General features: G+C 50.0%; 63 protein-coding genes and 1 pseudogene (1 of these 64 only partly in view). 11 read left to right on the top strand and 53 right to left on the bottom strand.

The window, feature by feature from the left end; genetic code table 11:
- The 9 genes from NH568_RS17865 to NH568_RS17825 all read right to left on the bottom strand — a co-directional run.
- Positions 1-433: the 5' portion of a hypothetical protein gene (locus tag NH568_RS17865; RefSeq protein WP_253049436.1), read on the bottom strand. Its footprint begins 455 nt before the window's first position; 433 of the gene's 888 nt are visible here — the first part of the coding sequence; its start codon is at positions 431-433; its stop codon lies beyond the left edge, outside the window.
- Between the two features lie 313 nt (positions 434-746).
- Positions 747-1,763 (bottom strand): M48 family metallopeptidase, encoded by a 1,017-nt coding sequence (locus NH568_RS17860; RefSeq protein WP_253049434.1) that lies wholly within the window; start codon positions 1,761-1,763, stop codon positions 747-749.
- Positions 1,763-2,836 carry a YjgN family protein gene (locus NH568_RS17855; protein ID WP_253049432.1) on the bottom strand — a complete coding sequence of 358 codons (1,074 nt, stop codon included), beginning with the start codon at positions 2,834-2,836 and terminating at the stop codon, positions 1,763-1,765. Before NH568_RS17855 ends, NH568_RS17860 begins: the two co-directional genes overlap by 1 nt.
- Before the next feature lie 182 nt (positions 2,837-3,018).
- Complete coding sequence (locus tag NH568_RS17850; RefSeq protein WP_164488164.1) at positions 3,019-3,189, bottom strand: hypothetical protein; 171 nt, start codon at positions 3,187-3,189, stop codon at positions 3,019-3,021.
- 424 nt (positions 3,190-3,613) lie between these two features.
- Positions 3,614-6,247 (bottom strand): methionine synthase, encoded by a 2,634-nt coding sequence (metH, locus tag NH568_RS17845; RefSeq protein WP_253049430.1) that lies wholly within the window; start codon positions 6,245-6,247, stop codon positions 3,614-3,616.
- Between the two features lie 11 nt (positions 6,248-6,258).
- A complete protein-coding gene (locus tag NH568_RS17840) occupies positions 6,259-7,281 on the bottom strand; it encodes a homocysteine S-methyltransferase family protein (RefSeq protein ID WP_253049564.1) in 1,023 nt (340 codons plus the stop codon).
- A 55-nt stretch (positions 7,282-7,336) separates the two neighbouring features.
- Positions 7,337-8,284: a homoserine O-succinyltransferase gene (gene metA, locus NH568_RS17835; protein ID WP_253049428.1), complete on the bottom strand. Its 948-nt coding sequence runs from the start codon at positions 8,282-8,284 to the stop codon at positions 7,337-7,339.
- A 128-nt stretch (positions 8,285-8,412) separates the two neighbouring features.
- A complete protein-coding gene (locus NH568_RS24245; RefSeq protein WP_253049426.1) occupies positions 8,413-11,577 on the bottom strand; it encodes a PAS domain S-box protein in 3,165 nt (1,054 codons plus the stop codon).
- Positions 11,578-11,588: 11 nt separating this feature from the next.
- Positions 11,589-12,533, bottom strand: a complete 945-nt coding sequence (locus NH568_RS17825) for an ABC transporter substrate-binding protein (RefSeq protein WP_253049424.1) — start codon at positions 12,531-12,533, stop codon at positions 11,589-11,591.
- Between the two features lie 141 nt (positions 12,534-12,674).
- On the opposite strand from NH568_RS17825, the gene NH568_RS17820 reads away from it, so the two are divergent.
- Entirely contained in the window at positions 12,675-13,769 is a 1,095-nt protein-coding gene (locus NH568_RS17820) for a response regulator (protein ID WP_253049422.1), read from the top strand.
- A 105-nt stretch (positions 13,770-13,874) separates the two neighbouring features.
- Here NH568_RS17820 and NH568_RS17815 read toward each other — a convergent pair whose 3' ends face one another.
- The 42 genes from NH568_RS17815 to NH568_RS17615 all read right to left on the bottom strand — a co-directional run bounded on the left by NH568_RS17815 (position 13,875) and on the right by NH568_RS17615 (position 45,268).
- The gene (locus NH568_RS17815) at positions 13,875-14,885 is read right to left on the bottom strand and encodes a contractile injection system protein, VgrG/Pvc8 family (protein ID WP_253049420.1); all 1,011 of its coding nucleotides are present in this window, start codon (positions 14,883-14,885) and stop codon (positions 13,875-13,877) included.
- A gap of 2 nt (positions 14,886-14,887) precedes the next feature.
- Positions 14,888-15,100, bottom strand: coding sequence for a tail protein X (locus tag NH568_RS17810; protein WP_138550290.1), 213 nt, complete (start codon positions 15,098-15,100; stop codon positions 14,888-14,890).
- Positions 15,101-15,109: 9 nt separating this feature from the next.
- A complete protein-coding gene (locus tag NH568_RS17805) occupies positions 15,110-15,565 on the bottom strand; it encodes a phage tail protein (protein WP_138545762.1) in 456 nt (151 codons plus the stop codon).
- Positions 15,566-15,592: 27 nt separating this feature from the next.
- On the bottom strand, positions 15,593-19,264 hold the full coding sequence (locus NH568_RS17800) for a hypothetical protein (protein ID WP_253049418.1): 3,672 nt from the start codon (positions 19,262-19,264) through the stop codon (positions 15,593-15,595).
- A gap of 158 nt (positions 19,265-19,422) precedes the next feature.
- Complete coding sequence (locus tag NH568_RS24070) at positions 19,423-19,548, bottom strand: hypothetical protein (RefSeq protein ID WP_257721227.1); 126 nt, start codon at positions 19,546-19,548, stop codon at positions 19,423-19,425.
- A gap of 5 nt (positions 19,549-19,553) precedes the next feature.
- Positions 19,554-19,811, bottom strand: coding sequence for a phage tail assembly protein (locus tag NH568_RS17795; RefSeq protein WP_010385143.1), 258 nt, complete (start codon positions 19,809-19,811; stop codon positions 19,554-19,556).
- 102 nt (positions 19,812-19,913) lie between these two features.
- Positions 19,914-20,423, bottom strand: coding sequence for a phage major tail tube protein (locus tag NH568_RS17790; protein ID WP_253049416.1), 510 nt, complete (start codon positions 20,421-20,423; stop codon positions 19,914-19,916).
- Positions 20,423-21,583 carry a phage tail sheath C-terminal domain-containing protein gene (locus tag NH568_RS17785; RefSeq protein WP_253049414.1) on the bottom strand — a complete coding sequence of 387 codons (1,161 nt, stop codon included), beginning with the start codon at positions 21,581-21,583 and terminating at the stop codon, positions 20,423-20,425. The genes NH568_RS17790 and NH568_RS17785 overlap by 1 nt, the downstream gene beginning before the upstream one ends.
- A gap of 124 nt (positions 21,584-21,707) precedes the next feature.
- On the bottom strand, positions 21,708-22,043 hold the full coding sequence (locus NH568_RS17780) for a GPW/gp25 family protein (protein WP_253049412.1): 336 nt from the start codon (positions 22,041-22,043) through the stop codon (positions 21,708-21,710).
- Complete coding sequence (locus NH568_RS17775; RefSeq protein ID WP_253049410.1) at positions 22,040-22,357, bottom strand: PAAR domain-containing protein; 318 nt, start codon at positions 22,355-22,357, stop codon at positions 22,040-22,042. The genes NH568_RS17780 and NH568_RS17775 overlap by 4 nt, the downstream gene beginning before the upstream one ends.
- Before the next feature lie 2 nt (positions 22,358-22,359).
- Entirely contained in the window at positions 22,360-23,103 is a 744-nt protein-coding gene (locus tag NH568_RS17770; RefSeq protein WP_253049408.1) for a phage baseplate assembly protein V, read from the bottom strand.
- A complete protein-coding gene (locus NH568_RS17765) occupies positions 23,100-23,681 on the bottom strand; it encodes a hypothetical protein (protein ID WP_253049406.1) in 582 nt (193 codons plus the stop codon). The genes NH568_RS17770 and NH568_RS17765 overlap by 4 nt, the downstream gene beginning before the upstream one ends.
- Positions 23,682-23,759: 78 nt before the next feature.
- Positions 23,760-24,005 (bottom strand): phage tail assembly chaperone, encoded by a 246-nt coding sequence (locus NH568_RS17760; protein ID WP_253049404.1) that lies wholly within the window; start codon positions 24,003-24,005, stop codon positions 23,760-23,762.
- A 1-nt stretch (position 24,006) separates the two neighbouring features.
- Positions 24,007-24,771: a hypothetical protein gene (locus tag NH568_RS17755; RefSeq protein WP_253049402.1), complete on the bottom strand. Its 765-nt coding sequence runs from the start codon at positions 24,769-24,771 to the stop codon at positions 24,007-24,009.
- 241 nt (positions 24,772-25,012) lie between these two features.
- Positions 25,013-25,306, bottom strand: coding sequence for a hypothetical protein (locus tag NH568_RS17750; RefSeq protein ID WP_253049400.1), 294 nt, complete (start codon positions 25,304-25,306; stop codon positions 25,013-25,015).
- 21 nt (positions 25,307-25,327) lie between these two features.
- The gene (locus NH568_RS17745; RefSeq protein WP_253049398.1) at positions 25,328-26,161 is read right to left on the bottom strand and encodes a hypothetical protein; all 834 of its coding nucleotides are present in this window, start codon (positions 26,159-26,161) and stop codon (positions 25,328-25,330) included.
- Positions 26,162-26,184: 23 nt separating this feature from the next.
- Positions 26,185-26,742 (bottom strand): phage tail protein, encoded by a 558-nt coding sequence (locus NH568_RS17740; RefSeq protein WP_253049396.1) that lies wholly within the window; start codon positions 26,740-26,742, stop codon positions 26,185-26,187.
- The gene (locus NH568_RS17735) at positions 26,742-27,869 is read right to left on the bottom strand and encodes a phage tail protein I (RefSeq protein ID WP_253049394.1); all 1,128 of its coding nucleotides are present in this window, start codon (positions 27,867-27,869) and stop codon (positions 26,742-26,744) included. The genes NH568_RS17740 and NH568_RS17735 overlap by 1 nt, the downstream gene beginning before the upstream one ends.
- A complete protein-coding gene (locus NH568_RS17730; protein WP_253049392.1) occupies positions 27,862-28,743 on the bottom strand; it encodes a baseplate J/gp47 family protein in 882 nt (293 codons plus the stop codon). Before NH568_RS17730 ends, NH568_RS17735 begins: the two co-directional genes overlap by 8 nt.
- Positions 28,744-29,141: 398 nt before the next feature.
- Positions 29,142-29,567, bottom strand: a complete 426-nt coding sequence (locus NH568_RS17725; protein WP_253049390.1) for a hypothetical protein — start codon at positions 29,565-29,567, stop codon at positions 29,142-29,144.
- A 9-nt stretch (positions 29,568-29,576) separates the two neighbouring features.
- Positions 29,577-31,049 carry a hypothetical protein gene (locus NH568_RS17720; RefSeq protein ID WP_253049388.1) on the bottom strand — a complete coding sequence of 491 codons (1,473 nt, stop codon included), beginning with the start codon at positions 31,047-31,049 and terminating at the stop codon, positions 29,577-29,579.
- 45 nt (positions 31,050-31,094) lie between these two features.
- The gene (locus NH568_RS17715) at positions 31,095-31,313 is read right to left on the bottom strand and encodes a hypothetical protein (protein ID WP_253049386.1); all 219 of its coding nucleotides are present in this window, start codon (positions 31,311-31,313) and stop codon (positions 31,095-31,097) included.
- 9 nt (positions 31,314-31,322) lie between these two features.
- The gene (locus NH568_RS17710) at positions 31,323-32,510 is read right to left on the bottom strand and encodes a hypothetical protein (RefSeq protein WP_253049384.1); all 1,188 of its coding nucleotides are present in this window, start codon (positions 32,508-32,510) and stop codon (positions 31,323-31,325) included.
- Positions 32,510-34,486, bottom strand: coding sequence for a DUF4815 domain-containing protein (locus tag NH568_RS17705; protein ID WP_253049382.1), 1,977 nt, complete (start codon positions 34,484-34,486; stop codon positions 32,510-32,512). The genes NH568_RS17710 and NH568_RS17705 overlap by 1 nt, the downstream gene beginning before the upstream one ends.
- A gap of 8 nt (positions 34,487-34,494) precedes the next feature.
- Positions 34,495-34,974 (bottom strand): hypothetical protein, encoded by a 480-nt coding sequence (locus NH568_RS17700; RefSeq protein ID WP_253049380.1) that lies wholly within the window; start codon positions 34,972-34,974, stop codon positions 34,495-34,497.
- A 20-nt stretch (positions 34,975-34,994) separates the two neighbouring features.
- On the bottom strand, positions 34,995-35,846 hold the full coding sequence (locus tag NH568_RS17695) for a phage tail protein (protein WP_253049378.1): 852 nt from the start codon (positions 35,844-35,846) through the stop codon (positions 34,995-34,997).
- Entirely contained in the window at positions 35,831-36,667 is an 837-nt protein-coding gene (locus NH568_RS17690; RefSeq protein ID WP_253049376.1) for a baseplate J/gp47 family protein, read from the bottom strand. Before NH568_RS17690 ends, NH568_RS17695 begins: the two co-directional genes overlap by 16 nt.
- 69 nt (positions 36,668-36,736) lie before the next feature.
- Positions 36,737-37,096: a hypothetical protein gene (locus tag NH568_RS17685; RefSeq protein ID WP_253049374.1), complete on the bottom strand. Its 360-nt coding sequence runs from the start codon at positions 37,094-37,096 to the stop codon at positions 36,737-36,739.
- A 10-nt stretch (positions 37,097-37,106) separates the two neighbouring features.
- On the bottom strand, positions 37,107-37,829 hold the full coding sequence (locus NH568_RS17680; protein WP_253049372.1) for a hypothetical protein: 723 nt from the start codon (positions 37,827-37,829) through the stop codon (positions 37,107-37,109).
- Between the two features lie 2 nt (positions 37,830-37,831).
- The gene (locus NH568_RS17675) at positions 37,832-38,386 is read right to left on the bottom strand and encodes a phage tail protein (RefSeq protein ID WP_253049371.1); all 555 of its coding nucleotides are present in this window, start codon (positions 38,384-38,386) and stop codon (positions 37,832-37,834) included.
- 7 nt (positions 38,387-38,393) lie between these two features.
- Positions 38,394-39,116 carry a phage tail protein I gene (locus NH568_RS17670; RefSeq protein ID WP_253049369.1) on the bottom strand — a complete coding sequence of 241 codons (723 nt, stop codon included), beginning with the start codon at positions 39,114-39,116 and terminating at the stop codon, positions 38,394-38,396.
- Positions 39,109-40,098: a baseplate J/gp47 family protein gene (locus NH568_RS17665; RefSeq protein ID WP_253049367.1), complete on the bottom strand. Its 990-nt coding sequence runs from the start codon at positions 40,096-40,098 to the stop codon at positions 39,109-39,111. The genes NH568_RS17670 and NH568_RS17665 overlap by 8 nt, the downstream gene beginning before the upstream one ends.
- A gap of 71 nt (positions 40,099-40,169) precedes the next feature.
- The gene (locus tag NH568_RS17660; RefSeq protein ID WP_253049365.1) at positions 40,170-40,532 is read right to left on the bottom strand and encodes a hypothetical protein; all 363 of its coding nucleotides are present in this window, start codon (positions 40,530-40,532) and stop codon (positions 40,170-40,172) included.
- 10 nt (positions 40,533-40,542) lie between these two features.
- Entirely contained in the window at positions 40,543-41,124 is a 582-nt protein-coding gene (locus NH568_RS17655) for a hypothetical protein (RefSeq protein WP_253049363.1), read from the bottom strand.
- Positions 41,125-41,166: 42 nt separating this feature from the next.
- Complete coding sequence (locus NH568_RS17650; protein ID WP_253049361.1) at positions 41,167-41,433, bottom strand: hypothetical protein; 267 nt, start codon at positions 41,431-41,433, stop codon at positions 41,167-41,169.
- Between the two features lie 33 nt (positions 41,434-41,466).
- On the bottom strand, positions 41,467-42,024 hold the full coding sequence (locus tag NH568_RS17645; RefSeq protein ID WP_253049359.1) for a phage tail protein: 558 nt from the start codon (positions 42,022-42,024) through the stop codon (positions 41,467-41,469).
- Between the two features lie 15 nt (positions 42,025-42,039).
- Positions 42,040-42,951, bottom strand: coding sequence for a phage tail protein I (locus tag NH568_RS17640; RefSeq protein WP_253049357.1), 912 nt, complete (start codon positions 42,949-42,951; stop codon positions 42,040-42,042).
- 10 nt (positions 42,952-42,961) lie between these two features.
- On the bottom strand, positions 42,962-43,783 hold the full coding sequence (locus NH568_RS17635; protein ID WP_253049355.1) for a baseplate J/gp47 family protein: 822 nt from the start codon (positions 43,781-43,783) through the stop codon (positions 42,962-42,964).
- 159 nt (positions 43,784-43,942) lie between these two features.
- Complete coding sequence (locus NH568_RS17630; protein WP_054015392.1) at positions 43,943-44,188, bottom strand: hypothetical protein; 246 nt, start codon at positions 44,186-44,188, stop codon at positions 43,943-43,945.
- Positions 44,189-44,224: 36 nt separating this feature from the next.
- Positions 44,225-44,644, bottom strand: a complete 420-nt coding sequence (locus NH568_RS17625; RefSeq protein WP_253049353.1) for a glycoside hydrolase family protein — start codon at positions 44,642-44,644, stop codon at positions 44,225-44,227.
- Positions 44,645-44,655: 11 nt separating this feature from the next.
- Complete coding sequence (locus NH568_RS17620) at positions 44,656-45,018, bottom strand: hypothetical protein (protein WP_253049351.1); 363 nt, start codon at positions 45,016-45,018, stop codon at positions 44,656-44,658.
- Entirely contained in the window at positions 44,993-45,268 is a 276-nt protein-coding gene (locus NH568_RS17615; protein WP_054015395.1) for a helix-turn-helix transcriptional regulator, read from the bottom strand. Before NH568_RS17615 ends, NH568_RS17620 begins: the two co-directional genes overlap by 26 nt.
- 547 nt (positions 45,269-45,815) lie before the next feature.
- On the opposite strand from NH568_RS17615, the gene ettA reads away from it, so the two are divergent.
- The 4 genes from ettA to NH568_RS17595 all read left to right on the top strand — a co-directional run bounded on the left by ettA (position 45,816) and on the right by NH568_RS17595 (position 50,373).
- Entirely contained in the window at positions 45,816-47,480 is a 1,665-nt protein-coding gene (gene ettA, locus NH568_RS17610) for an energy-dependent translational throttle protein EttA (protein WP_253049349.1), read from the top strand.
- A 134-nt stretch (positions 47,481-47,614) separates the two neighbouring features.
- Positions 47,615-47,977 (top strand): PilZ domain-containing protein, encoded by a 363-nt coding sequence (locus NH568_RS17605; protein ID WP_138550322.1) that lies wholly within the window; start codon positions 47,615-47,617, stop codon positions 47,975-47,977.
- Positions 47,978-48,283: 306 nt separating this feature from the next.
- Positions 48,284-49,255, top strand: a complete 972-nt coding sequence (locus NH568_RS17600; protein ID WP_253049347.1) for an EamA family transporter — start codon at positions 48,284-48,286, stop codon at positions 49,253-49,255.
- A 29-nt stretch (positions 49,256-49,284) separates the two neighbouring features.
- Entirely contained in the window at positions 49,285-50,373 is a 1,089-nt protein-coding gene (locus NH568_RS17595; protein ID WP_253049345.1) for an alkene reductase, read from the top strand.
- 46 nt (positions 50,374-50,419) lie between these two features.
- Here NH568_RS17595 and NH568_RS17590 read toward each other — a convergent pair whose 3' ends face one another.
- The gene (locus NH568_RS17590) at positions 50,420-50,617 is read right to left on the bottom strand and encodes a hypothetical protein (RefSeq protein WP_138550324.1); all 198 of its coding nucleotides are present in this window, start codon (positions 50,615-50,617) and stop codon (positions 50,420-50,422) included.
- Between the two features lie 132 nt (positions 50,618-50,749).
- Here NH568_RS17590 and NH568_RS17585 point away from each other — a divergent pair, with 132 nt between their 5' ends.
- The 5 genes from NH568_RS17585 to NH568_RS17565 all read left to right on the top strand — a co-directional run bounded on the left by NH568_RS17585 (position 50,750) and on the right by NH568_RS17565 (position 55,043).
- Positions 50,750-50,911, top strand: coding sequence for a hypothetical protein (locus tag NH568_RS17585; protein WP_171045273.1), 162 nt, complete (start codon positions 50,750-50,752; stop codon positions 50,909-50,911).
- Between the two features lie 378 nt (positions 50,912-51,289).
- Positions 51,290-51,991 carry a spondin domain-containing protein gene (locus NH568_RS17580; RefSeq protein WP_253049343.1) on the top strand — a complete coding sequence of 234 codons (702 nt, stop codon included), beginning with the start codon at positions 51,290-51,292 and terminating at the stop codon, positions 51,989-51,991.
- A gap of 10 nt (positions 51,992-52,001) precedes the next feature.
- Positions 52,002-52,778 carry a spondin domain-containing protein gene (locus tag NH568_RS17575; protein ID WP_253049341.1) on the top strand — a complete coding sequence of 259 codons (777 nt, stop codon included), beginning with the start codon at positions 52,002-52,004 and terminating at the stop codon, positions 52,776-52,778.
- Positions 52,779-52,854: 76 nt separating this feature from the next.
- Positions 52,855-53,580, top strand: a complete 726-nt coding sequence (locus tag NH568_RS17570; protein WP_253049336.1) for a response regulator transcription factor — start codon at positions 52,855-52,857, stop codon at positions 53,578-53,580.
- Positions 53,577-55,043: a HAMP domain-containing sensor histidine kinase gene (locus NH568_RS17565; protein WP_253049334.1), complete on the top strand. Its 1,467-nt coding sequence runs from the start codon at positions 53,577-53,579 to the stop codon at positions 55,041-55,043. Before NH568_RS17570 ends, NH568_RS17565 begins: the two co-directional genes overlap by 4 nt.
- A gap of 218 nt (positions 55,044-55,261) precedes the next feature.
- Here NH568_RS17565 and NH568_RS17560 read toward each other — a convergent pair whose 3' ends face one another.
- The gene (locus NH568_RS17560; protein ID WP_253049332.1) at positions 55,262-55,984 is read right to left on the bottom strand and encodes a hypothetical protein; all 723 of its coding nucleotides are present in this window, start codon (positions 55,982-55,984) and stop codon (positions 55,262-55,264) included.
- Positions 55,985-56,118: 134 nt separating this feature from the next.
- On the opposite strand from NH568_RS17560, the pseudogene NH568_RS17555 reads away from it, so the two are divergent.
- Positions 56,119-56,331: pseudogene (locus NH568_RS17555) on the top strand (IS4 family transposase); the annotation flags it as partial.

Genomic DNA, 56,331 nt, shown 5'->3' with positions numbered 1-56,331 from the left:
ATGCCTGATTACGTTTTGCGACATATATTCCGGCTTCGTACTCTCCGAATTTGACGACCGGATCACTGACATACACTGAGCCACGATAATTAATCACATCTTCATGCCAGACGGTACGCGCCAGGATCAGGCTCTCTCCGGCTATCATGTCTGTGAATTCGAGGATATTGACTGATGGTTTAGGGTTGAACACCACCTCCCGGGTTTCGCCGCCCAGGAACAAGGCTTGCTGCAGCAGCACCATTTCGATGATTTCAATGTGGGAGCCTTGCGTGGTTGGCCGAAAGTCGGTGACATCAAGCACTGAGCGGCCCTGTAAAAATGCCTGATAACGCTGAGAAAAGTTCTCACTGCTAATGATATCAACAATCAAAGGGTTGTGGGCTTTGGCACATTGCGACACAACGAGCAATAACAAAACCAAAAACTTCATTTGCCTCCCCAGCACACAGTTCAATCACAGCATCCTCTAGTATACAGGAAGGAACGAACATAAGTTAACCTGAAAATAACAAAAGATAAGCATAATGCCGTAAAAACACCCGACAAATCGCGATTTTTGGAACAATAATAAAGGGTTAAAAGAGATTAAAATAGTTCATTTAAAAGTCTGGGGGTTTTTGCTACAGAAAATGCGTGGATGACTAGCCAAAAAAAGAAAAAGGCCTCACTGAGGCCTTATAAAAATCTCGGTTTCGATGTGCAAACAGATGCTCATCAATAGCAAGTTGTATTGTCTTCCTCTATCAAGGAGATGGGGTGTAACTTCTGGCGTGCTCAATGCGCTCTTGCAAACTGGGGTGCGTAGACAGGTACTTTAACCAGCTTTGCTCATTTTCCTCACCAAGTTCGGCAAGTGACTCCAGTGCCTGAGCAAAATGCTCACCGCTGTAGCCCAGACGATGAAGCTGTGCCAGCGCATAGTTATCTGCTTCCCACTCCATATTTTGAGAAAATTGTAGATCCAGCAGAGCACTACCCGACCCCAATACCACCTCTGCAACTATGTCCATGTCACCCACCAGCATGGCAATGGCAATACTGGCCACCGCCGCCTGAGATGCCAGACGTACACTGTGCATACGCTCTACGTGACCTATCTCATGCAACAGAATGGCTCTGAGCGCACCAGGATTGTCGGCCAGTAGTCGCGCCAACTCATCGGTCACGACGACCTGCCCATGTGGCAGGGCAAAGGCATTGGCACCAAAATGCTCAGAGCGATAGACATCAACACGATATTTCTGTGCTGACAGTTCAAGCTGAGACACTGTATCTAACCACAATTGCTCAACGGCAGCCTGCTCTTTCTCAGAGAGATCCGAGGGCAACAACACAGTACGCTCAATAAGTGCCATTGATTGCTGGCCCATTTGCTCCACAACCGCATCTGGCACGGTCTGTACGGCAGTCACCGCAATCCCGGGTACCAGTTTAAAAAGCAGTGCATAGAGCAATACAGGTGTCGCTACCAAGGCACACACGATCAGGACCAGATTGGATTCAAGCTTGGCCAGTAGCGAACTTTTACCTGACTGAAACGACCAGCGATGTGCCACGTCCAGCGGGACAAAACGTGCCCCGTCTGTGAAGGTCAGCTCGCTGGCCTGCCCAGGTAAGTGGGCCGACACCTGAAGCGTCTCAACCGAACTTTCGCACACACACTCATCGTCCGCGTAAACGGCAATATGGCTGTCATTGAGCCGGGCAATGGCTTCTTGCACCCGGCTGCTGTTTGGCTGGTAAAAGTATCCCCGGATCATCAGGTTAATGAGATATCAACGTCAAACACATTGGCGGCTTCTTCAGCAAAGGAAGATTCAGCCTGCTGCGCCGTATCCAGCACTTGGTCTGCACCTGGCAGCAACACCACCTGAGTTGCCTCAGCCAGCGCCCTGACCTTACGCACTTTTGCCCAGGGGAATGCCAGGCCTGCGGTCAATACAATCGCAGCTGCGTTGGTTGCCAGGATCAAGGCATAACGCTGCGGTGCCAGAGTTGATTTAAATTCTGCAACCTCATCAATTTGCGCATTGTTCAGAATATGATTGCGGATCAGCGCCTGGTAGATGCCTTGCAATGCAGAAATCACAAACAAATACAAAGGCACAATCAGGAACATGCCAAAGTTGACCGCTCCCAGCTCATCAGGGTTAATGTTGATACCACCTGCCAGGCTAATTGCGAGACCCAGCAACATCATCACAAGGATGCCTAATAACATCACCAGCAATGTAGCTGCATAGTATTCTTTGCCCTCTAATTGTACTTGTACTGGCTTATCGCCGTAACGAATATTACTGTGAATGTAGGCATCAATACGCTTGAGCACCCAGGGCATCAAAAGATACATGGTAAAAATACTGACAAATGGTAGCACCACAAAGTTCACCATCGCCTCGCCCAAATTGCCCTTAAAAGCAAAGCGAATATTGCGGTAACGGGTCATGCGCATGCTGAATTTAAGCCCCTGATTGATCATCCAGGGCACCAGCAATACCAGTGCAAATGCCATCATCGCGCCCACTAGCGGGAAGTAACTCGACACCACACTGTAGATCACAAACAAGCCTACGGCGAGTAAGCGACCTTTGAGTATTTGAATTGGTGTAGCAAGATAGTCAAACCGGTGCCCGTCTAACAGGGTATGGCCATAAAAATATTGCTTAGTCCGTACCGTCGCCCAGGCTGAATAGATACCCAGTGTCACCAGCGTCAGTAACAGGTTGACAATCCAGATACCAAAATATTCTTTGCCAGTACCGGTGAATTGCAGTTGGGATGGTGTAGGCCGACTGCTCGGTTCGGCAGCAGTGGTGGTAGAAGTCGAGTCCATTGTTGGCTTCCTAACATCGTTTTTCTTTCGTTTTCACATTATTGACGTCTTCATGGCATGTCCCCATGAAAACTACGGAAAGGTACATTAGAAAAGCAACCAGTGCAATGCTTAAAAGCAAAACGCCGACGTAACTTGTCAGTTACCTCGGCGCTGTGTCTGAGTTGATATGCTTGTTTTACTTAGCAAGCACGTGTCAACCAGTTCAGGAAGTGACGGGCTTCGCTGCCACTTGAAAATTGCGTTTGTTTGCGGCCTGTGCCATCAGCAAAAACGACTTTTGATTTGTTCACCGAAATTGAGCGAATTGGTTGCTCAACACGGATCTCTGTTCCGTTGTATGTATAAGACATAATAAAACTCACTTTTATAATGCGTAGCCTGAGGGCTAACGCTTTAGACAATAAACGAGCTTTATGACAGTTTGATACCAAACCTGAAAAAATCTGCGAACAATTTTTCGACACTTTTGAGTCAACAAACCGAAGCGCTTCAAAGGGAATGGTACTGGCGATCTTAATATCTGCATTCACAACGCCCCCGGCTGGGGTAACTGCAGTGGTATATCGCCTGACTATAATAAGCTCTACTTGTAATTTTTAATGCGGGCTTACTGGATCAAGGCAAGAGGGCATTACTTCTATGACGCTTTAAATCAGAGGTTATTTAAAGCAAGAGAGCAATAATATCGAAAAAGTTGATTAATGCAAGCAAAACTTGCGAACTTTTTTCCTAAAAAAAGCAAGGGTGCCAAAGTGGCACCCTGCATATGCACAATTACGACTGAGGTTCATATCCCAGGTTGGGCGAAAGCCAGCGCTCGGCTTCTGCCAACGTCATATTGCTGCGTTTGGCATAGTCTTCAACCTGATCTTGCTGAATGGCTGCCACGGCAAAGTATTTGGAGTCCGGATGCGAGAAGTACCAGCCAGATACCGCCGCGCCCGGCCACATGGCATAAGAGCTGGTGAGCTTCATACCAATGCGGTTTTCCACATCAAGCAGCTGCCAGATCTTGTCTTTCTCAGTGTGTTCAGGACACGCAGGATAACCCGGCGCCGGGCGGATCCCCTGATAGTTCTCGCGGATCAGTTCTTCATTGCTGAGCTTTTCGTCTTCAGCAAAGCCCCAATACTGCTTACGCACCTGTTCATGCAGGTATTCTGCAAAGGCCTCGGCCAGGCGGTCTGCAACCGCTTTTACCATGATTTTGTTGTAATCGTCCTGCTGCTGCTCAAACACCTCGGCCAGGTCATCCTCTTCCAGGCCACCGGTGACAGCAAACGCACCGAAATAATCAGGCGTGCCTTTCGGCGCGATGTAATCGGCCAGGCAATAGTTCGGAAAATCGGTTTTTTCGGTCTGCTGACGCAGCTGACAAGACTTCAGCAGCACTTCATCTCGGCTTTCATCGCGATAGATTTCAATGTCATCGCCCACCCGGTTGGCAGGGAACAAGCCAATTACGCCCAGCGGTTGTAAACTGCCTTTAGTGCTCAGCTCGTCGAGCATGGTATTAGCATCGGCAAAGAGCTTTTTCGCTTCTTCACCCACCACTTCATCTTCCAGAATACGCGGGTATTTGCCCGCCAGCGTCCAGGTCATGAAAAAGGGCGTCCAGTCGATATACTCGCGCAAGGTGGCAATACTGACGTCTTTAAACTCGGTGATACCCAACTTTTTGGGCACCGGTGGGGTGTAATTGTCCCAGTCAAGCTTAACCGCATTATCGCGCGCGCGGGCCAAAGTCACGGGCTTGGAGCGGGGCTTTTTACGCGCCTGCTGGTCACGTACCTTAACGTATTCACTAGCGGTTTTTTCTAAAAAGCCTGGCTTTTGTGTGGCACTCAGTAAACTGGAGACCACGCCAACCGCGCGACTGGCATTGTTCACATACACCACACCCTTGTCGTATTGCGGTTCAATCTTCACCGCCGTATGCGCTTTAGAGGTGGTTGCGCCACCGATCAGCAATGGGATCTCAAACCCACGACGGGTCATTTCTTTGGCGACATGCACCATTTCATCGAGCGAAGGGGTGATCAAACCCGATAAACCAATGGCATCGGCATTTTCATCTATGGCGGTTTGCAGAATTTTCTCTGCCGGCACCATCACGCCCAAGTCCACAACCTCATAGTTATTACACTGCAGCACCACACCCACAATGTTTTTACCGATATCGTGCACATCGCCCTTTACCGTCGCCATGATGATTTTACCATTACTCTGACCGGCCTGTTTTTCCGCCTCAATGTAAGGGTCCAGATAGGCCACTGCCCGTTTCATCACGCGTGCAGATTTAACCACCTGAGGCAGGAACATTTTACCGGCACCAAATAAGTCACCGACCACATTCATTCCATCCATCAGCGGGCCTTCGATCACCTCAATGGGTTTATCAAACTGCTGACGACAGGCTTCAGTGTCTTCTTCAATAAATTCAGTAATGCCTTTAACCAGCGCGTGCTCCAGGCGTTTGGCCACAGGCCAGCTGCGCCATTCCTGATCTTCCGCTTTCTCAGCCTGTGCCATCCCCGAGTAATTAGGCGCTATCTCGACCAGACGCTCACCGGCGCCAGGGTCAGTGTTGAGGACCACATCCTCAACCGCCTTGCGCAGTTCATCGGGAATATCATCGTAAACCGTCAGCTGACCGGCGTTGACAATGCCCATGTCCATACCGGCCTGAATGGCATGATATAAAAACACCGAGTGAATGGCTTCACGCACCGGATTGTTACCGCGGAATGAGAAAGACACATTCGACACCCCGCCCGACACTTTACAGTGCGGCAGATTTTGCTTGATGCGTCGGGTGCCTTCAATAAATTCAACGGCATAGTTATCGTGCTCTTCAATGCCCGTTGCTACGGCAAAGATATTGGGGTCAAAAATAATGTCTTCCGGCGGGAAACCCAGTTCATCCACCAGAATGCGATAAGAACGCTCACAGATCTCAAACTTGCGGTCGGCCGTCTCGGCCTGGCCTGTTTCGTCGAACGCCATCACCACCACAGCCGCACCAAAGCGCTTAATGATCTTCGCCTGGCGCTCAAACGGCTCGCGGCCCTCTTTGAGTGAGATAGAGTTAACGATGGCTTTACCCTGAATACATTTCAGGCCCGCTTCAATCACCTCCCATTTAGAGGAGTCGACCATAATGGGCACGCGGGAAATATCCGGCTCTGAGGCAATCAGGTTCAGGAACTTAACCATAGCGGCCTTGGAGTCCAGCATGGCTTCATCCATGTTGATATCGATCACCTGCGCGCCGTTTTCCACCTGGCTACGCGCTACATCCAGCGCGGCTTCGTAATCTTCTTCCAGGATCAATCGCTTAAAACGCGCCGAGCCGGTTACATTGGTTCTTTCACCGACATTGGTAAAAATGGCTGTAGATTGCGTCATGTCAGTACTTCCTAATTCAGATTACAGGCTTCAAGGCCCGCTAAGCGCATTCTGACGTCTAGTTCAGGCAACGTGCGCGGTGCCACCTGTTCCAGCCCTTTCACAAAAGCGCGAATATGGTCGGGTGTCGTACCACAGCAGCCGCCCACAATATTAATAAAACCTTCCTTACCCCAGTCAATGATTTCCTTCGCCATCTCAGGGGCTTCCAAGTCGTACTCACCAAACTCATTCGGCAGGCCCGCATTAGGGTGCACCGACGTATAGGTTTCGCACACCCGCGACAATTCTTCGACATAGGCACGCAGCAGATCCGGGCCAAGTGCACAGTTCAGTCCAATGGAAATCGGTTTAATATGACGAATAGAGTTGTAAAAGGCTTCGGTTGTCTGGCCGGACAAGGTACGCCCTGACGCATCGGTAATGGTCCCGGAGATCATCACCGGCAGGGTTATACCGGTGCGCTCAAAGGCTTCTTCCACCCCATAAGCCGCCGCTTTAGCATTCAGCGTATCGAAGATGGTTTCTATCAGGATCAGATCCGCGCCGCCCTCAATCAGGGCTTCGGTAGACTCAACATACGCTTCCACCAGCTGATCAAACGAGACATTGCGATAACCCGGGTCATTCACATCCGGTGAAATCGAGCAGGTTTTTGAGGTAGGCCCCAAAACACCGGCCACATAACGCGGTTTACTCGGGTCTTTGGCGGTAAACTCATCACATACAGCCCGAGCCAGACGGGCCGATTCGACATTGATCTCGCGGCTCAGGCTGGCCATATCGTAATCTTCCATCGAAATAGTGGTGGCGTTAAAGGTATTGGTTTCAATAATGTCCGCACCCGCTTCGAGATATTCACGATGGATCTGGCGGATCACCCCAGGCTGAGTCAGGCTTAACAGGTCGTTATTGCCTTTGATAAGGACATGCCAGTCTTTAAAACGCTCGCCCCGATAATCCTCTTCCTCAAATTTGTGCTTTTGGATCATGGTGCCCATAGCACCGTCGAGGATCAAAATACGCTGTTGCATGGCCGTTTTAAGTGCATCGGCAATGGCTGCACCATCAGCCGCCGTGGTGATATGTTTATTCGGCATAATTGTTAGTCCTTACATCCTGGCTAACCAGATTAATATCGTACGGGGTGGTCTGGTAAACATAGTAGTTTAACCAGTTGGAGAATAACAAAAAGGCATGGCTTTGCCATGTCTTTGATGGCTTGGCATTTACATCATCTTCGGGGAAGTAATTCTCCGGCTTGGGTGCATCCGGCCCTTTTTCGCAATCGCGAAAATACTCTTTGCTTAGGGTATCGGCATCATATTCCGGGTGTCCGGTAATATACACCTGGCTGCCAGACACATTTTTAATTAAATAGGCCCCTACTCGCTCAGAGCCAGCCAGTGTCACCAGCTCGTCACATGCTTCAATTTGGCTGGCCTCAATATGGCCATAACGGGAATGGGGCACCAAAAACTCATCGTCAAAGCCACGGGTTAGTGCACCATGTTCAAAGTAACAGTGATGGCGGAACACCCCACATAGCTTGTCTTTTTTAAGTTCCCGCTTCAGGCCATGATGATGAAACAGGCCAGCATGTGCCGCCCAGCAGGAGAATAGTGTTGAGGTTACATGGTGCTCAGCCCAGTCAAAAAATGCCTGTAACTCTTCCCAATATGTCACTTCTTCGTATTCAAGATGTGCCAATGGCGCACCGGTTACAATCAGCGCATCGTAGTTTTCTTCTCTGACATCCGAAAAATAACGGTAAAACATATTCAAATGCTGCTCGGAATTGTCGGAGCTGCGATGGGTGTCCAGGCGCAGCAGATCCACGTTCACCTGCAAGGGCGTGTTGGCCAGCAGGCGAATAAACTGCACTTCGGTTTCCACCTTATTGGGCATCAGGTTGAGTATCGCCAGCCGCATTGGCCGGATCTCCTGCGTACTGGCTCGGCTTTGTGGCATCACAAAGACATTTTCATGACGCAAATGACTGATGGCAGGTAAATCGTCGGTGACTGTGATTGGCATGATATTCCCCTCAGTGACTAGGACCCTTAAAGATAGATCCGCTAACTTGCGACATTATGAAGCAACAGGAATAAATTTCAACTTCTAGATGTTTAGCCGTCCAAATTAAACATTCTGTCACCCGGCCCTTACAGTGCCGCTTTAAGCAGTTGACAGGAACGCGTCAATACGTCTTCAAGTTCCAGAATCAAGTTTGACTGCAGAGGATTTTGCTGCGCAATGGCCTGTTCCAGCTGTGCCGCAAGCTCAGCACAGCGCACCAGCCCCAAATAACCTGCCTGCCCTTTTAATGTATGCGCCATTCGGGCAGCCGCTTCGATGTCCTCTTCTTGCAACCTTTCTTTCAGTTGCACACAAAATGCCGCCTGTCTCAAAACAAACTTATCCGACATTTTGCGGTAAAAAGCTTCGTTACCGTTTACATGCCTGAGTCCCTGCGCCCTATCGAGTAACTCTCCTGCGGCTTGATTTGGCGATGGAGTGGGCTCGGGTCGCGTCATACGAGATTGCTCTGACTCTTTGGCTAAGGGCCTTTCAGGCTCTGCCTTACCCGATTTGCGGCTCAGCCAGTGATAGATTTTTTGATAGGCCAGTTCAACATTAATCGGCTTGGCGATATGGTCGTCCATACCACAGGCTTTTATCTCCTGAAGGTCATGTGGCATGACATTGGCTGTCAGGGCAATAATCGGGAGTTGTCGACAGACCGGCCTTTTTCTGATCTCCCGGGTGGCTGAATAGCCGTCCATTACCGGCATTTGACAATCCATCAGGATCAAATCAACAGGTGTTTCCTGTAATCTCGCCAGGGCCTCTTTGCCGTGCTCTGCGGTAATGACCTGCATACCTGCATCCGCCAGAATTTCCTGGGCAATCTCACGATTAATATCGTTGTCTTCCACCAGTAACACCTTTGCACCTTCAAGCACACCATACATCGCACCTTGTTCAAGCTGTATGCTGGCTTGTGCTGTAGACTCGGCCATCGCCTCACCGAGTGGCAATTCAACCTCAACAAAAAAGCGTGCGCCTTTCCCCTCGACACTGTCACACCAAATCCGACCGTGCATCAGTTCTATCAGATTCTTGCTGATTGCCAGGCCCAGTCCGGTGCCACCATATTGCCGGGTAGTCGACGTATCTGCCTGGGTAAACGGGGTGAACAATGATTGTAGCTGGCTCTTAGAGATACCAATGCCGGAATCAGATACCGTGAACCTGATGTGCGCGCTCGATTCTGTCAGGGACTTCACCGTCAGCTCGAGAGAAAGGCTGCCATACTGAGGGGTAAACTTGACTGCATTGCTGAGCAAGTTGAGTAATACCTGACTGAGCCTGAGCGAATCGCCAATGAGTACATCGGGTAAAGTAGGGTCCTGACTCACATCAAAGTCCAGCCGCTTTTCTTCAGCCCAAGCCGTAACCAGACCACTAACATGCTCAATCAGGGTTTTCGGGCGAAAAGGGACCGACTCAACACTCAATTTGCCCGCCTCAATTTTAGAAATATCCAAAATGTCGTTCAGGATCACCAAGAGGTTATCTGCTGCATAACGTATTTTTTTCAGATAGTTATGCATTTTCGGCGACGTATCCATTTTGAGCGCCAAATGGGTTAATCCCGTAATTGCATGCATAGGGGTGCGAATTTCATGAGACATATTGGCCAGGAACTCTGACTTAGCACGGGTAGCACTCTGTGCGGCCTGCATGGCTTCAAGGAGTTTTTTCTCTGCGTCTTTGCGCTCTGTAATGTCCCGAATGATGGCGGTGAAATAATTCGCCTCTCCCACTTTAGTTTCTGCAACGGCCAGATCGATGGGAAAACACTGGCCATTTTTCTTACGTGCGGTCACCTCACGTTTGTTGTCTATAACTTTTTTTACGCCTGTATCAAAATAGTTTTGTATATACTGGTCATGGTTGCTTCTGTATGGCTCAGGCATCAGCATACGCAAGTTGTTTCCTAACACTTCATCACGCGTGTAACCAAACATCTCCACGGCTGCCGGGCTAAACTCCTGCACTTTCCCCTGAGTATTGATCACTATGATGGCATCAGCTGCCGTATCAATGATGGCACGTGTCATGGCCTGATTTTCTATCAGTGAGCGTTCTTTGTGCATCTGTTCAGAGATATCCTGCACAATGCCCACTAACTTATAGTGTCCCGTACTGCTGTCCAGATAGCGCTCAGCCACCAGCCGAATAAAACGACAAACTCCATCATTGTCACTTAATTCATAATTAAAGTCATGGTGCTGTTGCTGGTTGTCAATAATCGCTTGCAACGCCGGTCCGCTCACGTTATTGGTATGACCAAATAAGGTGTGTACAGTCACAGGCTGCGCGGGAGATGCGCCTATGATTTCGTAGGCCTCCTGAGACAAATGAACCAGACCGCTTTGCAGTTCAAGCTCCCAGCGTCCCAGACGCGCCATTTTTTGTGCCTGCTCATAATTGAGATTCGCACTTTGTAGCTCCGCGGTACGCAATTTAACGCGGGATTCAAGCTCACGCTGATTTTTATCTAACAAGGCAAGGTGTTCACGGATAGCGCTGGCGGCCCAGTTAAATGTATCCGTCAGCGTGGCAATTTCCTTAAACCCGGATTCTACTGTCTGATGCGTATAGGTCCCATCAGCAAGCAAAGAGGCCTGTCTGGCAAGCTCTCCCAAAGGTGCAATGACCCGCTTTCTAAGCAGTATCATTACCATCAGGATTAATACCCCACAGCCTATCCACATCAGCGCCAGGTTAAACCGGATATTACGCCACAACGCCTGTTCACTCAGCGCCAGATTGTAATGCAGATAAATGATACCAAGGCGGGTAGAACGAAGTTCAGTACTGGAGGGCAAGGCAAAGCTCTGAAACGCCTCAAGCTGTGTACGATCAGCTGAAAAGGTCAGCAGCGGCATACTGCTGTTCAGAGCAACGTTGACCGCCTGATCCGAGCCGTGACTGGCAATGTCCTGTAAAGGTTTACCAATCTCGACAAACTGATTGCTGAATAATATTTGCCCGGTATGATCCGCAACCGCAATGCTGACGACTTCCGGCGCTGTACCTATAACAGATAAATCATAGCGGATCTCTTCAGGCCTGCCCGAACTCAGGTTTACTTCTACATGGCGTTTCAACGTCATCAGCAAATAATTGGCATGTGACTGATGGCTTGAATAAGAGGCATCCCGACTACCGGTGTAAATCACCATAGTACTCAGACTCAGTACAGCCAGACACAGTAACAAAACGCCCACAGGCACCCAAAATGCCAGGGACGTTGGCACACCTGGTTGCCTCATTGCAGTACAAACCTCGCATCAACCAGGCCATGCACATCAGTTACTTCATCAATCATATTCTGCTCTACCAGTACAGATAACAGTTGCTCTACGGTTGAATACAAAGGCGCTTCTGTCCCCTTACCCACCAGCAAAGTGCGGTTAGTCGGGGCATCGGCTAATGCAATGCCACCGAGTGCTGCCAACAGCTCATGTGGTTGCAGTCCAAGCCTGGGAGACATCAGCTGTGCGGCGTTTTCCGGGTATGCTTCTATATATGCCAGCGTCGCAAATTGAGCGGAAACCAATGCCTGCAACGCCTCATGATAGTGGGCAAGATGTGCCGTTCTCACTACCAGTACATCGACGATTTTTCCCGGGATCTGCGCACTATCAAAAATGACTTTATGATCCTGATTCACAAGCTGAGTGGTGACCGGCTCAAATGTCACTACCGCATCAACAGCACGTGACTGAAAGGCCCTAAAGTGCTGATTGACCGGCAAGTGCACCGCATCAATATCCGCCATACTCAATTGTGCCGCATCCAGAGCTTCATGCAGCATCAAGGCACCAACAGCAGTTTGTTCATATGCTATGCGCTTACCTTTGAGTTGCGCCAGTTCAGAGACTGACTCACGCACAACCACCGCATCGGCCCCGTTTGATATGTCCATAATCAGGACGATTTTGAGGGCAATCCCCTCAGCAAGCAGCAACAAGGCTTCATCAAGTGTCAGTGCCGCTACTTCGATACGACCATGACGGAATGCATCCATGGTATCGGTTGCAGACAGCAACTCAACCAGCTTGATATTCTCTTTCAACAGGCCTTTTTGCTGAGCCAGATAAAGAGTCTCATAACCCGGCCACAGGTTAAACCCGACACGCAGTTGCGTGCGTGTTGAATCAGAGCATCCGGCAATCAGCGTAAATACGAGTGCTAACAACAAAAGTTTCACAGCCTTCCCCATCCACCAGGTCATTGGTAAAGTTTCTTTTTGTATTCTAGTCTTGAATTGAGAGCCTGGGGGCTGAACGAAGTAAATAGCAGCATATTACACCTGTCAGCCTCGACGATGTTAACTAAATTGGTGAGCTGAATGGAGACAATCCTGATCGTTGATGATGACGACTTTGTTGTAGAATATCATACACATATGCTGTCACCATTGTACCGGATAGAAGTCGCGCAAGACGGCGAAGCGGCGCTTAATTTGGTCGATTCACGTCCGCCGAGTCTTGTTTTGATGGATATTCAGATGCCACGTATGAATGGCTATGAAGCAGCCTATAAAATCAGGCTTGCCGGTCATACCATGCCCATTCTGTTTTTTTCAAACCTTAACTCATTGCAAGAGCGGTTAAAGGCTTACGATGCCGGTGGCAACGACTTTATTGCCAAACCGGTTGATGAACAGGAGCTGCTGACAAAAATATCTATTCTGCTCAAAGCACATAAAGCGAGCTCAGGCCATGCCGACGAAGTCGCCGTTAAAGCACTGTCCGATCTGTCGTCACTCGGCTTTGTGATGGGGTTTTATCGAGACAGTTTTCATTGCCATGATTTAACACATCTTGCTCAGGCAGTGTTTAAACTCACCCGCGGATTTGGGCTGAAGTGCTCGCTGATTTTCCGCGATCAAAAAGCCAACCCCTGTTTTTTTGATGACGAGATTGCCAAAAATATTGATGCTGCTTTACTGGAGTCCTTACAAGGCGCAAACCGGATAATGACATTTGGCAAACACAGAGGTGCATTTAACTGGCGTCATGCTTCTTTGCTGGTTAAAAACATGCCTGAAGATCCGGACAGAGCCGGCTCGATGCGAGATTACCTGGCCTATATGATGGACGGGCTGGAACAATGCACTGGCAAAGTACTGGCAGAACAAACCATGAAGCAAACCATTCAGGATTTCAGAGCACAAAATACCGACATTAAGAATGGTATTGTCACTTTAATTGACGATATGGAAATACAATTAGAAGTTTTGTTCTCCACCCTCAGTATCGACAACGATATTTCAGAAGCCTCAGAGGAGTTGCTGGTCAACATGATCCAAACAGCCAAAAGCGCTGCTGAAGAAAAAGTACAATCGGGGTTGGTGATAGAAGAGCAGTTGACAGAGGTACTGGATATGCTGCAGGAAAGGCAGGAACAAGCAAGCCCCGGTGAAGATATAGAGTTATTCTAGCTTGACTCAGGGATAGGCATTACCTGACATATTAGTCACGCCAGGTAATGAGGGGGCAGGAAAAGAGAATGGACAAAGTCACGTCTGGCCGACATGAGGGCAGGGTTAATTGGGTTGTTCTGCTTTGATCTGACATACATACCCCTGTGACGTGATTTGATGGGTTACCTCTTTGATAAACCATTCACCCTCGAGGTATTCCACCGTTTTATCTACGGTGATCAAAGCACCAGCGACAATATCCGGGTCACCAGGCACACATAAAAGCACCTCACCATGAGCTCGTTTTAGCCGCGTCAGGTGACTGTTTGCAGCAGCCTGAGCAGCTGCTGCATCCGGATAAAGATAAGGTAAAGTCACTACAGGGGCCGCAGCGCCCGCGAGGACTGCAACCCGCTGGGCCTGCTGCGTATCGTAGTAATAGCAAAGCACGCCACCCACTAAGTGATAGTGGCTGGTTGCTCTGGACCAGTGTATTAAATGATGATTGCTAAGAGTAGCCGACGTCACGGTTTGTCCGGACAACGATTGCCCTGACCCCTTGGTAACAAACAACAGTTTATCTGCCGCAATTTTCATCACCGCGTCGTAGCGCCGGGCAAGCCGTGTAAGCAACTGCATATCGCTTTCACTTTGCTCCAGATGCTCAAGGGTAATGCTCTGCAGCGTCGCACTCACGCCACTTTGCAACCCATACTCCGAAGCAATTTGTGCCACCAGGTCGCCAAGTGTAATAGGCTCATCACTCCCCAGCTCAGGCCAGGAGCGGAACCTTGGCGATTTAAAGTCGGCATCCCACATAATGCTGTTGCCATATAAAGTCAGTGCTCTGGCAGGACCTGTGAGTTCGTACGCCCCCACATCAAACTTTCCAACCGGTGTAAGTGCAGCATGGCTGTCAGGCGTGCCGTTTTTATACCCCAACGCAATTTCCAGTACATTGCCTGGCTCTGGGAGCTGAATTGGCAGCTCTTCCAGGTTATCGAATCGCACCATGCATACATCACTGAGCAAGCCGGTTCGCTGCGTTACACTGACTTCAACGATCCGATCTTTAAGACGCTCGGTCACTTCATTGCCATTCGCTTTAATAGAAAAATAGGGTTGCTGGTTCATAACTAGTCCCAAATATTGATCACATGCTTGGTCTTAGGCTTAGGCAGCTCGGGAAGAAAAATTTCCACACCCGCCGGATAAATTGCCCCCAGCGCGGCCAGGCCCGCATTGGCCCCCAGTACTTTTTCAACCGTGCCAGCACTTTGCCCGTAATGGCGATAACAAATGAGATCAAGACAGTCTCCATCACGAGTCACATAATTTACACCTTTCATGGCTTCTCCTTATTCGGGCTCTTTAAGTGCCGCCTGATAACGACTCAGGCGCATTGAAAACTGGATCTCCCGGGGAATGCCATCATTGAAAAACAAGGTCCGGGTTTCACTGATGCTACTGATCACCCACTTCCCCAGGACCCGCCCCACACTGGGGTTGGTCTTGCCACTTTCTTCTACATAACCCAGGGTCAGAGGCTGCCCTTTGGCTGCCTCGTCACGCATATAATCGAGTTGCTTCAATCCGTTTTCGACGATTTGCGGGAAGATAGTGCCTTCCAGATCCAGCGTTTGTTCTCCCACCCCAATAAACTGCATCAAAGGGCTGTTTTTATTTGTCGGGGCATCAAGCGACTTCCAGCGATACTGGGTGTCGTATTTCAGCTTGTTAAATGCCGCTGTGCTGACCGAGAACTTGTAGTCACCCAGCTGCATCATGTGTCTGGCATGATTGGTATTGCTCATTGTTCACCTGAAGAATGAAATGTGGATTTAAGCCACCTGATTGAAATAGCGCGCATTCAAATCGCGAACGGCCTGCTGTTGCTGCTGTTCAAGGATCTGCTTAACCTGAATAGCAATATCCTGAGCCTGTTCGCCACTGCGCGCATTGACTGTGATATTGGCATTGACCGTTACCTGTGCACCCTGATGTGCTGTGTCACTATTAACGGACGTGGCATCTGTATGCGTTGCAGATGAGACCTGTGAGGTTGACAGCGCTTCTGGCGTGCTGGCAATGTTTGCCTTGTCAGCTGCCACACCTTCCGATTCGGTCGATTTATCCGCACTAAACCAACTGCTAATTTGCGACCCCACCGCTGCGTTGGTGATAAACCCAGCCAGTGGCGCAGCCATTTTCAACCAGGGGTTACGGCTTTTTTCCATTAACCCCGAGACGGCCTTGGCTGAAAACATGCCTCCGAGCGTACCGCCTATCACCCCTGCTTTTTGCGAGCCACTCAAAGACTCATCATTGGCGGCCTGCCATACGGTGTGATAATTCAAAACATCGCCGACAAAGTTGCCTACTTTGGCCACGTTATGTGCACGACTCTGACCATTCCCGGTTAATTCAGCAAACGCAGATGCGGTCCCTGCGGCCAGGTTAAACGGATTGATAAACTGATTTTTGATAAAGCCTTCGGCCAGACCCAGCGCATTGTTACCAGCGCCGCTTTGTGAGGCCGTATCGGGCGCACCAACCTCATTTGTCTGAACGAGAGTTTTCCCGACATTACCTCCGGTGTCTGGTGTCGCCTGAGATTTAGCAGGTTCATCATCAGCAAACCAGCTTCCGAGTTTTTCACCCAGCCAGCCACCAACAGACTCACCGCCCATCGCGCCCAGCGCGCCGCCGACCAAACCACCAATGGCAGTGCCGATCCCGGGGATCACCGAGCCAATAGCAGCACCTGCTGCGGCGCCGGCCCAGGCACCGCCTGCACCGCCGACTGCACTGCCAACCTGCTGGGTTTTCTGCTCAGCACTCAGGCTGTCATCTGACAGCGTGGTCGCCACATCCACGGCTCCCATTACCGCACTCAAAGGGGCTGCCAGTTTACCAAGCATTTTGGCCCCGGGCAGGCGACTGAACAGCCCGCCTTTTTTACCGGCAAACTGCCCCAGCTTGCCAGACTTGGCGTCATTTGCTGCAGCCTGCACCGCTATTGATTTAGATGTCGCATTGGGGAGCTGCCTGCCAGTATCGAGCGCACGAATTGCATTGCCCTGTGACGCTGGCTTGCGCTTGTTTTTTCTGCTGGTGTTCTTTTGCGACTCTGATGCAGCCTGATCTTTGCCTTTCCCTTTATTTCTCCCTCGTTTAGAACCTGACTTACCCTTTGGTTTGCCCTTGTTTTTGCGTTTACGAGGCCGCTTTTTCTCTTCTTCAGGCTCGTCTTCTAAGTGCCCATCAAGTTCATCAAAAACACTGGACGTCTCAGCGTCCCCGTCAGTATCGCCAAATAGACCGGAGCCACTCAAAAACTCAGATGCGGCGTCACCCAGAGACGACAAATCACCGCTCATCAGTCCTTTAAAGTCCAGCTTGCTGAGCGCCCCTTGATGTTGCGCCAACAAAGATGCCGCGCCATCCATACCAAACGCATTTAGCAGATCCGGTGCAGCAGAAACCAGCGATGACAAATCGCCATCCAGTACACCTTTTACATCGAGCTTTTGGAACACCCCGGCATGTTGTTGCAGCAACGAGGCCGCATCATCCATACCAAAAGCACTCAGCAGCTGAGGGCCAGCTTCGCTCAGAGACGACAAATCGCCACTCAAAAGCCCGTCCACATCGAATTTCTGTAGCGCTGGTAAAGCCGACTCAAGTAAAGCGCCTGCATCGCCCAGATCCAGTGCTTTGAGCAAGTCAGGAGCGGCGCTCATCAGGCTGGAGACATCCCCCTGCACGATGCTTTTCAAATCAAGCTTGGTCAAACCTGGAATGGCAGTTTGCAGCTTATCTGCGGCATCACCCAACTCAAAGGCGCGTAATACCTCAGGTGCCGCGTCCAGCAAACTGCTCAGGTCACCTTCCATAATCGCCGGCGCATTGAGTTTGTTAAGGACCGGCATAGCCTTTTGCATCGCAGCCGATGCGCCGGGCATATCCAGCGCATCAAATACCGCAGGTGCAACCTCTCCCAACGAGGCTAAATCGCCGCTCATCACGCCCCGAATGTCCAGCTTTTGTACAATGCCAGCGTGTTGTTGCAACAGGGCTGCCGCATCTTCCATGCCCAGGGCATTGAGCAGATCCGGACCTGCTTCGGCCAATGAAGTCAGATCACCACTAAGCAACCCATCAACATCAAATTTTTGCAAAGCTGGCAGCGCCGCGGCCATAGCTGTGCCGGCATCACCCAGCTCCAGCGCGCTCAGCAACTGAGGCGCCACGGTCATCAAAGTGGACACATCACCTTGCGCTATGCCTTTAAGGTCAAGTTGAGTCAGGCTTGGGATGGCTGCCTGCAGTTTGTCTGCGGCCCCTTGCAGTTCAAAGGCGCGCAGTACCTCGGGTGCGGCATCCAGTAAACTGCTGAGATCGCCTTCGATGATTGCAGGCGCATTGAGTTTGCTGAGCACAGGCAGGGCTTTTTCCATCGCCACAGAAGCCCCGGGCATGTTCAGTGCCTGAAATAGCTGCGGAGCAGCCTTGATAAGAGAGTCCAGCTCTCCCGAAGCCAGCGCTGGCATATCCAGCTGCTGAAGTGCCGGTAACGCTTGTGCGACACCGGCCGACAGACCGTCCAGACCCAATGCTCTGAGCATCTGAGGGGCCTGTGATGCTAACGCTTGTAGGTCACCGCGCAGCACACCAGACAAGTCTAACTGTGCCAATGCAGGCAATTCTGCTGCCAAAGCCTGCTGCAGCTGAGGCAAATCCACTGCCTCAATCAGCGCTGGCAATGCCGTCTTCAGACCATCCAGATCGCCTTCTAGCAGCGCCTTGAAGTCCTGGCTTTGAAGTGCAGGTAATGCGGATTGAAACGCAGCAACTGCCTGACTCAGGTTTAAAGAGCGGCTCACCTGGGGCATCAAATTAGTCAGACTGCTCAAATCAGCTTTCACTGACTGGGACAATTCAGTCACACTGGACACATCCAATGCCTGCACAGGAGCAGCTACCTCACCACCCGCGCTTTGCGACGCACTCAATTCAATCGGGTTCTGACGTTGTTCAGACCCATTCGCCGCAGCAAAGCCTGGTGCCGTTGCTGTCGAAATCTGACTAACTCCGCCAGGCTGAGGGGGATGTTCATTCTGAGTTGTGAGGCGAGCAATCACAGTGCCAAGGTTGTCAATAGACGCCAGCAAAGCGTCTGACACCTCAACAGAAGCCGGGTTGTCAGCACCCAGGTTAACCGTCCCTTCGGCTGGCGCCGGCTGACCCGACGGCCCCTGTTGTGCCAGCACAGATTGCAGGCGTTTTTGCAAATCGCTGCTTTGAGGCGCGAGTAGTGCCAGCGCCTGAAGCTGCGCAAGTAATTGTCCCACAGAGGCTGCACTGGCATCACTTTGTACTTGCAAAGCGTGCAGCGTCCGACCTAGTTTCGCAAGTCGCTGGTCCACGCCATTGCTCTGCGCCAGGCGATGTTTAACTTTATTTTTGGCTCCGCCGGGAGCACGAAGATGTTCGACAGTTCCTTGTTTCATAGATTTACCTGAAAGAGTTAAGAAGTGATACCAGAGAATGAAGGGAGGTGGAGTGTGGCATTGCTAAACAGCCTGGAAAAAGCCACTGAGCAATGCCCGCAATTGAATCCACAAACATGCGCAAAATGCATGTTTGCAGAGGTATGACCCGCAGCGGATCAGGACACAGAGGTTGCCTCTTTATAGTCAACCGCAGCATTAAACCAGTCGATTAATTCATCTTCGGTCAATGCGTTGAGCTCGGTCAGGCCCCAACCGGTGTATTTGGCTAAGGCAATAACCATGGCTCTTAAGCGCCTGGGCGGGATACGAGAAAAGCCTGTAAGGTCTCTCTGAGCTTCACAAAGTCGCTCCAGTCAAGCTCTTCAATGATATCCGGCGAGACTTCGCACAAATTGGAGAAGTAACGAATTTCACTTTCCGACTCGCTGATATCTGCCTTATCCACCATTAACCGGTCACGTACTTTTGGTCGTCTCATTGTCAGTTCGGCATACTCATGCCCGTCAACCGTAATTGGAAATGCCAGGGTAATGATTTCTTTCATGCTTTTGCTCCTATAATTATTTACTCAGCGCATAGGCGGGTCCCCCTTACCGGTCGCTAAACCGGCAAGGTATATCCGCTCACATCAAGGCAAGAACGCGAATTAAGCGCCAATCGCTGCGCGTAACAACGCCATCTGATCTGTGCCATTGATTTTGCGTACATCGTTGTACAAATCAATTTCGTAGATCACTTCGTTGTTAATCTCCAGCTTGTATTTCTGCACGGTATATTGCAGGCTTAACTTAGCTTCTTCGCCGTCTTTCCAGTTACCCATGTCCACTTCTTTAAAGAAGCCTTCCAGCGTCACAACCACAGGCTGTGGTGGCTGACCTTGCGCCTGAATCGCACCACGTGCCGTTAATGGCGTGGTTGCGCCGCTCCAGTCACCCAGCAGCTTCATCATGTCAGCGTTGTATTCAAGTAACGTGATGTTACCTTCCAGTTTCTCAAGCTGACCTACGTCCAGCTCAATCGGTGCCTGAAAGCCTGACGTGACTTCACGGGTTTTGACTGTGACTTTTGGCAGCTGAATTTCGTCCGCAATGCCCAGGTAGCCTTTGCCGTCTACGAACAGTTTGAATTTTTTAAGGATTTTAGGAGACATTGCCATTATACGATTTCCTCTAGGTAGTTATTTGTCAGAATGCTCTTGAAGGTGATGTGCTCAGCCGGTGTTGGCGGCGTAAAGTCAAAGCTGAAGTAAACCTTGCCAGCCTGGAGGTTTTCCGGCGTATTCAGCTCTTCATCTGCCCAGATTTCGCCGCCCAGGATTGCCCCTTGTGCTTTAAGGCTGTCCAGGTAAGACTGCACGCTCTGTTTCACATCTTCGACATAGGTCTTGGTGATGTTACGGTCAACCGCCCACATGTGGGCACGCAGCAGTGAGTCATTGATCATATCTGCGGTACGAACCACTGACAGGAAGGCCCATTTCGGGTCGCCAGAACACGTACGGTTACCCCACAGCTTGAAGCCGTTTTGGCGGATAATAGTTGCTACATCATTTTCGTTCAGGTGATTAGCTCGCGCCTGTTTATCACCCAGCTGGAAGTCCACTGGACGAGCAGTACCGACGATGCCATTCATGGCGGTGTTACTCGGACTCCACCAGAATCCACGGTCGTTATCCGATTTGGCAATCATACCGGCAACACGTGCGCTGGCTGGCTCAACCTTTTCAACACCGTCTTTGAACACGCGAACATGTGGGTCAACCAGGAATACACGACGTGAACTCTGATCACCACGATATTCAATGGCTTTCGCATCTGTGCTATTTGGACCATCTGCGATGATCACCGCACGAAGTCGCTCAGCCACACCCACTAGTTTGCTGACCACAGGGTTAGCACCGCCATCACGTTGATGCGTGTAACCCGGCGCGACCAGAATACGTGGCGCAACACCCAGTACAGACTCTGCACCTAAAAAGGCAAATACTCCTTTATACTTGCCGTCATCCGTTGAATCGTCTGTCATCGCTGCCATCACAGCGGCTTCATCGGCACCTTCAACACGTACTACAACCACAGCGGCGCCCGCCTGGTCAAAAATGCCACTCAGTGCAGCAGGCAGTGAACCTTCAGTCCCCAGCTTTTCGGCTTCACTGCGTTTACCTGCGATTAATACTGGTGTATTGGCCGGGAAAGCGTCTGTATCTGCGCCAGGGGCAGTACCTATAACACCAATAACCGAGCTTTTTACTGTTTTAATAGGGCGCGTACCAGATTGCGCCTCGATGACTTCTACACCGTGTAGAAATTCAGACATAGATATCTCCTTTAAAGGTATGTCAATTAGCTAATAAAAAAGCCACAGGCGAGCTGCGACAAAACGCAGCCCAGGTGCTGTGGCTTAAGTTGAAAAATAAATTGAGAAAATTAAAAATCAGAAGTTAGATTTGGATCCCTTCGATGGTTACCGGTTCACCATTGATAAGATATAAACCTTCAATGGCGATTGATAATTTGCCGTCTCCGGCCGGGTGCACCGCCACCCCTTCAAGTGCGAATCTCGGCTCCCATTGCTCAAGGGCATTGGAAATGGCAATGGTAATATCACCAACCAGAGAATGTGAAAACGGCCGGTCGATTAATTCAAATAAACCGCAGCCATAATCGCGACGCATCACCCGACTTCCCTTGGGGGTCGTCACAATATCGCGAATACTTTGTTTCAGATGTTCAACGCCGCCCAGCGGCTTACCTGTCAGGGCATTCATGCCAATCATGTTTCAACTCCTTTATTACCCACAATGAACTTTGCATACCCACCTTCAATCAATGCGTTACAGCTGCTGGGATCGCCCACACGGACAACGGCGTTGCCCCCAATCGTAAAGCCCGGCGCGCCTTTAGTTACTGTCTGCCCAACATGAGGTGGTATCTTGCTGTCTTTGCTGTGTAAGTGCTCGGATAATGTGTCACCAACACACAGCACGGCTTCTTTATTGACCTTAAAGGTGCTTTGCGTTGCGGCCACCGTGGCTGGGTTGAAATCGTCATGCAAATTGGTTTGGGCTTTATTTAATGCAATATCTGGCATAGTTACTCCTGGGCTTTGATCATTGCAGCATTGAGCAACAAGTTGCCCTTCGCCGCGACAGCAATATCCTGCGCCGTTGAACTGATATTGACCTGCTTACCCTCTAGCGTCAGAGTTTCTCCTGCCGCGATGCTAATGTTCTTTTCAGCGCTGACAGAAGCGTCATTGCCCACCGTCAGGGTGGCATCCTTAGCCACATTAATTGAGGCGTTGTTGCCCACTTCTACCGTCGCATTAAACCCACACTCAATGCGAAGGTCTCTTTCACTGTGTATAGTGATTTTCGCGGTTTGTTCACCGCCCGTATCCGGCACATAAAGATGATAAGCATGATGTTGGTTGTCATACTCCACCAGCGCGCCATCCTGATAGCGGGTGCGGTGTACATGTTCACGACTACTTGCCGCAGCATAACTTTCCCCTTCACCCGCGCCTAACACGTGGTCGGGTTTATGGTGATCAGCTGCCGCACTATACACACTGCCCAGGATCACGCCCTGAGCGGTGTCGCCACAAGGCGCAAGAACAATTACCTGCTCACCAATTTCCGGGGCTCGCCAGGTCATATTATGTGCTGCCATATCGGTCAGCCAGGGCAGTTTAGCTGTGATCCAGTCACCGATTTTGACTTTCACACGAGCCGTTTCATAGTCCACTTCATGCACAGTACCCAGCGTGATCAGCTTGCTTAATCGGTGCTGTAAGTCCGAGAGTGCTAACTCAGATTGAGCGGGATCCAGATTCATAGCACCTCCCCGGCAGGCGTTTGCGTGCTGTAGATTAACTTGTGCTCATAGCCGTGCTGCCCCAGATAAACATCCGTGATGGGCGTACCAGGTGACTCGCTCTGTTCAACCTGATAGTAAAATGACCAGCTCAGCTGTAACTGTGCTTTAATCCCTTCACTGTGCTGGCTAAACGCAAAAGTCGTTTGCTCGGCAATAAAGTGTTGCCAGTGGGTGGGCACATCGTCCGCCATCATCGCGGCTTCGCCTATGCTGAGTACCTCATCCAGCCGCTCCAGCAGCCTGGCTTTATCGCCATCCATCAACGCAATATCGAGCTGCACACTCAGCACCCGCCTGTCCAGCGGGTTTGGGCTGAGGTTTTTGTTGTACGCCGGTCCATAGCTGACACCTTTATCGGTGCCTTTACTTTGCAGCTCGCTGGCCTGGCGTTCCTGCTTAGGCGTGACAGTGAGTTGCGCATGCTGGGTCAGGTCCGGGGCAGTCTGGCTCGGGATTAGATAATCCACCTGAGCCACCTGTGCCAGGGACGCTGTCAGGCGCTCAAGCACCTGGGTGATTAAGGTCGTTCGTTGCATAGACTTGCTCTTAGATTAAAAAGACTCGAAGACAATCAGTGAGTCAGGGCGGGCGACGTGCCCGAAGATGGCGAGTTGTTATAGTTCAGGTTTTTCAGGCCAAACAACATCTTCAGGAACAGAATAGGTCTGAGGCAAATCTCTCAAAGCCTGACGATATATCTTCAAGCTTTCAGGTACCGTACCTTCGACCTCCTGATATTTTACAACCAGCCAGTCGGTCGAGTGCAGGCGTGCATCACGCATTACTCTGATGGCATGCCACTGACTTTGCTCTTGCAAAATGTGCTGGGGCATTTGAGATTCATTTTCAAAATTTTCCATGTCACACCTCCCAACTAGGTTTGTTATGAGTGATACGTTCAACACAAGGTCTGCCACGAAATGATGTGTACTCACTGCTGACGCTAATTGATCTGGCTGCTCCACAGTGGAACCTTGGATCAACTTTCAGTGTCAATCGTGCGATACCAGAGTCAGCGCCCTGGCCAATTTTTCTAAAGAACACGGGAATGGATGTGCCTGTAAGCGCTTTGTCTAACGGGATTTCCCTTTCTGGATTATCAGGTTCGGAAATAAACACACTCAAATGACCATCCCGAGATACATTTTTCACTTCCATGATCCCTGAAACACAGTCCTGAAATGAGGTGCCTGTGATAATCAAGTGTTCATTGTACGAGGCAAACATACCTCTGTGAGTGATCATTATTTCGCATTTGAAATAATCGCCTGTCGCACCAAACCCACCACCATTTTGTGCATCGAACTCAAGTAAGTTGATGTAGTAAGGATCAAGCGGAGCCGCACAGTATGGGAATTCCGCATCAGGCCCATCAGCTGCTGCGGTATATCCGCCATTACCCAGCATTGTTGAAAAATAGAAGCGCTTTACGTTTCCCTGCTTGTGCACTTGCAGGCCATTCACAAGCTCTGTGTAATCACTCTTCCAATCATCAAACTCTGCTTTTGCCTGCTGTAAACTGGCGTTTATATTATTGCTTTGCTCAGCCACCGTTTGACAAAGAGCGTTGGCCCGCACGGCCACATCGCTGAGCCGCTCAGTCGTAGTTTTATTGTCCGTTGACATAGTGTCTCCTGTGAGCCTTGCCTGGTATGGCAAGCATGAAGGCGGCATACCAGGCCGCTATATAATTCGGGTAATAAAAAGGCGTGCAAGACGCCCGAGGAAGAATCTGAAGCCTTGAGTTAACTTTCTCAAGCTTAGGTATATCTTACTGATTTCCCTTAGGTAAAACCGGTCAATTCTGACCGGATAAGGCAAAAAAGAAAAAGGCACACCGTCAGGTGCCTGCGCTCAGGGCGGTGCCTCAGGAACCTGGTGTTTGAGGTAAAGGAAAACGCGCTTTAATTTCGGCCACTTTATCCAGCCAGGCCTGCTTGGCCGCCTCAGTCTGGTCGAATTGCCACTCCATATAGAGTGGATCTGATTCACGCAGATAAGAAAGCCGGCGATACTCCAGGGCTTCTTCGTGCTCAAAGCGAAAAGTCAGCGCTTCAAACGGTACATTTAGCTCATTCATTATCAGAAAATGGCGGATCTGGGCCTCGTTCATCAGCTCTCCCACAGTCGCCAGTACAGTATCGTTGTAAATTAATTGCATGTGTTGCTCCTTGCTTACTGATTAGGCTGTAGGGGTTTCGAGATCATTAACTCGTGAGCTTAGACTTTCGATACTACCGGCTAAGCCTGCAATATCACTGGGCCTTACAAACTCCGGGTAACAGCCCCAAACATTGTTTTCCAGGTTTACGTATCCAGATACTGAACCATACAAACAGATCAGTGCTTCGCCTGTCGAAGACGAGAGTGACAAGCCCGTATGTGGTGTGTAAAAAGCACCATTTGGCGAATTCGCAGCCTGTCGGTAAGCATACAACTGCCACCCGTCGTCAAAGTTGGTTACAGGGTGTAAATCTCCATTGATCTGCCCCTCAATCACCTTGATATAGCAGCCTTTGGTGAGCGCCCCCTGCTCATATCCGTTGTAATAGGTATTATCTAACCGAACAGTTTTACCTGGGCTGGTTTTCCATTTAATCCTGAGGATATTAAACTTCTTATTAACGTATCCACTGTAAACATGGCTTCTAAAACTGGCACCCACCCCATTTCCGGTATGATCTGTATCGTGGTCGCCGGCGCTACCATATATTGAAGCCTCCCTAGTGACTTCGAACGTTTCCAGACCTATGGTATTGAATCCTTTTATTGCACCACTGCCCAAGGGTTCCATCTGCTGGTTACGGCTCAGCAAAATATGAGATTGCTCACCACGCGCACCGGCAATGTAATTTTGAATATCCTGATGCGCCTGCTGTTTTGCAGCGTCCATCTCGGCTTTTTTGGCATTGACTGTGGCATTAATATTACCCGCATGATCTTCAACGCTCTGACACAAAGCGTTGGCGCGCACAGCCACTTGGGTTAACAACTCAGTGATATTGTCTGTTGACATAATAAATCCTTAAAATTCCTGTTTTACGCCTGCTCTAGCGCCACTAAGCGCCATTCCTGATTGATCTGACGGTGCATGGTATCTATCTGAACCAGGGTCAGTTCGGCCAGTTCGTTGTCAAGGATCAGGTTGAGGTTATCAACACCAAGTTTGACCTCAACACTTTCGGAGGGCAGCTGGGTCAGACTCAGAGTGAGCCACTGCAACACCTTAACGTCTGGCGTGCGGTACCCAAGCGTGGTATTGGGCTTAGAATACACGCCCAATAAAATCAGTTTGGGCTGACCATTTGCCAGCTTTTCGCCGGAATCCAGAAACACACCAATTTCGCCAATGGCGTATTCCAGCGGCGCTTCGAATTTGGCGGCCACTTTCAGGCTGCTGCTTTCACCATCGGTGTAATCCGAATCGGCAATTTCCACCAGCTCTTTTTGAGAGCGCAGCGTAGTTTGATTTTTTGACGGGGTATAGCTTGCGTCCCCAAAGGCCATGTGGCTGATCTGCCCTTTAAAGCCTTTGGCGCGTGCGGACAACAGCGCATCCAGCCCCACTTGAGTAAATTGCAAGGTTAATGCTGACATTAAGTCACTCCTTGGAAATGAAAAGATTGAATATTCAGAGTATGACCCCCTGAAAACAGCGCCAACTCGCAGGTCGTCGGGTCAGGTGTTATACCCGAGCTTTCTGCCACAATATCAGCGCTGTTCAATGAGTGAAGCAGTGCACAAGATGTGATCCCGCCCTCAGTTCGGTCTGGCGTAAGGCCTTCACCTTGTACACACCAACGCTGGCAATTGAGCAAGTGTCCTGCCGCTGTGGTTGCTACTGAGCCCTGTGTCGGATCCGGCGTAATACCCAGGCCTGTTGCTTCATGATCAATCAGGTTAAGCGGTGCTTGCACAGCCCCAACAGGTGCCACAGACTCGCTCAGTGCAATGCCCAGCTGTAAATCGACATGTATGGCACCACGCTTAACCGCGTTGATCACCCGGCGGATTTTCTTCAACATCTGAGGTGTCAGCAGTCCTTGCTGATGGTCGTCCAAATTCTGATTCACCAAAGCCCACACTTTAATCGTCCCAGGCAGCATGACCTCATCTGAGGGAGTGTCCGCTCCTTCGGACTGCCACCATTCCCTGATCTCAGTAGCAATGTTTAAACTGTCGAGTGCTTTTTGCAGCGCGTAGGGCGTGCCTTTATACTGGTGCACCGCAAAAGCGTCGCGGATCACCTGACGTTTTAGTGTTTCTGACCAGGTTTCATCCCACTCATCCACCGACATAGCCCAGGCCAGCCAGGGCAACAAAGGCGCAGGGCACAACATGGGATCCCAAATGGCACGCAGTAACAGACGAATATCCTGTAAAATACAGGCATCCTGTAACGCACGTCGCCGCGCTCTGCCATCGAGATAACTTTCCCAGTCGGCTATTTTTAAAGCCTCTGCAAGCGCCGGTAACATCTCCGCTGGGCAGAGTACGTCATCCCACAGTACGGTGAGTAGCTGGTAAATATCGGCCTGATAAAAAGCGGCTTCACTGCAGGACGTTAGCTGCCATTTTTCGGCTAACCTTTGTCGCTGCTGTTCGCTCAAAGCCCTGATGTTCAAAACGTTAAGCAGCAAAGACCGTATTTTGTCGGGCCGCGAGAATTCGCTTTCAATTGCCCGTACCAAAGGTGTTGCATTACTGGGAAGCAGCTCATTCATGATTGACGACTACCTCTACTTCATAATGCTCGCACCAGGATGACTGAGTATGTGTCACGGATATATTTGACGCTGGAGAAGTCAGATTGACTTCATCCACGCCCTCCAGGTGCAAAGCTGCGAACAGCCCTGCCCGGGTTACTTTTTTGCCGAGTTTCTGTCGGCTGGCAAGATACGTTTGCATTCTTTCCACAGCGGCCTGGCGGATTGCTTCGGCTGAGGGCCCGGGCAATACAACCAGCTGTGCTTTGACTGTGTAAGGCACAATCTGCGGGGCATTCACCGTCACCCGATCACCCAGGGGTCTGACTCGAGAGGCTTGCTGGTGCTCCCATCCCTGGGCAGCAAAGTGTTTGGCTACTTTGTCGAGCAGCGCCTGTGACGGTGTACCATTGCCTTCTGTACTGAGAACAGTCAGTACAATCTCACAGGGCGCCGGACTGTGAACTGTGACATCACGAATGGCCGGGTCGAGAGACAAAGTATGAAAGGCATAAGCCGATGCACTGCCTGCGGTATTTAAGCCATCAAAGGCTAATTGAATACGCTGACGAAACCGGATATCGTTTTCACCCTGGTCACGCAGCAAGTTATAGCGGGATGCGATGGCATCCAGGTCTGCGCCACTGGCCGTTGCCAGCATCACGCCTTTGACCGCATCATTTACCTGCTGACTATTCAATACCTGCTGGTAGGCCAGGGTTTCCAACAAGGCCGTCAGCGGGTCGCTTTCCAGTTTAAGGGCATCGGCATACTGAGGATGAGACGCTAAAAAACGCTGTTTGATTTCGTTTAACTGGTGCTCAAAATCCACATCCTGTAACAGATCCGGCATGGGCACCCGGGACAGGTCTGGTGTTGCAAATTGGCTCATCTCATCCTCGTTTGTTGCAAAAATAAAAAACCCGACTTGGCACCGCACAACACAGCACCGCATCGGGTTTATCACGGGAAGTCTGTTTTTAATCTTTCGTTAGCTTTCTCAAGCTTAGATGTATCTTACTGATTTTCAGGGATTAAAAACGGTCAACTTTGACCGGTTTAAAACCGACACGCTAATTCCACAAAGTCTGGGTATAAAAAAACCACCGCTCATCAATATGAGCCGGTGGTTTTTAACTTGCGGAATCTTACAGCTTCGCAAAAGCTGTCTTTATCTTTTGACTTAGCTTTCTCAAGCTTAGGTGTATCTTACTGATCTAAAAGGAAGAAAACCGGTCAATTCTGACCGGATTGGACTTTTTCCTACCTTTTTATGCAAATAGCCTGGTATCACACCTCAGCTTTGAAGGAAAATTCGTCTAGCGTTTCAATTGATGTCAGATCCGCGACCTGTAACTCCGCCTCATCACTTCTCTGACGCAGCGCTTCACGCTTTTCCAATTCGGCCTTATAGGCAGCGTTTGCCTCAGTTCTTTCTACCTCTGAGCCACCCAGGTGCGCAAGCTGCACTCGCTCATACGCTTTGGTGACACGCCACATCTGCGCTTCCAGACAATCATACACAGCACGTTTGATCTCGCCGATCATCACGGTCTTGCGTGAAGCTATGGCTTCTTCACTAAGGTGCGGCGGCTGGTAACCTGCAATAAAGGTGGCCACAGACTCATCATTCCAGGCTTCACCCGTCTGCGGATGCACCAGCCAGTAGTTTCCTTCGATTTTCATGCCTTTATCGGCAAAATATTCGCAACTCATGATCTCTCCTTAAAATGCGCGACAGGTACGGCCGAGGCCGTAGTAATTGTGTACAAAGTGCTCATTCAATATGCCAACCTGACTATAAGGGTTCATACATCCAATCGCCGTTGACATGAGGCCCGGACCATAACCCCCGTTCTCTGGTTTCGAACTATAAAAATACATGCCCAGTAGTTCACCTGCCATACTTTCAATTGCTACGGTAACTTCACCACTACCATTAGTGGTGTTAGACGTTGTCGACGCCTCTGTGCTGCTTGCATAGAAATAATTTACAGGTTCTAGTTTCAGATCAGCGGTAAATCGGTAATGGGCACTGTACGTACTCCCACCCATTTTTACTGTATTATTAAAAATACCGAAAAAACCAAAATAGCTTATGTTTACTTCACTCATTTCAGCTTCAGAGCCCTGCATGCGCCTTACACCTTTAGGGTGTCTGAGAAAATGATGAATGAATTTTACGGTCGTAAAGTCGCCCGCATCGACGTACGCTTGTAACTCGGCCTCGTTCGCAATGGCCGTTGTGGTGATTACGTTTCCGTCCCGGTATTTCTCAATCAGTAAAGACGTATTTTCGTCTACCATCACCAAACAATGTTTCTGGTTATCGTACAGTGCTGCTACATCAGCATAGCTATGGTTGGTTATTGTCTCGACGCCATATTGATCTGTTGCATTCAGATTTTGTTTTGGCTTACTCATTGACGTAAAGCCTTGAGAGCGCACGTAAATCCCACCATAGTTTGCTACCCCAGTAGCTTGTGAGTCCTGTGTGCTGTATACAATGTCGTATTCTATGTCCGCAGAATTGTCTTTACTGCCCAGAGGTAAATAGGCACTGGCACCATACATGTAAGTCGTGCTTGTCGGGTTTTGTGCAAACGCGTTTGTATAGACATAGCTGCTATGCGTAGTGCTTTTACCGCTGCCATCAGCGAATAGCTTTAAATATTCGAGCCTGCTTTGCTGGGAGTTGTTGTTGTACGCGTAACTTGGCCTGACTAAAAACGTTTCACCACTGTGATCATAAACCGCAAATACAGAAGTCGAACGCGCCAAGCTAGCTGAAGTGCTATTTGTTTCAATCGAATTAATCCCGAACAAAGGTCGTATCTGATTAGTAAAAGCCCGTCCCTGCAATGTCTCAACCCGCGCCAGGCTTGGTGCCATGGTATCCAGCTGATCCAGTTTTGCCGCTTTACCTTCAAGCGCGGTGCCATTGTCATTGAGTGTCTGTGCTGCTTGTTGCAGGCTGGTTTGGCCGACCTGAGCCGCCTGTTGCAGCGCCGTGGTGGCATTGTCTATATGCGATTCAGCCACGGCCACAACAGCCTGCTCCAGTTTTTCGTTGTCGGTCAGTTTAGTGATTGCATTACTGACCAGCGCCTGCTCTTCGGCGCTGAGCGGTTGTTCGCCTTGCATGTCGGCGACCAGTTTGTCGACCATGACCTGCACGGCAGTTTGTATACTTGCCATAAATTCCTCGTTGAATAATGTAGAAAGTAAATGAAGGGGCCTGCACTAGAGCGCAAGCAGGGGCTCACCCAGCAGCTGGTTCAGGCGACTGCGGCGCAGCTTTTCCTGCACCGCCTGATATTGTTGCTGTTGAATCTGTTGTTGCTGATATAACTGCGTGTCTACTGCCGTCAGGGCATCAGCCAGCCGCGAGACATCCTGCTGTAGCAGGTTGTCCGGGTGCGGCAGAGGCAGTGAAAAATGCGGGGTTAGTGGGTTATTCATACCGCCTCCTTAGATAGAAAATGCCCGCAAAGCGCGTACTCTGGGGCGCTCGGTATGGCTACCAGACAGCAATAATTTGACCCGGGCACTGCGCTCGGTCAGGTTATCCAGCTGATAGTGACACAGCTGCCAACCTTCATCCGCAGCCTGTGTCGATTTCAGTGGCACCTCAAGCCAGGCGTCGCCCTGCTCAATCAAGACAGTGACTTTGGCCACGCCGGGCAGCTGGGCTTCAAAACTCACTTTCAGGCTGCCATCCAGTTCACAGGGAATAGCCCGGGTTACGTAATCAGCCTGCTCTGCGACTTTGCCCAGCGCAGCCTGAACGTTTTCAAACAACACCGGAGACTGAGTCGCCGTACCGGTCAGTCTGGCGCTGACACTGAGTGCTTCCGTAGCTTTGTTTGCAAGTCGTACAGACTGCAACTCCTGTAAGCTGAATGTGCCTGTACTTTCACCAGAGAACTCAAGTTGCAGCTGAGTATCACTGCCAGGGCGCTCAGCAACGGCCAGCGCCAGCAAGTCTGTGTGGCTATCCAGTGCCACCTCGCCCAGTGCAACCTGGCTCTCGGTTTGCGAAAAGCGCGCTGCTTTAAGGCGAAACGCCAAATCGCGGTTCTGATGCGGTGTCCAGGTTGACGCATTACTTGAAGACAACAATACTCCTACCTGATAGGGCTGACTGGTTACCCAACCACTTTGGCTGTCAAACTTACCCAGTTCAGCAATCGCCACTTCATGCTCGTCACCGTCCGTGAGCACTACTATCGCGTACTCTTCGCCAGCATTAAGCGACACCGGCGTAAACTCGAACAAGGTCGACTCGCCACCGAGTTTGATGTCGCTTTGCTGCAAAGTCGCCTCCGCCAGTACGGTCTGGTTAGGGATCCCCAGCTCGGTCTCGCGGATCTGCACTCGCACCGCTTCCTTGCCGGTCTTTTTAAACCACAACTCCACAGCCGCAATAAAGCGACGCTCTGGCAAAGTAAAAGTTTGTGCCAGCGGATCGTAGCGAACCGTCACGATTGAGTTGATACGTCTGACCGTTTCGCTGCGGATGGTCGCATTACCGGTATAACGGGCCTGCCCCACCGATCCCATGGCGCCACTAAAGCGCACATCTTTACTGCCCACCGGTACATTACCGGGGATCAAAAATCGGCCACGTACCTGACCATTATTATCTGCCTTGATCATTATGCCTCCTGAGCCTGAACACTGATCCCGTCAAAGGTCACCCTGTCCAGGGTTTCCTGTGGGCCAAATCCGGAGATGGTAAAGTTCACCCAACGTGAACGCATAAACTGAGCCTGACGCGTGGTTCGGCTCAATACCTGAGTGCTGGTGCGTGTGCGGGTTAACCTGCGCAGGCCTCGGCCAATATCAAAGCGCCGGGTAATTGGGCTAGTCCAGCTGCGGCTTGTCTGAGTCCAGTGATCGACACTGGGTGACAAACGCACGATGGCTGGAATAGGTTCCACCGCCTGATATGGATTGACCTTCATGCTGCCGGTTTGCTTGGTTTGCGCCAGCACGTCTTCGAGCTCATAGGGTAAGGTCAGCACATTGCCTGTCGGCAAAGGCAGTTCAACGATATCAGCACTTAAGGGCAGAATAAGCTCACCATCGACAATGGCCGCCGTTTGTTCAATACCTGCATCGCGCATATCATCGTCAATAAAGGGGTCGACAAACACTCCAAACTTGCTGGAAGACTCTTCACTATTGGCGTCATTACGCAGCCGCTCAATCGCCAGCAACTGATACAAATCACTGATCTGAGACTGCATTTGTTCCAGCTCAGACATAGATACCGCTCTGACAGCCAGATTTTCAATTTCCGGCGCCTGCTCGGTAAACCAGCTCTGACTCACCTGCGCCAAAGGTAAATGGTTGGCTGGTACCTTTGGTGCTACGGGCAGTTGGTGGGCCGGTTGGCCTTTAATACGTTTAAGCTGGCCAAAGCGGTCCAGTACCACTAAGTCAATACGCGGTCGATACCATTGATAGTCCACAGTGATCAGTGCATTCTCAACCAGCTCTCCCTGTGGCTGTTGCTTTTGCAGGGTAAAACCAAACTCATCGGGTTCCACTGCAACCTGGGTACGAAAGCGGTAACGCACCTCAAACTGACTGCCCGGTGCTGGCTCTGCTCCACTGAGCTGCCAGCTGATGTGATTGCGCAAAAATAGAAAATCGACCCCGGCCACAAAGGTGGTCTCACCCTGAGTGACACTGAGGATCTCCAGCACCGATTCATCTGGCAACAAATCTTCACCACCAGCCAGCTGAGCACGCGTCAGTGTGGCGCTTTTTTCGATGCTGACATTCACTTCTTCTAAGGCTTTCACCGGGAAGAAATCCAGGTCAACCCGCATACTGCGTGTGTCGTCACCCGATGTCGGAACACTGATAAAGGCTTTAGGCTCTTCCCTGACAGTACCAATATCCGGGTCCCAGTCAAACGCTGCGCTACGTGCGGTATCAAAGGCCACTTCATAGCCCTGAATATGCGCCTTCCCTTCTTGCAGGCTGAATACCTGCTGATCGGCTTCGCGGTCACGATAACTCAGCGCCATGCCTTCAACGACATAACTGCCACCATTGGCTTCACGGTCATAGCGGGCCAGCGCCTGGGTCACGGCATCCAGCTGAGGCGGAGGTTGCTTAATGATCAGCACCCCATCTTCAATGCGGTGTACCGGATAAAACGCGTTTTCTTCGGCCAGGGCGTCGTCTCGCAAACCCCACTGGCAATGCTGCTGTAACCGGGCTGCACCAGGTTCGTCGTAGTTGAGCGCATTAACAGCGGGATCTCTGAGCGATGGATCTTCCACTTCCGTCACCACACTGCGGGTCAGCCAGACACCAATATCCACACCGCCTTGCAACGCAATGCTAAGTGTGGCTGCTGGCAGGTTTCTGATATGACCATCCAGATAAACCTGAGCAGCGCTTAGTTGCGTCTCACCCGATTGTGTATCGATCACCACATCGCCGCCAGACACCAGATCGCCGTCTTTTAGCAAAACATCGGCAATGTCTTTAACCTGATGCTGAACCTGAGACTGCAGGTCATTCAGTTCCCGGCTTTGCAACCCTCGTCCGGAGCGAAACAACAGCCGCTCATAACCATTGGCTTTATCATAATTGTGATAATAATCCTGTAGCATGGGCTCTCCTAAAAACTCATCACAAATTCAAAACTTTCCCGCACCCCTGGCTCTCTCACCAAAGGGGCACGATGGTCCAGCAACAACAAGGTTCCCGGTGATGCGACTTGCTCCGGCGAAACATAGACCTGCCCTGTTGCCACATCGGCTGTGAACGTGGTGCCAGAAAAGATCCCCAGCTCACGAATGGTCTCGCCCTGAGCATCTTCAAAATCAAAAACAAACTGACAGTAAACATGGCGTGTTGGCTCTGCGCTATGGCGATAACGCGCGCCCTGCACTTCGATGTCGCCCTGCTCATCCGGTTCGCAAAACCCTTGCACTTTGACTTTGCGATATCCCAGTGGGTCGGCCAGATGCGCAGCACTGATTGGCTCGGATGGTGGCGTTTGCCAGTTGCCATCACCACGGCCCCATGCCAGATAAAGTGGGGTTTGGGCCACACTGCGTGCAAGCAGGGTCCGCCCGTTAAAGGTGAAAATAGACAATGTAACTCCTTGTTTAGAGGTTAAGTAAGTGAGTAATGACACTGGACAAGCTGAGGTGTCTGACTGTGTGACCAGCTCACCGTTGACCAGCTCCCCTGCCAGAGTCCGGGTTGGGTATGGATGTGACTGGCAACGTTACGTTGATGTGAAATGCCAGCGAGAGGCTGACTGGCTGGTGGCTCACTGAGTACCAATGAACCCAGGCGACTGCTATGGACTTGACCCCACAATTGCCCTCGCTTGCGAATTACGCCATTCCCGCTGTGTGCGGATATATCAGTTCCATCGCAGTGGGAACGCTGACGGGACAGCCTCACTTGTTTGCCATCTTGCAAGGTGTAGCGAAAGCCGGACTGGTCGCTGAGCAAATCGCCAAACTGACCTGACGAAAGTGCCAGTTCACGAATATCGAGCTGATAGGTAACCCTCACCAGCTGGCTTCGAGCCGGCGCACTGAGCTCACTCAGCTGTGCCAGCCGATTAAGTTGCCACTCACCAGGGACACTATCGAGGTGTAACTGATAACGATAAAAATGCCGCAGTGATCCAGACTCTTCAATCTGCAATAAAGGCACACCAAGCCAGCCCACTGCCATAGCCAGGCTGGCCCGCGTGCCGCGGATCCGCTGCCAGCTCAGGCCCTGCAACAGCACCTCATCCAGATTGTCCAGATAAGGCTCCAGCGGATCCAGGCCATATTCCCATACCAGCCAGGGCAACAAATTGGGGTTGGGGTGAGACTTAAAGCCTCTCAGCAATGAAATACCAGCTTCCAGTGTCTGGGTGAGTTGTCCGTGCTGATCCAGCGCCCATTGCAATGTGGTGTGATTAGGTGGCACTAAGGGGGTATTCGGGGTTAAGTTTTCAGACATAAGCTTACCTGCTTAAGCTGAACATATTGATTTGCCGCCACTTCGACCAAAGAAGCAGGGGTATGGATTTCAACATGCTTGACGCCTGCAACATGTAACTGAGCACTGAGCCAGCTGGGTGTCATTACCGTACCCAGCGCCAGCTCTGTCTGCCACGCGGCACGTAGCTTAGCTTCCAGCTGCTCAAACACTCGTAGAGGCGTATTTGAGTTGAGATAGATATCAGCATGGACATCCACCTCAATGGCCTCTGCCAGTTCGACATCCACTGTATCGGTCAGTACTTTAACTTCATCACTGAGTACATAGCTGCGTACTTGCTGTAATGCCGCTGTCGGATCCTGGTCCGCATGAAATAACACCGCCACGCGTACCTTACCGGACTCGGGACTGTCTACTTCCACATCACGGATCGCACTGGGCGCAGCGGTCAATGCTGCGTTGCGATAATGATCTTTACTGCCCGCCGTACTGGATGCCAGAGTCTTTTGCCGGATCCGTTGACGGAACCCGCTGTCTGCTTCACTGGCAGCCCGTAAGACACCGTAAAACAGCCCAAGTTGGTCCAGATCAGCATCCTGCGCTGTTGCCAGCAAGTTGGACTGCACAGCTTCATTTATACGCTGTCGTAATAACAGTTCGCGGTAACTTTCGACCTGCAAGCATACCGATAACGGATCGCTCTGCAGGGCCAATGCGTCGGCATACTGCGGCGCAAGGGCTTTAAACCGCGCCACCCGCGCCTGATAAATGTCTTCAAATTCAATAGATTCTAAAATATCGGGCGCAGGGAGCGCCGTAAAATCGAAAAGGTCGGTCATGGAAGGCCTCAAGGAGAGTGTACTGGCAGCGCCAGAGGCTGCTTTTGAAGTAGTTCAAAGCGGCAATGATTAGGGTGCCAAAATCTCAGACACACCTTTAGCACGGCTTTGAATGTCAGATAAAACCACCTCAGTCCCTTTTTGCTGATACGGGAAATACAGAACACCAGAATCAACCTGTTCACTGATTGTACCAATAAGGTCAGTGCAGTCTTGCGCCGAGGCTTTAATATCATCCAGAGAGTTTGCACTGGCAATCGAAGATACTAGCTTGGAAAACTCCACCAGTAACAGGTGCGCCGTATCTGAGGTAGTGCCTAACAGTGACTCATTGTCGCCTACTTGCAGGGTGATTTGACCTCGCTTGACCTGCTTATCCAGGCTTGCCTGCATTACCAACTCTGCTTCTGGGGTTGGAAATTGTTCCATTTCAATACTCCTATACTTTGATATGCGGATAGTTAACAACGCGGTCTACAGCAAACGTGGCATAACCAAATTGGGTTATGTTTTGCAAAGGCCGGGGATCAGATATTTGCGTACTATTGCTGTTTATAAATCTTACAAACAACACTAAGTAAGGGTGCAAACCTGAAATAGAGATACAAGGAATAGTAAGCATTCTCGGCGTAGCATCCCAATAGCCAGTTTTAAGTAAAACACTTCCTTGTTCGTCAAGCATTTGATTTATTTGCTCACTGGTTGCTTTTTCATTCGCTAGCACAAACTGCATCTGTGTAACGCTCCAGTCCTGATCATATTGAACGGGTTTTTCATAATAGCCCGGTTCTTTCATGTAGGAATTGGTAAAGTGTGCTCTTGTCAGAGAGCCGACACTGGGATATTGGTAACAACCAGTGGTAACAGGCACTTTCTTCCATTTGGAGATATGCTCCTGACCTTCCTCGGCTTGTATTTCCAGCGAGCTCTTTGAGTGAACAAGCCGATCATAATAATTGATACGCATGTCCGAATGACTGGCAGCCAGGTTAGCGATGGCCTGGTCCATACGTGCCTCTGCACTGGCGACTGTGGCGTTAATCGCGCCCATTTTTCCAGTAACGGTTTGGGTCAGCGTGTTGTTTGACGCCACCAGCTCTCCATTGGTTTGCTGCAACGCTGCGATACGCTGATCCAGCGACATAGTTTGTGAATTACTCATAGTTACACTCCTAGTTCGAGTAAACGGTCGTTAAATTGAATTTGTCTGTGGTTTGACTGCAGCTGGGCAATCGCTATATTTGTTTGCGCTTCTGCCATGGCCACAAATTCGGGGGTATGAAACAGGTTCAGATCCCCGCTGGTATTGACGGTCAGATGCTCAAAGGGCACCGCCGTTAATGTCAGGTCAAAGCCTTGTACAACGCGGGCAACCGGAGTCTGATAGAACAGTACATGCTCCGGATGCGACCAGATGGCAAACAGGGTTTTCTGCGCATCATCAGAGTGATCGTTCAGATAAAAACCTACTTCACGAACCGCGTATTGCGTATCATCGGTAAATACGCCAGACAAATGAAACTGGCCATCGCCGACCACGCGACCATCGGTGACCGGCACATTGTTGCGTTCATTTTGCAGGCGCGTCTGGGTGCGATTGGGCACATAGCCTTTGTCACCGACGCCGATGCGCCCGATCTCTAGTTGAATGCCATGGGTTTGTGCATTCACGGCGGCGTTGATCCCCGCCTGGGTAATAATGGGTGTATAGATACTCATAGGTTGCCTAAACAGTTGTCATCATGACCTGTTGCAGCTGTGTCGTGGCCATCCCATTGGCCACCCACACAGCGCTATTCAGTTGCATCTGGGCAGACTGATCTAAGCGGCTTGTCGACACAGACAAAGACTGTGCAGCCCCTGACAGGTATGTTGATGAAGGTGAAAAAGAAAAATCGTATTGTTCAGACCACTGCCCCGTCTGAGCGCTCAGTGAGTTTGCGCCTGAAGCCAGACCAAGCGTCTTATGTTGCATCACACCAACACTAAACTGGATCTGACTACGACATGGTTTAGTGGCCGCCACGGTTTGCCATAGCTGGGCCTGAAGCTTAGGCGTTAGTAAGGTGTTGCCTTGCGAGTCGAGGTTATCATTGGCCAGTGCCAGTAACTCAGCACTGTGCGGTACGCCTCCGGTTTGCCACCACTCTTGCAACTCGACACTGGCATTCAGGCTGTTCAGAGACTGCTTAATTGCTCCAACGGTGCCTTTGATCCTGTGATTCGGCACACTGTCGGCAATCACCTGACGCTGAATATGCTCGGGCCAGAGGCTGTCCCAGCTATCCACGCTGAGCCCATCGGCCAGCCAGGGCAAAAAATGCGCAGGACAACGCCACGGATCCCAAATTTGCGAAATGGGCACAGGCACCATAGAAATACGACTTCCGGCCTCATCCAATGCCTGCTCAAACTGGCTCGCCTGACAGGGCAACAGTGATTCAGACATGCTCACCTCCGATGTCGACTTCAATCGCGGAGCAATACGCTGCCTCATCCTGCCCAACCGTGATGTCCCACTGTGGTTCCAGTAACTCTACCCGTTGAACACCTTCGCGGTGCAGCACCGCATACAAGGCTGACAGCGAAATGTCATGGCCGAGCTTACGGTGTTCAGAGAGCCACTCTGAGGTGATGTCTAATACCTGCTGCTTGATAGCATCGCCATCCATCCCCGGATAAAGATACAAGCGCGCGTCTATGCTAAACGGCTTGATAGTTGCGGATTTCACCCGCACCCGGTCGGTCAGCGGGCGGATCTCATCTTGGTTGAGATAGGTCTGGACTGTATCCAGTAAAGCCGACGACGCGAGACCGGTTCCCTCATCACTGAGAATGGTCACTGCCACATCACCCGGCATAGGTTCGCTCAATCCCGCATTTGATGTACAGTTCAGTACAAATGCGCTTGTTGCAGTGGCGTCAGCCACCGCTGAGCGCTCAAACTCAGGCGCGGATACATACACATCTCGTACGTTTGACGATGCTTTCAGGGCATGAAACACATAGGCGCCGGCCGGTCCCGCAGTGCTGAATCCTTCCAGCGCCAGACGAATTCGCTCACGATAGCGCTCATCACTTTCATATTGAGGTGGTGCAGGCGAGGTCGCAGAGGTATCGCCTGCCGAGAGCATCGCACGGCTGACACCAAAGCGCGCGCCCAGGTAATCCAGCTCAGCGCTGCTGGCTTTGGCCAGTAACACCGCTTCGGCCGCCTCATTAATGCGCTGCCTTAAGAGCATTTCCCGGTAAGCAAATGCCTCTATGAGCTTTATGGCGGGGTCACTGGCATAATCCAGCCCCCCGCCGTCATAACGCTGTGAAAAGTCCGCCACGATGGCGGTTTTTATCTCATCAAAGCTCAGCGCCTCTATCAGTTTTGGCGCAGGTAAACGTGCCATATCTATGGCACTAAAATTGGTCAGAGACATAGCAGCTCCTGATATTACAAATGTGGAAATAAAGGCAAAGGGCAGCGCAAAAATGCGGTGGGAAGGCAAGGTTACAGCAGGTTGTTTACACCATTGGCACGGTCAATGATCTCCTGTTTAACTGTGTCCAGTCCTTTGCTTTGATACGGGAAGGTCAGCTCACCCGTTGCCACTTTCCCTTCAATATCGCCAATGGTGGCTTTCAGTGAAGTCACTGACGCTTTCACGTCAGCCAGGCTGTCTGCTTCTGACAGTTTGTTAACAAAGCCACTGAGTTCATTGAGTAAAATGTGGGAAATATCGGTGGCAGTGCCAACCAATGTGCCATTGTCACCGACATAAAAATGGATTTTATTACGTAATGTATTTTTTGCCTGTGCCAGTCCATCCCCTTCGGTAAGCAAAGGCCTCTCAACTAAACTATTATCTACCATTATGTACTCCTTATAATTGCTCGTCATCAGATTCAATGACGTTAATATCACCAGCTCTAAACAGTCGACCGTTGCCGACCAGCATTGCATCTACACTGAAAGTCAAGAAGTGTTTTTGCGTGAAAGATAAACGACAATAAACATGGTCATCACTGCCCACGTAAAGCGTTGGCAAGTGAGTTCCGATAGCTTGCTCTTTAATCAGAGCCCCATAGTTTTTATGAGCGTACCCAACAAAAGTTGCGTCGACTACCTGTGCTTCGTGATATGCATACCCTCGTACCTTAAGGTGAAACATCTCATCCGTAGTTTTTACGTTCAGGGGCAGGCGCAAATGTATAGTCGTTGGACCTGTTCCACTTGAAAAAAAGTTTGCAACACCAAACGATAGAGTTCCTTTTCCCCCGTCACCAATGACCGTTAAATCATCTAAAGAACTATCCACTCGGGCCTTTTGTTGTGCAACAAAGTTATTCACTTCCGTCATTTTGCTGCTAACGGCGCTATCAATACTCTGAATTTTGTTATCTACCGTGCTGGTCAGCGCTTCTGAGGCTTCAACCAGGCTGGCAATATCGTGTTCTAATGCCATACATCTCTCCGTTTAAAATTGGAATTAAAAAGTTAAGTAAAATTAGGTTCTTGGAAACTGTGCTTTAATGGTGTTGCGTGCGCCCAGCCAGCGTTCACGGGCTTTGCCAGCCTGCGGGCTGTGTTCGCCGTATTCAGCGCAGGCAGCCAGAAACTGAAAGGCCTGGCCATCGCTGTGTTGCTGATAAGCCTGCATACGGGCGGCATCCACCTGCGCCTGGTGTTGCAGTGCTTTGGCTTGTTTGAGTAATTTAATGGCCTCTTCAGCCAGTTGTTGTGCCCGCTCAGGAGCCGTGTTGTATTGCGTCATCGTGATGCCTCCTTGTTTATTCTGCTCAGGCGCCTAAAGCACGCCCTGATCCATCAATGCAAATTTCAGTTTCAGGTGACGATGCATATTGCCAATTTGTGCCTTGCCCATTTTGGCAAGCTCAGGGGCGACTAAAATATTGAACTCAACTCCCTGGTCGATCACCGTGATTGAGTCCGAAGGTACGCCCGTAAGGGCCAGATCAAATGCCAGCAGCAATTCAACATCATTGGATTTATAAGCAATAGACTCGGTCGGTGAGGAATACACGGCGAACAACACATGCTGAATTTCGCCATTGACTTCCTCTTCGGTGTAAAAACCGATTTCATTAACGAAAAAGCCCTCTCCTGCGATCGGCTCAGCGTCACGCACCGTCAGATGTAACTGCTTGCCATCAGCCAGGGTTTTGGCACTGGCCAGATCCAGTCTGTACTTTTCATCCTGTAAACGGGTGATCCCTTCATGCGGCTGATAGCTGCCACTGCCCAGACCTACTTTGCTGATTTTGGCTTTAAAGCCACCTTGTTGCGCCCTGAACAGCGCCGATAACCCGGCCGAGGTGATCACGGGTTGTAGTAAAATGCTCATTGTTAAAAAACTCCTTTACGCAGAAACGCTAAGCGTGCCGTAGCAACGCACAGCACTCACCCGGCGGCGACTGATGTGCATCACCGCAGAGGCGCAACTGCGACTGTTAATAAACTCATCGGGAATACGCTGATCTGTCAGCCCTCTGAAACGAACAACCTGCACAGGCTTACGAGTCATGCACAATGCCTGACGTAAACCACATTGCCAGATCCGGTGGCGCAGTTTATCCACTGCGCTGCGGTGTCTGAGCACCTGATAGCGCGCGCGTGATAAGTTGCTAGCCACCGACAGCCCAACCTGGCTATCTCGCTGTTTGGCTTTGTCGCCAATACACGGCTCGACCGCCCCGTACACACGCTTGTGTGTAACCGGATGGATAATTCCGCCCACCGCCTTATGACTTGCCATTTTTATCCCAACCAGGAAATCAAAGTGGGCCTTTTGCGGCTTGGTCTGATTAGTCACCCGATAAATGGCGTCATACAGAGCCTGATCGAGTCTGATAGCCCGGCTGGTGTAAGGCAGCGCATTGGCCCAGGCAACAAAAACAAAGGTATGTGGCTCTTTGCTCAGGTATGGCGCCAGATAGACATCGTCCGTCTGTTCAAACCATTCGAAAAACTCAAGCTCCAGGCCAAGAGAGGACAGCGCCCGCTTCACCGCACCGACTGTGCCCTTGTGTTTATGGATTGGTACTGAGCGCGCGATCAACGCCCGTTTGGTTTCCACCGACCAGTTTTCGTCCCACTCATCAACCGACAATGACCACGCCAGCCAGGGCAACAGTGACTCCGGACAGTTTTGTGGATCCCATAAAGTGGCTATGTGCTCTGGAATGATGCCTCGTCCATCAGACGTCGAGTTCAGTAAGCCTCGCTCCAGCGCGCTCGACCCGGGCGGCAGCAACTTTGGTGTTTCACTCACAAACACACTCCTAGAAAAAACTCAGCTGTAGCGACAGGCTTACCGCCTCAGTCACGCTGGGCGTAATATCATCAGCCGGAGACAACAATTTAATTTTGCGTACGCCACCCTGATGCAACATATCGATAATGGCTGAATGGGGGACCTCTTTACCCAGGCGGGTGTGCTCCTGATTAAAGGCATCCAGTGCCATATCTATTGCGAACCTGACCTGAGCTTCACTGACACCTGGATTAAGGTAAAGATGTGCCTCAACGAGCGTGTTTGTGGGCCTGACTACCGAAACCTGCACCTGATCGGTTAGCGGACGAATATCCTCGTGATTTAGATGCGCAGACACCGCCGCTTGCACTGATGCAGTATCACTCCCGGATTCTGTTAGCACCGTAATATCTACCACGCCCGGTGTATTGGACTGTACATATACATCGCGCACTCTGGCGTCGGCCGACATAGCCTGAAACTGATAGGCACCGGCTGTACCTGCCATGCTGTGACTTTCCAGCGACAATGGTACTCGGGCACGATACCTTTCATCACTTTCCCCTTCAGCACGGCTCACCCCAAACAAGGCGCCCAAATGATCCAGATTACTGCCGGCGGCAAAAGCCAGCATCACAGCGTGGGCCGCGTCATTTACTCTTTGTCTGAGCAACAGCTCACGATAAGCGGCCACTTCCAGCACTTTCACCGCAGGATCTGAGGCCAGTAAAGTCTGCTCGGGTATCTGATCCGTCAAAGCTGTCATCAGCTGTGCACGGATCTCCTCATAATTTAGCGTTTCTATCACTTCTGGCGGTGCCAGGCGTGACAGGTCAATCGCAGTGTTCATAGATTTTTCCTCTGGCACAACCATCCCTTCCTGTACAAACATACCCAGGCAGATGCGTTGTTGATTTGAGAACTTGGTCAGTTCGACCTTCGGTTTAGCAAGTAAGATTCAGGCTGGTAGAACAGGTGATAACAGGGTTGTCACCGCTGGGGTCACTAATTAGTTGTTGTTGCGCTTTGCACTTAACAGGGCGTCAAGTTTCTTGTCTATCGAATCAAGACGCTTTTCAATGCGTTTCTGATCTTCTTTGCGGATCTGCTTCAAATGCGCCAGCTCCTGCGAGTTTGTGGTGATCCGTTTGTCCAGATCATTGAGATATAAAATACCCGATACCAGTAATGCTATGGTGGTCAGGATATGAGCCAGATTCAGCTCCTTTTTCATTTGCCATTGATCGGCTTGCATGGTTTGGCCACCTCCTCATTCATAGTTGCCACTAATTTAAGACTGCCACTGTCCGCTCAGCATTTGCTGTGCCAGCTCCTGCGCTCGTTCCGGGACTTGTCTGGCCCAGCGGCTATCCAGCATTTCCAGTGCTGCCCGTTCAAAGTCACCTTTTTGTACTGCATCCAGCATGTTACTAAAGCCCAGCAATCCTTGTACACCTAGGTTAAAGGCCATATTCGTCAATACCGCCTGACGGGCTTCATTACAGTAAGAGGTATCCACTCGCCGCCGCACTCCAGCCTGTGCATTGGCTGCGTCTTGTGCCAACAGCTGCTCGGCTTCTTCTTCGGCTATGCCATTTTGTTCCAGATTTCTGCCATACCCGATCGTAAGTTTGCCAGCCGTACAGTAGTAAGGGAAACGACGAAACCCCTCATGCTTTTTTATCTGCTCAACTGTATTCATAATTGTCATAGTGCGCCTCCTTATGGCTGACACAAAGTCTGCAGTAAACTGCGTTCCGCTTTAACCAGCCAAAACTCTAATGATCGCTTTGAGTCAAAACCCAGTGTTTTTGCGACCTGAGCGATATCTCCTTCGACCAGATACTTGCCGCGCAGTGCTCGAATGCATTCAGGCCGCAACTGCGCAATTTGCTGCGTCAGTGCCTCTATTTCTTCTGGAACACTCATCATATCGCTGCTCACGTAGCGTGCACTGGAGTCACCTACCCGCTCTGTCACAGCCTGACGGCTGAACCCTTTACCCAGTTCTTTTGCTCGCCAGAACCTACCCCAGCGTTTTAAAGCGCTGCGTAACTGCTTAATGGTTGGTTGTGTCATCATCATTGATCTTTCCTATTACTTCTAAAATATCGAGTGAGTAAACATCCTCGACCAGACCGACAACGTCGTTCCATCTGGGGCTGTATTCTTTATTTTCCCACCGTCTCAGTGTGCGCTCTTCAACGCCATAATGTGCCGCAGACTCAGCCTGAGTGTAACCTCTCAGACGACGGGCAAATCTCAGGATATCTGCACCCAAAGGGGTTCTTTTTTGCTGCGTTAACCGCGGCTTTGCATACATATATTGCTTCATCGTTTTCCTTATACTGTGAAGTCATTTATTCAACTAAACAGCGCCCTATACGCAGCTTGCGATATGCAGCACTCAGTATGTGATGGCCAGCCAAGGTAAGCTGCCACAGACAACCGTGGTCACTGTTCATATTTGTGGTCATTGAATTAAGCTGATGCGTCAGTGAATCAGGTAGGCTGTTCACTCACTCCATGTAACATCCGCTGTTATAAGTGTGCTGGCACAGAGACTGAAGGAAAGTGCGCTGATGCAAAAATCGCATCACATGTTTACAACTCCATGTCGTAGCTTTATCAAGCTTAGGGTTATAATACCTTTTTCATCGGTCCAAAACAGGTCAAAAATGCCCTAACAATTATAAAGTTAAAATTTAGCTCAGATTCTTATCTGAGACTCACTTGCGGATAATGATGAAAGAAAAAAAGGTTAACAATTGTAAATTTATAAAAGACATTCTTCACAAAATAGCTTGTGCACCAGACAAACATTGCCCCAGTGCACGGCATTCACTAAAATAACCACATCTAAACAAAGAGAAGCAAAATTCATGGCTCAATATATCTATACAATGTCGCGGGTGAGCAAAGTAGTGCCACCCAAACGCACAATCCTAAAAGATATTTCTCTGTGCTTTTTTCCGGGTGCCAAAATCGGTGTGCTTGGTCTGAACGGTGCAGGTAAATCGACCCTGCTGCGCATTATGGCTGGGGTAGATACCGAGTTTGAAGGGGAAGCACGTCCACAGCCAGGTACAAAAATCGGTTACCTGCCACAGGAGCCGGTACTGGATGAAAGTAAAACGGTCCGTGAAACCATTGAAGAAGCAGTGGGTGAAGTAAAACGCGCACTGAGCCGTCTGGATGAGGTATACGCTGAGTATGCAATGGAAGACGCCGACTTTGATGCACTGGCCAAAGAACAAGGTGAGCTGGAAGCAATTATCCAGGCACATGATGGCCACAATCTGGACAACGCATTAGAGCGTGCAGCCGATGCACTGCGTCTGCCTGAGTGGGATGCCAAAATTGAGCATCTGTCTGGGGGTGAGCGTCGTCGGGTTGCGATTTGTCGTCTGTTACTTGAAAAACCAGACATGCTGCTACTGGATGAACCGACCAACCACCTGGATGCAGAGTCGGTTGCCTGGTTAGAACGCTTCTTACACGATTACGAAGGTACCGTGGTTGCCATTACCCACGACCGTTACTTCCTTGATAACGTTGCAGGTTGGATCCTCGAGCTGGACCGTGGCCATGGTATTCCGTGGGAAGGTAACTACTCTTCATGGCTGGAGCAAAAAGATGCCCGTCTGAAGCAAGAAGAAAAGTCTGAAAAAGCACGCCAAAAGTCGATTGAGAAAGAACTTGAGTGGGTTCGCTCAAACCCCAAAGGTCGTCAGGCTAAATCTAAAGCCCGTATGGCACAGTTTAGCGAGCTACAGCAGTCGGATTACCAGAAGCGTAACGAAACCAACGAGCTGTTTATTCCACCAGGACCGCGTCTGGGCGATCAGGTCATTGAAGTGAACAACCTGACCAAGAGCTTTGGCGATCGCGTGCTGATCGACAACTTAAGTTTTTCGGTGCCAAAAGGCGCAATCGTTGGGATCATTGGTGCCAACGGTGCCGGTAAGTCGACTCTGTTCAGAATGTTAAGCGGACAACACCAACCAGACAGTGGTGAAATTATACTGGGTGAAACCGTGGAACTGGCCACTGTTGAGCAGTTCCGTGATGATATGGATGGCAATAACACCGTATTCCAGGAAGTATCAGACGGTCAGGACATCCTGAAAATTGGTAACTTTGAAGTACCCAGCCGTGCCTATGTGGGCCGCTTTAACTTTAAGGGCAACGACCAGCAGAAGTTCGTAAAAGAGCTCTCAGGTGGTGAGCGCAACAGACTACACCTGGCTAAGCTACTCAAAGCCGGTGGTAACGTGATCCTGCTGGATGAGCCGACCAATGACCTCGACGTAGAAACGCTGCGTGCACTGGAAAACGCCATTTTGGAATTCCCGGGCTGCGTTATGTGTATTTCGCACGACCGTTGGTTCCTTGACCGTATTGCGACGCATATTCTGGATTACCGCGACGAAGGCCAGGTGAACTTCTTCGACGGTAACTATACCGAATACGAAGAGTGGCTGAAAAAGACCTATGGTGCAGAAGCCGCGGAGCCTAAGCGCATCAAGTACAAGAAAATTGGTTAATCACCAGTAAAACCAGAAAAAGCCCTGATTTTCAGGGCTTTTTTATGTCTGATTTAAACCAGAAATTAGCCCGTGAAGTGGAGACTCAGCAAAAAACTGGCTAAGCTATAGATAAACAAGCTAAGAGAAGACTAATGAAAGAACGTAGACGATTTTCACGCGTACTGTTTTCTAACCCGGCCGTACTCATGACCGCCAGTGGAGACTATAAGTGCGAAGTGATCGACCTGTCACTGAATGGCGCCCTGCTGACTTTACCGGTGGGGTATGTGCCCCTCAAAGACGAACCAGCCAGCTTGCGCTTTGCCTTACCACAAAGTGACATACAGATTGCAATGGAAGTGCAGATCCGTCACATCGAAGAAGGCCACCTTGGCGTACATTGCAGCCAGATTGATCTCGACAGTGTGACCCATTTGAAGCGACTGATTGAGCTGAATCTGGGTGATGATGATGTATTACACCGAGATTTGGAACAGCTTATCCTGCACGACTAAGCCTTCACTGCCTATACATCGGCCCTGTCACTGAGCTGGACAGGGCTCAGCATTTTGCCATTCCCCACAGCGCCGTTTCCTCAATGATCCGTACCTTTATATAGTCGCACACAGCCCCTCTGTGATCCTTAGCTGGCACAATCAGCAACCTTTCAAAGCTTAAATAATTGATAGTTCTAAAATTACTGGACTGAACTTATACTACACAAGTAACTTTACATAAAGATACTTGACAAGAAGCAATATCACAAATATCTTTATATGGAGATTGATTGCAACAAGATAATTTCCCAAACGGAGAAAGCGATGAACAGACTCATTGAATTGATCAGATCAGCGATACCACAGCAGCGCAGGTGTGAAGGACACACCATAGGGTGGTTGCTCGTGGCAATGGTTGCCCCTGCAATTTGGGGGAGTACTTACGTCGTTACCACAGAGATGTTGCCTGCTGATAAACCTTTAATGGCGGCGGTATTCAGGGCACTACCCGCGGGCCTGCTACTGCTGTTATTTACCCGTGCCTTACCTCAGGGGCGCTGGTGGCTGCGCACACTCACCCTTGGAATATTAAACATTGGCGGATTTTTTTATTGCCTGTTTGTAGCGGCTTACCTGCTCCCGGGAGGGGTGGCAGCACTGGTGATGTCGAGTCAACCTATCCTGGTTATGATATTGGGTGTGCTGTTTCTCAAAGAATCTCTTACGCTCCATCAGTTTATTGCTTGCCTGACAGGCATGGCAGGCCTGTCAATTTTGGTTCTTGAGCCCAGTATGGTGTTACCTATAGAGGGCTTACTGGCCGGGCTGGGTGGTGCAGCGTCAATGGCTACTGGCCTGGTGCTAACCAAAAAATGGGGGAAACCAGAGGGGGTGTCTGTTGCTGCATTCACAGGCTGGCAACTGACTGTTGGGGGACTCTTTTTACTGCCGTTTGGACTCATTCAGGAAGGCTTACCTGCCGCACTCACCGTTAATAACTTGCTGGGATATGGGTATTTGAGCCTGGTCGGCGCGCTGCTGGCTTATCTGATATGGTTCAAAGCCATTGAAAAATTGCCCGTCGTCAGCGTGTCTTTTGTGTCGTTTGCCAGCCCGCTGAGTGCGGCATTACTAGGGTATTTCATTCTTGATGAAACCCTGACACCCAGCCAATTACTCGGCGCCGGCGCCATTGTAGTGGCCATCGTTATCTCTCAGCGACACACTTTTACACACTCGAAGGCTGGGTGCTCACACGCCAAAGTTCACAGTCAACTAAGTACCAAACCATCTTAATACTTTTCGGAAAATTTAAGGAAAATACTATGCACACTTTATTTGAACCTGTTCAGTACGGCAGCATCGCTACGTCTAACCGATTTGTAATGGCACCAATGAGCCGTAACCGGGCCACAGAACACGGCCATGCAACGGCGCTGATGGCAACCTATTACGGTCAGCGCGCGAGTGCCGGGTTGATCATCTCTGAAGGCATACAACCCAGCCAGGTTGGCCAGGGTTATATGAATTCGCCTGGACTGCACACACTGCCGCAGGCAAAAAGCTGGCAACAAGTAACCGATTCGGTACACGCACAAGGCGGCAAAATTGTTGCACAGCTCATGCATTGTGGTCGCATAGGCCACCCCAGCCTGTATCCCAGTGCACACCAGTCTGTTGCCCCCAGTACCATTACAGCGCAGGGTCAGACGTATACGCCGGATGGTATGAAAGACTTTGCCCCACCCCGGGCGCTCACAATGGATGAAATCCAAAGCACAATTTCAGACTACGTACAAGCGGCCAGATATGCCATTATGGGCGGCTTTGATGGGGTTGAAATCCACGCTGGCAACGGGTTCCTGCCCCATCAATTTCTGGCCAGCAGTACCAATCAGCGACGAGACTGCTATGGTGGCAGCATTGAAAATCGAACGCGTTTTACGCTGGAGATAGTCGCGGCAGTATCAGACGCCATTGGAGCCGGTCGTGTCGGCTTGCGTATTTCGCCTCACAATACCTTCAACGATATCGCCGAAACGGACAGCGAACAGTTATACAACGTGCTGATTCAAGCACTACCCACCGAGCTAGCTTATCTACACATTATGGAAGCTGCATGCCGTGAAACCAGTGATGCAATACGTCGATTATGGAAAGGGGCATTGATACTGAACCCACATAGCCACTGGGAAGACGGGCCTGTCACGCCAGCAATTGCTGACAAAGTACTGCAACAGGATCTGTGTGATGGGGTGAGTCTGGGCGCTTTATTTGTCGCAAATCCGGACCTCGTAGAAAGAGCCAGGCTGAATGCGCCTTTAAATAACATGGATGACAGCACCCTGTACGGCGGTGGTGCCAGGGGTTACACGGATTACCCGACACTGACCGAAGTCGCACAGGCGGTATAAACCAGCAAAGAAGGGGTGAGTAACCACCCCTTCTTATATAAACCTGTTAGTTACATCCATCCCAGGTCTGGCAACGACGTTGTGTCAGGCAATCTGCGTCCCACGTCATGCAATAGTACTTTTGCTCAGTCCAGCAAGCGTAGTAAGAACCCGCGCCACCAGCGACATTCGGTGTTTGACCTTCCAGTGTTTTACCGGAGAAGGTTAAACGTTTGAGCTGCTTTTTATTTAGATTAAGTTTCATCACAGTTTCCTTGTAGTTGTTTCAGGTAATACCAACCACAGCCTATCACAGATAATTTAATTAAATATTTTACTTTGTTTTCACACTTGTCCTATGTTAGTTTGATTACCGTAACAAACAAAGGAGATAACTATGTTACTAAAACTAAAAAAGAAACCAATGAAAGCCCTATCTAACGACAAAGCGGGCGTACCTGCAAACATGACACCACAAGTTGCTGGTGGTGTAGAGCAAACTTACTACTGCTGGTCAGATCATCGCTGCCCAGGCACACAAACTTCTTGGTTGTGCTAATCACCCAGTGAAGTTTAAGCCCGCTGAACGAATCACCTATCAGGCGGGTTTATCAGGCAGTTTGATTTTAAACATTTTTTACCCAGCACTTATTCAAACACTCCCCTCTGTCCACAAATTTTATTCTACTTAATGTAAGAATATGCACCCAGCAGGCTTGAGTGCATCTGCCCGACATAGTTTCTTATACATACCACTAATTTATCGTTTTTACTTATCCACCGACTAAGGCTCAAATTTCACTCGAAAATCAGCCGAAAAACCAGACCAGACAGAAAAGTCACAACATTGTGATGGTTTTGTGATAATTCCGGGAGCGATTTTCCATAATTTGCCTGCATGCTTGTCAGGGTCAAATCCAAACAACAAGAGTAAATTATGAAAACACGCATCACCCCCCTCATCACAGGTATTTTACTGGCATCTGGCACAGCCAGCGCAGCTTCTCTGGACGTTAAGATCACTAACCTTACACAAGGGATTTACTTTACTCCCTTACTGGTGAGTGCCCATACCAGCAACGCCATGTTATTCCAAACTGGAGAGCAAGCGTCTGAAGCACTTCAGGCGATGGCCGAAGGTGGCTCACTAACCGGTCTGAGCGAGATACTGACGGGTGTCAATGCCAACACCATGGAAAACCCGGCTGGAGGTCTGCTCGGACCGGTTGCTTCAACAATGACCAGTCTGGAAACCGATGCCGGAAACGACCGCCTGTCTATCGTCGCCATGATGCTGCCTACTAACGACGGTTTCGTTGGTCTCAATAGCTGGCCCATTCCAACCGCACCTGGCACATATCATATCTACCTGAATGCCTATGATGCCGGAACAGAGGCAAACAATGAGTTGGTGGTGGATGGCTCTGGCGCACCCAACACCCCAGGGATCCCCGCATCTCCAGGCGCTGCTCCAGGTACTCAGGGCAGCGGTGTGACGGAAACTGAAAGTAACACGCTTGTTCATATTCATCGCGGCAATTTAGGTGACGACGACACAACAGGCGGTAAAAGCGATTTGCACAATACGGTTCACCGCTGGTTAAACCCGGTTGCTAAAGTGACTGTAACAGTTAAGTAAGGGGTCCACTATGAAACTATTCAGACTTACCCTGCCCGCAGCCTGCTTAGTATTAGCGGCCTGTGGCAGTGACAATGACGACCCTATGCCGACTACGATGCCGGATGAAGATATGCAAATGGTCGATGACCCCGCCCCAGTAGACCCAGTAGACCCAGTAGATCCGGTTGACCCGGTTGACCCAACTCCGACGACCGTCGAGTTAATGATCACGGCAACAAACCTGACCTACGCACAGCCCTTGTCTCCAATCGCAGTTGCACTGCACCAGGAAGGACAATTCTGGCAAGTGGGCGAGCCGGCCAGCAATGCACTGGAAGTGCTGGCAGAGGGAGGCGATAACAGCGACCTGCTTGCACTCGGTGTTGTGCAAAGTAAAGCGAGCGCAACCGCCCCCTTACCGCCTGGAAAAAAAACCCAGCTGACTCTGACCCATGACTCGCTTGACGGACAAAAGTTATCTCTGATCTCCATGATGGTGAATACAAATGATGGCTTTACCGGTCTTAATGCTTTGGATGTGTCTGCAATGACAGTGGGTCAAGCCATGACGTTCACGACACATGCCTACGACGCAGGCACAGAGGCCAACACAGAAGCTCAGGGCACCATACCCGGCCCGGCAGATGGTGGCACTGGATTTAGTGCCGACAGAGAAGCGTTAAACAAGGTGGCTATGCACCCTGGTGTGGTTGGAATGGATGATGGGCTGACAACATCTGTATTGACGAGCAGTCATAAATTCGACAACCCGCTGATGACGGTTACCATTACAAGAACCAAGTAGTCTCCGAACCGCTCCGTGACCGTTGCGGTTGCGGAGCGCGAACAGCCGGTGTCAGCCACCGGTGCGGAGACCTGCTATGCAGCAAAAAGTGCTTATCGTTGAAGACGATGCCGATATTGCCGATCTATTGCGCGTTCACCTGAACGAGTTGGATCTCGACGTAGAACATCTTGCCAGTGGAGATCGGGTTATGCCACATCTGAGCAATCATCATTATGCCATCGTCATACTCGACATCATGCTGCCCGAAGTCGATGGCCTGACTTTGTGCCGGGAGATAAAAACGCGCTATCCCAAAGTCAGTGTGATCATGATGACGTCGAAAAGCAGTGAAATGGACCGCATTATTGGCCTTGAAATGGGGGCCGACGACTATATCTGCAAGCCCTTTAGCTACAGGGAGTTTCAGGCCAGAGTTAAGGCTCAGCTCAGACACATTAAGCTGTTGTACGAACCACAGCAACAAACGGCAACAACCCCCAGCCCGGTGGTGATTGGCCAGCTACATATCGACCCGCATTTTCATGAACTGACTTTGCAGCAAACCCCTGTAGACCTTACCGCCACAGAGTTTGATTTAGTGTTGTTTTTTGCCCGCCACCCCAACCAGGTGTTTTCCCGGGCTCAGCTTTTGGAATCGGTGTGGGGCTATGATCATCTGGGCTATGAACACACTGTCAATTCCCATATTAACCGCATTCGCAACAAGTTTGAGCAAATTACCGATCATACGATCATAGAAACCGTGTGGGGTGTGGGCTACAAACTTAATGCCAAACCGCTACAGCAGGAAATGCAATGACTCTCTCTCTTTATCACCGCCTCGCACTGACAATCACGGCCGTTTTTATGCTTATCGTGTCGGTGTTTGTCTGGTGGACCCAGAATCTGTCATCGGTTTCACGTGCGCAGGCAGAGCAACAACTGCATATTGGGCTAGCTGAGCATCTGGCACAAGATAACCCGTTACTCCAGCAAGGAGTCTACGACTATAAGGCGCTGGAGAACCTGTTTCATACCCTGATGGTGTTGGGCCCGGCATTTGAATTCTATTTTGTTGACCCCAGCGGCAAGCTGCTCACCTACTCTGCCAAACCAGGTGAGGTAAAACGCGAATCGATTAATTTAAGTCCGCTGGTACAGCTGATCAATGCCCCCGCCAGACTCCCGGTGTATGGCGATGATCCACGCGCATTAACAGGGCAAAAGATCTTTTCTGTTGCACCTGTGTATAACGAACAAAAGCTGCAGGGATATCTGTACGTTATTATTGGCTCGTCAATTTATGACTCGATTGTGGCGCAGCTCAACAGTTCTGATCAGCTGGTAAAGCAAGCCGTATGGCTGGGTGTCTTTTTGCTGCTTTTATTTATTACCCTGCTGTTGCTGTTCCGTTTTATGACCAAACCTTTGAAGCGTTTGAATCAATATATTCGCACCGTTGAGGCGCATAAATTTGATATCAAACAAGCCCCCCTGCTTGAGTGGCAGCAACAGGATAACGAGATCCATCAGCTGGGCAACGGTATCAACACCATGCTGCACACCATCAATAAGCAGATGTCCCAGCTAACAGCGGTAGATGAGCAACGCCGTCAGCTGCTGGCGCATCTGTCACATGACTTGCGCACGCCATTAGCCTCTTTACAGGGCTATCTCGAACTGGTTGAGCGAGGATCTGCAGCAACCGGCGACATGCAGCGTTACATGGAGATAGCTCTGAAAAACTGTTCGCAACTGAAAAACCTCATCGACCAGATCTTCGAGCTGGCCCATCTGGAATCCGGGCATACTCAGGTGCATTTTGAGGTCTTTAATATGGGTGAACTCATATACGATGTGCTCGCCAAGTTTGCCCTCAAAGCCCAGCAGGCTGAGATCACCCTGCGCGTCACCCCCACAGAATGTGACTATGTAGTGTACTCAGACATCGCCAAACTAGAACGCGTACTGAGTAACTTAATAGAGAATGCACTGCGTCACACCCCGGCTGGTGGCATTATCTCTATTGCCGTAAATCCCAGGGATGGCGGTTACGATATTGCAGTTCAGGACACTGGAGTTGGGATCAGTCCCAAAGAGCTACCCTATATTTTTGAAGCGCGCTATCAGGCCAGTAACAGTAAAGGCTGCAAAAAAACCCATGCCGGCCTTGGCCTGGCCATAACCGCCAGACTATTAAAACTGCTCAAGTCAGAAATCAAGGTAAACAGCCAACTTGGTCAGGGTAGCGAATTTGTATTTCAGATAAGAGGCGCCGAGTGATAATTCACTTGGCCTTTCGATAATCTCTGCACTCGGATTTTTAGCCTGGACCATTTGAACAGTACGGACAAGCTCAAAAGTGCCAAGCCGCAGCTTATCTGCGCAGGGCTGGGTGTCTTATAAAGTCTCCAGCGCTTTGCTAAGCGGCTAAAAATTGTTGGCTAAAATTGCGAGGAACGAGCAAAAGCCAACTGTTTTTTGTCCGTTTAAGCAACTTGTTATGCAACCTTTGCTGCGATAGTGCATTCCAATAACTCTATTAATAAGCCTTTAGTCTTACTTTGAATATGCACGGCAAATTCGTCAATTGGCATTAACCATTTCCCTCCATTTTTTTGTTGAACTTTTTGAATTCGTTTTAAGTACCTCTGACGTTCCGAAGCTAATGATGGAATAACAGGGTCTATAGGAACTTGAATTGATATATTTGCATCAGGCTCAGAAGGTGCTTTATCACTGTATATTTGGGCGCCACCTGCTACACGATGTAGCCATTCCATTCGATAGGAATTCAAATTTTGAATAAAATGTTCATAATCGTCTAAAACTTGAGTAAAACCACAATACTTCTCTCCCAGTTTTAATTTTATTTGGTTTTTATAAAAAGAAACATTATTACCTTTAAGGTTTAATTGAAATACATCATTAAGCCATACGGCTAAATTGTCTAATGTTGCTTGTGCAAAGAACACTAATGAAGCTGAATCATGACGAGCAGGAGTAACATTAACACCTCCTAATGCACGACCAGTTGGAAGTGCTAATAATCTCGACTTAGCAAACTCTACACATGTGACATATTCAAGAATATCTCTTACACCAGCCCAAGGGTAAACAGGTTGGATATGTTCATCTTCATGAACGTATGAAAGCTCATTTAGCTTAATAATGACTGGTAATTCACCATAGCCAAGTGTTCTAAGATCTGGAGGTAATAGCAAAGCTCAATCCTTAGTTGCATAACGCCCGCATCTGAGGAATCCCCAGATATTCATATTTAAAATCAATGTGATGGACACGCACGGCATTGTTTTATCTAATTTATTTCGCCAAAAACTAAATAGATAACAACACCATGCGTGATATCACTATCCTACACGATATGCTCAGAAAAAACTGCCCCCAAATTCATGCGCGGCGCCTTGATTCATTAATGCTGGAAACTGAGACTTTGCTCGATAGCAATCAACTGTCTCTTACTGAGCTGGGTCGAAATATGAAAGGCCCTGTCGCAGCAAAACACAACATTAAACGTATGGACCGGCTGCTTGGCAACACTGCCATGCAT

The sequence above is a fragment of the Pseudoalteromonas sp. XMcav2-N genome (genome assembly GCF_024124545.1).
In the GTDB taxonomy this organism is placed as follows: Bacteria; Pseudomonadota; Gammaproteobacteria; order Enterobacterales; family Alteromonadaceae; genus Pseudoalteromonas.
The sequence above is the reverse complement of the archived record's forward strand: the minus strand, read 5'-3'. Positions and strand labels throughout refer to the sequence as shown.

What these genes read in the sequence shown, in the direction of transcription:
- NH568_RS17600 (WP_253049347.1), top strand. Translation starts at nt 48,284, where the DNA reads ATGAACAGACTCATTGAATTGATCAGATCAGCGATACCACAGCAGCGC.
- NH568_RS17680 (WP_253049372.1), bottom strand. Translation starts at nt 37,829, where the DNA reads ATGAGTAATTCACAAACTATGTCGCTGGATCAGCGTATCGCAGCGTTG.
- metA (WP_253049428.1), bottom strand. Translation starts at nt 8,284, where the DNA reads ATGCCAATCACAGTCACCGACGATTTACCTGCCATCAGTCATTTGCGT.
- NH568_RS17675 (WP_253049371.1), bottom strand. Translation starts at nt 38,386, where the DNA reads ATGAGTATCTATACACCCATTATTACCCAGGCGGGGATCAACGCCGCC.
- NH568_RS17720 (WP_253049388.1), bottom strand. Translation starts at nt 31,049, where the DNA reads ATGGCAAGTATACAAACTGCCGTGCAGGTCATGGTCGACAAACTGGTC.
- NH568_RS17760 (WP_253049404.1), bottom strand. Translation starts at nt 24,005, where the DNA reads ATGGAAAATTTTGAAAATGAATCTCAAATGCCCCAGCACATTTTGCAA.
- NH568_RS24070 (WP_257721227.1), bottom strand. Translation starts at nt 19,548, where the DNA reads ATGGTTATTGCCTTAGCCAAATACACCGGTTGGGGCCTGACCGAGCTC.
- NH568_RS17795 (WP_010385143.1), bottom strand. Translation starts at nt 19,811, where the DNA reads ATGAAAGAAATCATTACCCTGGCATTTCCAATTACGGTTGACGGGCAT.
- NH568_RS17645 (WP_253049359.1), bottom strand. Translation starts at nt 42,024, where the DNA reads ATGAGCATTTTACTACAACCCGTGATCACCTCGGCCGGGTTATCGGCG.
- NH568_RS17690 (WP_253049376.1), bottom strand. Translation starts at nt 36,667, where the DNA reads ATGACCGACCTTTTCGATTTTACGGCGCTCCCTGCGCCCGATATTTTA.
- NH568_RS17855 (WP_253049432.1), bottom strand. Translation starts at nt 2,836, where the DNA reads ATGGACTCGACTTCTACCACCACTGCTGCCGAACCGAGCAGTCGGCCT.
- NH568_RS17770 (WP_253049408.1), bottom strand. Translation starts at nt 23,103, where the DNA reads ATGAATCTGGATCCCGCTCAATCTGAGTTAGCACTCTCGGACTTACAG.
- NH568_RS17730 (WP_253049392.1), bottom strand. Translation starts at nt 28,743, where the DNA reads ATGAGCCAATTTGCAACACCAGACCTGTCCCGGGTGCCCATGCCGGAT.
- NH568_RS17595 (WP_253049345.1), top strand. Translation starts at nt 49,285, where the DNA reads ATGCACACTTTATTTGAACCTGTTCAGTACGGCAGCATCGCTACGTCT.
- NH568_RS17650 (WP_253049361.1), bottom strand. Translation starts at nt 41,433, where the DNA reads ATGACGCAATACAACACGGCTCCTGAGCGGGCACAACAACTGGCTGAA.
- NH568_RS17665 (WP_253049367.1), bottom strand. Translation starts at nt 40,098, where the DNA reads ATGTCTCTGACCAATTTTAGTGCCATAGATATGGCACGTTTACCTGCG.
- NH568_RS17715 (WP_253049386.1), bottom strand. Translation starts at nt 31,313, where the DNA reads ATGAATAACCCACTAACCCCGCATTTTTCACTGCCTCTGCCGCACCCG.
- NH568_RS17655 (WP_253049363.1), bottom strand. Translation starts at nt 41,124, where the DNA reads ATGGCATTAGAACACGATATTGCCAGCCTGGTTGAAGCCTCAGAAGCG.
- NH568_RS17755 (WP_253049402.1), bottom strand. Translation starts at nt 24,771, where the DNA reads ATGTCAACGGACAATAAAACTACGACTGAGCGGCTCAGCGATGTGGCC.
- NH568_RS17630 (WP_054015392.1), bottom strand. Translation starts at nt 44,188, where the DNA reads ATGCAAGCCGATCAATGGCAAATGAAAAAGGAGCTGAATCTGGCTCAT.
- NH568_RS17580 (WP_253049343.1), top strand. Translation starts at nt 51,290, where the DNA reads ATGAAAACACGCATCACCCCCCTCATCACAGGTATTTTACTGGCATCT.
- NH568_RS17815 (WP_253049420.1), bottom strand. Translation starts at nt 14,885, where the DNA reads ATGAACCAGCAACCCTATTTTTCTATTAAAGCGAATGGCAATGAAGTG.
- NH568_RS17605 (WP_138550322.1), top strand. Translation starts at nt 47,615, where the DNA reads ATGAAAGAACGTAGACGATTTTCACGCGTACTGTTTTCTAACCCGGCC.
- NH568_RS17850 (WP_164488164.1), bottom strand. Translation starts at nt 3,189, where the DNA reads ATGTCTTATACATACAACGGAACAGAGATCCGTGTTGAGCAACCAATT.
- NH568_RS17575 (WP_253049341.1), top strand. Translation starts at nt 52,002, where the DNA reads ATGAAACTATTCAGACTTACCCTGCCCGCAGCCTGCTTAGTATTAGCG.
- NH568_RS17810 (WP_138550290.1), bottom strand. Translation starts at nt 15,100, where the DNA reads ATGAAAGGTGTAAATTATGTGACTCGTGATGGAGACTGTCTTGATCTC.
- NH568_RS17710 (WP_253049384.1), bottom strand. Translation starts at nt 32,510, where the DNA reads ATGATCAAGGCAGATAATAATGGTCAGGTACGTGGCCGATTTTTGATC.
- NH568_RS17625 (WP_253049353.1), bottom strand. Translation starts at nt 44,644, where the DNA reads ATGACAATTATGAATACAGTTGAGCAGATAAAAAAGCATGAGGGGTTT.
- NH568_RS17725 (WP_253049390.1), bottom strand. Translation starts at nt 29,567, where the DNA reads ATGAGTTGCGAATATTTTGCCGATAAAGGCATGAAAATCGAAGGAAAC.
- metH (WP_253049430.1), bottom strand. Translation starts at nt 6,247, where the DNA reads ATGACGCAATCTACAGCCATTTTTACCAATGTCGGTGAAAGAACCAAT.
- NH568_RS17785 (WP_253049414.1), bottom strand. Translation starts at nt 21,583, where the DNA reads ATGTCTGAATTTCTACACGGTGTAGAAGTCATCGAGGCGCAATCTGGT.
- NH568_RS17570 (WP_253049336.1), top strand. Translation starts at nt 52,855, where the DNA reads ATGCAGCAAAAAGTGCTTATCGTTGAAGACGATGCCGATATTGCCGAT.
- NH568_RS17775 (WP_253049410.1), bottom strand. Translation starts at nt 22,357, where the DNA reads ATGCCAGATATTGCATTAAATAAAGCCCAAACCAATTTGCATGACGAT.
- NH568_RS17790 (WP_253049416.1), bottom strand. Translation starts at nt 20,423, where the DNA reads ATGGCAATGTCTCCTAAAATCCTTAAAAAATTCAAACTGTTCGTAGAC.
- NH568_RS17620 (WP_253049351.1), bottom strand. Translation starts at nt 45,018, where the DNA reads ATGATGATGACACAACCAACCATTAAGCAGTTACGCAGCGCTTTAAAA.
- NH568_RS17740 (WP_253049396.1), bottom strand. Translation starts at nt 26,742, where the DNA reads ATGTCAGCATTAACCTTGCAATTTACTCAAGTGGGGCTGGATGCGCTG.
- NH568_RS17800 (WP_253049418.1), bottom strand. Translation starts at nt 19,264, where the DNA reads ATGAAACAAGGAACTGTCGAACATCTTCGTGCTCCCGGCGGAGCCAAA.
- NH568_RS17670 (WP_253049369.1), bottom strand. Translation starts at nt 39,116, where the DNA reads ATGTCTGAATCACTGTTGCCCTGTCAGGCGAGCCAGTTTGAGCAGGCA.
- NH568_RS17750 (WP_253049400.1), bottom strand. Translation starts at nt 25,306, where the DNA reads ATGCAATTAATTTACAACGATACTGTACTGGCGACTGTGGGAGAGCTG.
- NH568_RS17685 (WP_253049374.1), bottom strand. Translation starts at nt 37,096, where the DNA reads ATGGAACAATTTCCAACCCCAGAAGCAGAGTTGGTAATGCAGGCAAGC.
- NH568_RS17820 (WP_253049422.1), top strand. Translation starts at nt 12,675, where the DNA reads ATGGAGACAATCCTGATCGTTGATGATGACGACTTTGTTGTAGAATAT.
- NH568_RS17590 (WP_138550324.1), bottom strand. Translation starts at nt 50,617, where the DNA reads ATGAAACTTAATCTAAATAAAAAGCAGCTCAAACGTTTAACCTTCTCC.
- NH568_RS17860 (WP_253049434.1), bottom strand. Translation starts at nt 1,763, where the DNA reads ATGATCCGGGGATACTTTTACCAGCCAAACAGCAGCCGGGTGCAAGAA.
- NH568_RS17615 (WP_054015395.1), bottom strand. Translation starts at nt 45,268, where the DNA reads ATGAAGCAATATATGTATGCAAAGCCGCGGTTAACGCAGCAAAAAAGA.
- NH568_RS17745 (WP_253049398.1), bottom strand. Translation starts at nt 26,161, where the DNA reads ATGTCAACAGACAATATCACTGAGTTGTTAACCCAAGTGGCTGTGCGC.
- NH568_RS17660 (WP_253049365.1), bottom strand. Translation starts at nt 40,532, where the DNA reads ATGGTAGATAATAGTTTAGTTGAGAGGCCTTTGCTTACCGAAGGGGAT.
- NH568_RS17735 (WP_253049394.1), bottom strand. Translation starts at nt 27,869, where the DNA reads ATGAATGAGCTGCTTCCCAGTAATGCAACACCTTTGGTACGGGCAATT.
- NH568_RS17765 (WP_253049406.1), bottom strand. Translation starts at nt 23,681, where the DNA reads ATGCAACGAACGACCTTAATCACCCAGGTGCTTGAGCGCCTGACAGCG.
- NH568_RS17635 (WP_253049355.1), bottom strand. Translation starts at nt 43,783, where the DNA reads ATGAACACTGCGATTGACCTGTCACGCCTGGCACCGCCAGAAGTGATA.
- ettA (WP_253049349.1), top strand. Translation starts at nt 45,816, where the DNA reads ATGGCTCAATATATCTATACAATGTCGCGGGTGAGCAAAGTAGTGCCA.
- NH568_RS17585 (WP_171045273.1), top strand. Translation starts at nt 50,750, where the DNA reads ATGTTACTAAAACTAAAAAAGAAACCAATGAAAGCCCTATCTAACGAC.
- NH568_RS17705 (WP_253049382.1), bottom strand. Translation starts at nt 34,486, where the DNA reads ATGCTACAGGATTATTATCACAATTATGATAAAGCCAATGGTTATGAG.
- NH568_RS17695 (WP_253049378.1), bottom strand. Translation starts at nt 35,846, where the DNA reads ATGTCTGAAAACTTAACCCCGAATACCCCCTTAGTGCCACCTAATCAC.
- NH568_RS17840 (WP_253049564.1), bottom strand. Translation starts at nt 7,281, where the DNA reads ATGCAACAGCGTATTTTGATCCTCGACGGTGCTATGGGCACCATGATC.
- NH568_RS17805 (WP_138545762.1), bottom strand. Translation starts at nt 15,565, where the DNA reads ATGAGCAATACCAATCATGCCAGACACATGATGCAGCTGGGTGACTAC.
- NH568_RS17780 (WP_253049412.1), bottom strand. Translation starts at nt 22,043, where the DNA reads ATGATTGGCATGAATGCCCTGACAGGTAAGCCGCTGGGCGGCGTTGAA.
- NH568_RS17565 (WP_253049334.1), top strand. Translation starts at nt 53,577, where the DNA reads ATGACTCTCTCTCTTTATCACCGCCTCGCACTGACAATCACGGCCGTT.